Annotated in this window: 49 protein-coding genes (1 of these 49 running past the window's edge); 37 read left to right on the top strand and 12 right to left on the bottom strand. The window is 68.1% G+C overall.

Annotation, left to right across the window (positions count from 1 at the left end):
• The 3 genes from leuC to A5744_RS17765 all read left to right on the top strand — a co-directional run.
• Positions 1 to 1175: the 3' portion of a 3-isopropylmalate dehydratase large subunit gene (gene leuC, locus A5744_RS17775; protein WP_076063233.1), read on the top strand. The gene continues 238 nt to the left of window position 1, outside the view; 1175 of the gene's 1413 nt are visible here — the last part of the coding sequence; its start codon lies beyond the left edge, outside the window; it ends in the stop codon at positions 1173 to 1175.
• Between the two features lie 23 nt (positions 1176 to 1198).
• Positions 1199 to 1795 carry a 3-isopropylmalate dehydratase small subunit gene (gene leuD / locus A5744_RS17770; protein ID WP_076063231.1) on the top strand — a complete coding sequence of 199 codons (597 nt, stop codon included), beginning with the start codon at positions 1199 to 1201 and terminating at the stop codon, positions 1793 to 1795.
• A gap of 213 nt (positions 1796 to 2008) precedes the next feature.
• Positions 2009 to 2656: an HU family DNA-binding protein gene (locus tag A5744_RS17765; RefSeq protein ID WP_076063229.1), complete on the top strand. Its 648-nt coding sequence runs from the start codon at positions 2009 to 2011 to the stop codon at positions 2654 to 2656.
• Between the two features lie 69 nt (positions 2657 to 2725).
• Here A5744_RS17765 and A5744_RS17760 read toward each other — a convergent pair whose 3' ends face one another.
• The 3 genes from A5744_RS17760 to cofC all read right to left on the bottom strand — a co-directional run bounded on the left by A5744_RS17760 (position 2726) and on the right by cofC (position 6705).
• Complete coding sequence (locus A5744_RS17760) at positions 2726 to 3667, bottom strand: NUDIX hydrolase (protein ID WP_076063367.1); 942 nt, start codon at positions 3665 to 3667, stop codon at positions 2726 to 2728.
• A 72-nt stretch (positions 3668 to 3739) separates the two neighbouring features.
• Positions 3740 to 5941 carry an RNA degradosome polyphosphate kinase gene (locus A5744_RS17755; protein ID WP_076063227.1) on the bottom strand — a complete coding sequence of 734 codons (2202 nt, stop codon included), beginning with the start codon at positions 5939 to 5941 and terminating at the stop codon, positions 3740 to 3742.
• A gap of 101 nt (positions 5942 to 6042) precedes the next feature.
• On the bottom strand, positions 6043 to 6705 hold the full coding sequence (cofC, locus tag A5744_RS17750; RefSeq protein WP_076063225.1) for a 2-phospho-L-lactate guanylyltransferase: 663 nt from the start codon (positions 6703 to 6705) through the stop codon (positions 6043 to 6045).
• A gap of 127 nt (positions 6706 to 6832) precedes the next feature.
• On the opposite strand from cofC, the gene A5744_RS17745 reads away from it, so the two are divergent.
• Entirely contained in the window at positions 6833 to 7852 is a 1020-nt protein-coding gene (locus A5744_RS17745; protein ID WP_240563096.1) for an NAD(P)H-dependent glycerol-3-phosphate dehydrogenase, read from the top strand.
• 62 nt (positions 7853 to 7914) lie between these two features.
• Complete coding sequence (locus A5744_RS17740; protein ID WP_076063221.1) at positions 7915 to 9033, top strand: D-alanine--D-alanine ligase family protein; 1119 nt, start codon at positions 7915 to 7917, stop codon at positions 9031 to 9033.
• An 8-nt stretch (positions 9034 to 9041) separates the two neighbouring features.
• Here the strand turns inward: A5744_RS17740 and A5744_RS17735 are convergent, their stop codons facing one another.
• On the bottom strand, positions 9042 to 9569 hold the full coding sequence (locus tag A5744_RS17735) for a DUF3515 domain-containing protein (RefSeq protein ID WP_076063365.1): 528 nt from the start codon (positions 9567 to 9569) through the stop codon (positions 9042 to 9044).
• Between the two features lie 154 nt (positions 9570 to 9723).
• Between A5744_RS17735 and A5744_RS17730 the strand changes: the two genes are divergently transcribed.
• The 4 genes from A5744_RS17730 to A5744_RS17715 are packed head-to-tail and all read left to right on the top strand — an operon-like array spanning position 9724 to position 12610.
• Entirely contained in the window at positions 9724 to 10692 is a 969-nt protein-coding gene (locus tag A5744_RS17730) for a thiamine-phosphate kinase (protein WP_076063220.1), read from the top strand.
• 9 nt (positions 10693 to 10701) lie between these two features.
• On the top strand, positions 10702 to 10992 hold the full coding sequence (locus A5744_RS17725; RefSeq protein ID WP_076063218.1) for a DUF1330 domain-containing protein: 291 nt from the start codon (positions 10702 to 10704) through the stop codon (positions 10990 to 10992).
• Complete coding sequence (locus A5744_RS17720) at positions 10989 to 11672, top strand: uracil-DNA glycosylase (RefSeq protein WP_076063216.1); 684 nt, start codon at positions 10989 to 10991, stop codon at positions 11670 to 11672. The genes A5744_RS17725 and A5744_RS17720 overlap by 4 nt, the downstream gene beginning before the upstream one ends.
• 5 nt (positions 11673 to 11677) lie before the next feature.
• Complete coding sequence (locus tag A5744_RS17715) at positions 11678 to 12610, top strand: NADP-dependent oxidoreductase (protein WP_076063363.1); 933 nt, start codon at positions 11678 to 11680, stop codon at positions 12608 to 12610.
• Here A5744_RS17715 and rpmB read toward each other — a convergent pair.
• Entirely contained in the window at positions 12607 to 12801 is a 195-nt protein-coding gene (rpmB, locus tag A5744_RS17710) for a 50S ribosomal protein L28 (RefSeq protein ID WP_076063214.1), read from the bottom strand. The genes A5744_RS17715 and rpmB overlap by 4 nt on opposite strands.
• A 208-nt stretch (positions 12802 to 13009) precedes the next feature.
• Between rpmB and A5744_RS17705 the strand changes: the two genes are divergently transcribed.
• The 5 genes from A5744_RS17705 to nthA all read left to right on the top strand — a co-directional run bounded on the left by A5744_RS17705 (position 13010) and on the right by nthA (position 19119).
• Positions 13010 to 14698, top strand: a complete 1689-nt coding sequence (locus tag A5744_RS17705) for a DAK2 domain-containing protein (protein ID WP_240563086.1) — start codon at positions 13010 to 13012, stop codon at positions 14696 to 14698.
• 2 nt (positions 14699 to 14700) lie between these two features.
• Positions 14701 to 16944: an ATP-dependent DNA helicase RecG gene (recG, locus tag A5744_RS17700; RefSeq protein WP_076063212.1), complete on the top strand. Its 2244-nt coding sequence runs from the start codon at positions 14701 to 14703 to the stop codon at positions 16942 to 16944.
• On the top strand, positions 16941 to 17651 hold the full coding sequence (locus tag A5744_RS17695) for an HNH endonuclease family protein (protein WP_076063211.1): 711 nt from the start codon (positions 16941 to 16943) through the stop codon (positions 17649 to 17651). Before recG ends, A5744_RS17695 begins: the two co-directional genes overlap by 4 nt.
• Positions 17652 to 17815: 164 nt before the next feature.
• Complete coding sequence (gene nthB, locus A5744_RS17690; RefSeq protein WP_076063209.1) at positions 17816 to 18496, top strand: nitrile hydratase subunit beta; 681 nt, start codon at positions 17816 to 17818, stop codon at positions 18494 to 18496.
• Entirely contained in the window at positions 18493 to 19119 is a 627-nt protein-coding gene (gene nthA / locus A5744_RS17685) for a nitrile hydratase subunit alpha (protein WP_076063207.1), read from the top strand. The genes nthB and nthA overlap by 4 nt, the downstream gene beginning before the upstream one ends.
• A gap of 58 nt (positions 19120 to 19177) precedes the next feature.
• Here the strand turns inward: nthA and A5744_RS17680 are convergent, their stop codons facing one another.
• Together A5744_RS17680 and A5744_RS17675 are read right to left on the bottom strand one after the other, a co-directional pair.
• On the bottom strand, positions 19178 to 20035 hold the full coding sequence (locus tag A5744_RS17680; RefSeq protein ID WP_170874522.1) for an aldo/keto reductase: 858 nt from the start codon (positions 20033 to 20035) through the stop codon (positions 19178 to 19180).
• A gap of 6 nt (positions 20036 to 20041) precedes the next feature.
• Positions 20042 to 20875: an aldo/keto reductase gene (locus tag A5744_RS17675; RefSeq protein ID WP_076063203.1), complete on the bottom strand. Its 834-nt coding sequence runs from the start codon at positions 20873 to 20875 to the stop codon at positions 20042 to 20044.
• On the opposite strand from A5744_RS17675, the gene A5744_RS17670 reads away from it, so the two are divergent.
• The 5 genes from A5744_RS17670 (at position 20874) to coaD (ending at position 24605) form a co-directional block, all read left to right on the top strand.
• Positions 20874 to 21992 (top strand): alpha/beta hydrolase, encoded by a 1119-nt coding sequence (locus A5744_RS17670; protein ID WP_076063202.1) that lies wholly within the window; start codon positions 20874 to 20876, stop codon positions 21990 to 21992. The genes A5744_RS17675 and A5744_RS17670 overlap by 2 nt on opposite strands.
• A gap of 74 nt (positions 21993 to 22066) precedes the next feature.
• Positions 22067 to 22831, top strand: a complete 765-nt coding sequence (locus A5744_RS17665; protein WP_076063200.1) for a DsbA family protein — start codon at positions 22067 to 22069, stop codon at positions 22829 to 22831.
• A 44-nt stretch (positions 22832 to 22875) separates the two neighbouring features.
• Positions 22876 to 23478 carry a vitamin K epoxide reductase family protein gene (locus tag A5744_RS17660; protein WP_139331404.1) on the top strand — a complete coding sequence of 201 codons (603 nt, stop codon included), beginning with the start codon at positions 22876 to 22878 and terminating at the stop codon, positions 23476 to 23478.
• 10 nt (positions 23479 to 23488) lie between these two features.
• Positions 23489 to 24043, top strand: coding sequence for a 16S rRNA (guanine(966)-N(2))-methyltransferase RsmD (rsmD, locus tag A5744_RS17655; RefSeq protein WP_076063196.1), 555 nt, complete (start codon positions 23489 to 23491; stop codon positions 24041 to 24043).
• Between the two features lie 76 nt (positions 24044 to 24119).
• Positions 24120 to 24605: a pantetheine-phosphate adenylyltransferase gene (gene coaD, locus A5744_RS17650; protein ID WP_076063194.1), complete on the top strand. Its 486-nt coding sequence runs from the start codon at positions 24120 to 24122 to the stop codon at positions 24603 to 24605.
• Positions 24606 to 25198: 593 nt separating this feature from the next.
• Here coaD and A5744_RS17645 read toward each other — a convergent pair.
• On the bottom strand, positions 25199 to 26380 hold the full coding sequence (locus tag A5744_RS17645) for a permease (RefSeq protein ID WP_076063192.1): 1182 nt from the start codon (positions 26378 to 26380) through the stop codon (positions 25199 to 25201).
• 101 nt (positions 26381 to 26481) lie between these two features.
• Between A5744_RS17645 and A5744_RS17640 the strand changes: the two genes are divergently transcribed.
• From A5744_RS17640 to mutM, 5 genes are all read left to right on the top strand, one after another.
• Positions 26482 to 27645 (top strand): AAA family ATPase, encoded by a 1164-nt coding sequence (locus tag A5744_RS17640; RefSeq protein WP_076063191.1) that lies wholly within the window; start codon positions 26482 to 26484, stop codon positions 27643 to 27645.
• 268 nt (positions 27646 to 27913) lie between these two features.
• Positions 27914 to 28651, top strand: a complete 738-nt coding sequence (gene sepIVA, locus A5744_RS17635) for a cell division protein SepIVA (RefSeq protein WP_076063359.1) — start codon at positions 27914 to 27916, stop codon at positions 28649 to 28651.
• A gap of 69 nt (positions 28652 to 28720) precedes the next feature.
• A complete protein-coding gene (locus A5744_RS17630) occupies positions 28721 to 29314 on the top strand; it encodes a DUF177 domain-containing protein (RefSeq protein ID WP_139331400.1) in 594 nt (197 codons plus the stop codon).
• Complete coding sequence (gene rnc / locus A5744_RS17625; protein WP_076063189.1) at positions 29311 to 30024, top strand: ribonuclease III; 714 nt, start codon at positions 29311 to 29313, stop codon at positions 30022 to 30024. The genes A5744_RS17630 and rnc overlap by 4 nt, the downstream gene beginning before the upstream one ends.
• Entirely contained in the window at positions 30025 to 30873 is an 849-nt protein-coding gene (gene mutM, locus A5744_RS17620) for a DNA-formamidopyrimidine glycosylase (RefSeq protein ID WP_076063187.1), read from the top strand.
• Between the two features lie 71 nt (positions 30874 to 30944).
• On the opposite strand, the gene A5744_RS17615 is transcribed toward mutM, so the two are convergent.
• Positions 30945 to 31730, bottom strand: a complete 786-nt coding sequence (locus tag A5744_RS17615) for a PIG-L family deacetylase (protein WP_076063186.1) — start codon at positions 31728 to 31730, stop codon at positions 30945 to 30947.
• Positions 31731 to 31876: 146 nt separating this feature from the next.
• Between A5744_RS17615 and A5744_RS17610 the strand changes: the two genes are divergently transcribed.
• The 7 genes from A5744_RS17610 (at position 31877) to A5744_RS17580 (ending at position 42069) form a co-directional block, all read left to right on the top strand.
• A complete protein-coding gene (locus A5744_RS17610) occupies positions 31877 to 32302 on the top strand; it encodes an OsmC family protein (RefSeq protein WP_076063183.1) in 426 nt (141 codons plus the stop codon).
• Positions 32277 to 32570, top strand: a complete 294-nt coding sequence (locus tag A5744_RS17605) for an acylphosphatase (RefSeq protein ID WP_076063182.1) — start codon at positions 32277 to 32279, stop codon at positions 32568 to 32570. Before A5744_RS17610 ends, A5744_RS17605 begins: the two co-directional genes overlap by 26 nt.
• Before the next feature lie 124 nt (positions 32571 to 32694).
• Entirely contained in the window at positions 32695 to 36294 is a 3600-nt protein-coding gene (smc, locus tag A5744_RS17600) for a chromosome segregation protein SMC (protein WP_076063180.1), read from the top strand.
• A 57-nt stretch (positions 36295 to 36351) separates the two neighbouring features.
• Positions 36352 to 37662 (top strand): signal recognition particle-docking protein FtsY, encoded by a 1311-nt coding sequence (ftsY, locus tag A5744_RS17595; RefSeq protein WP_076063178.1) that lies wholly within the window; start codon positions 36352 to 36354, stop codon positions 37660 to 37662.
• Positions 37663 to 37849: 187 nt separating this feature from the next.
• Entirely contained in the window at positions 37850 to 39235 is a 1386-nt protein-coding gene (locus A5744_RS17590) for an ammonium transporter (protein ID WP_076063355.1), read from the top strand.
• The gene (gene glnB / locus A5744_RS17585) at positions 39232 to 39570 is read left to right on the top strand and encodes a nitrogen regulatory protein P-II (RefSeq protein ID WP_076063176.1); all 339 of its coding nucleotides are present in this window, start codon (positions 39232 to 39234) and stop codon (positions 39568 to 39570) included. The genes A5744_RS17590 and glnB overlap by 4 nt, the downstream gene beginning before the upstream one ends.
• 45 nt (positions 39571 to 39615) lie before the next feature.
• Complete coding sequence (locus A5744_RS17580) at positions 39616 to 42069, top strand: [protein-PII] uridylyltransferase (RefSeq protein ID WP_076063174.1); 2454 nt, start codon at positions 39616 to 39618, stop codon at positions 42067 to 42069.
• A gap of 7 nt (positions 42070 to 42076) precedes the next feature.
• On the opposite strand, the gene A5744_RS17575 is transcribed toward A5744_RS17580, so the two are convergent.
• Together A5744_RS17575 and A5744_RS17570 are read right to left on the bottom strand one after the other, a co-directional pair.
• Positions 42077 to 43771 carry a DEAD/DEAH box helicase gene (locus tag A5744_RS17575; protein ID WP_076063173.1) on the bottom strand — a complete coding sequence of 565 codons (1695 nt, stop codon included), beginning with the start codon at positions 43769 to 43771 and terminating at the stop codon, positions 42077 to 42079.
• 117 nt (positions 43772 to 43888) lie between these two features.
• Positions 43889 to 44686 carry an alpha/beta fold hydrolase gene (locus A5744_RS17570; RefSeq protein WP_076063171.1) on the bottom strand — a complete coding sequence of 266 codons (798 nt, stop codon included), beginning with the start codon at positions 44684 to 44686 and terminating at the stop codon, positions 43889 to 43891.
• Between the two features lie 110 nt (positions 44687 to 44796).
• Between A5744_RS17570 and ffh the strand changes: the two genes are divergently transcribed.
• The 4 genes from ffh to A5744_RS17550 all read left to right on the top strand — a co-directional run bounded on the left by ffh (position 44797) and on the right by A5744_RS17550 (position 49970).
• Positions 44797 to 46362 carry a signal recognition particle protein gene (ffh, locus tag A5744_RS17565; RefSeq protein WP_076063169.1) on the top strand — a complete coding sequence of 522 codons (1566 nt, stop codon included), beginning with the start codon at positions 44797 to 44799 and terminating at the stop codon, positions 46360 to 46362.
• 7 nt (positions 46363 to 46369) lie between these two features.
• Positions 46370 to 47455, top strand: a complete 1086-nt coding sequence (locus tag A5744_RS17560; RefSeq protein ID WP_076063168.1) for an amidohydrolase family protein — start codon at positions 46370 to 46372, stop codon at positions 47453 to 47455.
• Between the two features lie 82 nt (positions 47456 to 47537).
• A complete protein-coding gene (locus tag A5744_RS17555) occupies positions 47538 to 49358 on the top strand; it encodes an amidohydrolase family protein (RefSeq protein ID WP_076063166.1) in 1821 nt (606 codons plus the stop codon).
• Between the two features lie 9 nt (positions 49359 to 49367).
• Entirely contained in the window at positions 49368 to 49970 is a 603-nt protein-coding gene (locus tag A5744_RS17550; protein ID WP_076063164.1) for a TetR/AcrR family transcriptional regulator, read from the top strand.
• A gap of 7 nt (positions 49971 to 49977) precedes the next feature.
• Here A5744_RS17550 and A5744_RS17545 read toward each other — a convergent pair whose 3' ends face one another.
• Positions 49978 to 50859: a D-alanyl-D-alanine carboxypeptidase family protein gene (locus A5744_RS17545; protein ID WP_076063162.1), complete on the bottom strand. Its 882-nt coding sequence runs from the start codon at positions 50857 to 50859 to the stop codon at positions 49978 to 49980.
• Positions 50860 to 50981: 122 nt separating this feature from the next.
• On the opposite strand from A5744_RS17545, the gene A5744_RS17540 reads away from it, so the two are divergent.
• A complete protein-coding gene (locus tag A5744_RS17540; RefSeq protein ID WP_076063353.1) occupies positions 50982 to 52382 on the top strand; it encodes a hypothetical protein in 1401 nt (466 codons plus the stop codon).
• A 428-nt stretch (positions 52383 to 52810) separates the two neighbouring features.
• Positions 52811 to 57671: non-ribosomal peptide synthetase (locus tag A5744_RS17535; RefSeq protein WP_139331398.1), on the top strand; the 4861-nt coding region annotated here is incomplete at its 3' end.

Here is a 57671-nt window from a genome sequence, read left to right as displayed (position 1 = left end):
ACCCGATCTCGCGCACCCAGGTCGAGACGTTGCGGCGAAACTGTGCCGAATTCGGTGTGCGGCTCCATCCGATGGGTGACATCGAGCAGGGCATCGTCCACGTCGTCGGGCCGCAGTTGGGGCTGACTCAGCCGGGAATGACGATCGTCTGCGGCGATAGCCACACCTCTACTCATGGCGCGTTCGGCGCGCTGGCGATGGGCATCGGCACATCGGAGGTCGAACATGTGCTGGCTACGCAGACATTGCCGCTTCGGCCATTCAAGACAATGGCGGTCAACGTCGACGGGGAATTGCCCGCCGGTGTGACGGCCAAGGACATCATTTTGGCGTTGATCGCAAAAATCGGCACCGGCGGTGGACAGGGTCACGTCATCGAATATCGGGGCAGCGCCATCGAGTCGCTGTCAATGGAAGGCCGGATGACGGTCTGCAATATGAGCATCGAAGCGGGTGCCCGGGCGGGCATGGTGGCGCCGGACGAAACCACGTACGAGTTTCTGCGCGATCGTCCGCATGCGCCGCGCGGCGCGCAATGGGACGCCGCGGTCTCCTATTGGCAGCAGCTGCGCACCGACCCCGGTGCCGTCTTCGACACCGAGGTCTATCTCGACGCGACGTCGTTGAGCCCATTCGTCACGTGGGGAACAAACCCCGGACAGGGCGTCCCGTTGGCCGCGAACGTCCCGGACCCCGACCTGATGACCGACGACGGCGAGCGGCAGGCCGCCGAGAAAGCCTTGGCGTACATGGACCTTCGACCCGGGATGCCGATGCGCGAGATCGCCGTCGACGCCGTGTTCGTCGGCTCGTGCACCAACGGTCGCATCGAAGATCTGCGGGCGGTGGCCGAGGTGTTGCGCGGCCGCAAGGTCGCCTCGGGCGTGCGGATGCTGGTTGTTCCGGGCTCGATGCGGGTGCGCGCCGAGGCCGAAGCCGAGGGTCTCGGTGAGGTATTCACCGCCGCGGGTGCGGAGTGGCGGCAGGCGGGTTGCTCGATGTGCCTGGGCATGAATCCCGATCAGCTTGCGCCGGGGGAGCGCTGCGCGGCGACGTCGAACCGCAACTTCGAAGGGCGGCAGGGCAAAGGCGGCCGCACGCATTTGGTGTCGCCGGCCGTTGCTGCGGCTACCGCGGTGCGCGGCACGCTGTCCGCGCCGGCCGACTTGAACTGATTCAACTTCGATAGAGGATGAGCATGGAAGCCTTTCACACCCACACCGGTATCGGGGTGCCACTGCGGCGCTCCAATGTGGACACCGACCAGATCATTCCCGCGGTGTATTTGAAGCGCGTCACCCGAACCGGTTTCGAGGACGGCTTGTTCGCAACGTGGCGCTCGGATCCCTCATTCGTCCTAAACCTCAGCCCCTTTGACCGCGGCTCGGTTCTGGTGGCTGGCCCCGATTTCGGCACCGGATCGTCGCGTGAGCATGCGGTGTGGGCGCTCATGGACTACGGGTTCCGGGTGGTCATCTCGTCTCGATTCGGTGACATTTTCCGGGGCAACGCGGGCAAGGCGGGGCTGCTCGCGGCAGAAGTCGGCCAGGACGGCGTCGAGCTTCTTTGGAAGCTCATCGAGCAGAGTCCGGGCTTGGAAATCACTGCCAATCTTCAAGATCGAAATATCACCGCGGGAACGGCGGTGCTGCCGTTCAAGATTGACGATCACACTGCGTGGCGATTGCTCGAGGGTCTTGACGATATAGCCCTTACGCTGCGAAAACTCCGTGACATCGAATCGTTTGAGGCGGCTCGTCCGGAGTGGAAACCGCGCACTGTACCCAGCTCCTGATGCGAGTCGACCCGGGCGGAATTTCGTCTCGCCCGGCTAAGTAAGCGGGTCGAATTCGGGGTGCGCCACCGGTCAAGGGCGGCAACCGGATTGCGAAAATTCCAATCATCGCGTCTTGAAATTGCGCGTGGCGCTTGGCAATTTGCCAGGTGAGGGTTTACCGTGTTCGCTAGTTGGTTCGAAACGAGGACCACTGGCTTCGGAGGATTTTGGATGAACAAAGCAGAGCTCATTGACGTGCTCACGCAGAAATTGGGCTCGGACCGTCGGCAAGCGACCGCTGCTGTCGAGAATGTTGTCGACACCATTGTGCGCGCGGTGCACAAGGGCGACAGCGTAACTATTACCGGCTTCGGTGTGTTCGAGCAGCGCCGCCGCGCAGCGCGCGTGGCCCGCAATCCGCGCACCGGCGAGACGGTGAAAGTGAAGCCGACGTCTGTCCCGGCGTTTCGTCCGGGTGCCCAATTCAAAGCGGTTGTCTCTGGCGCACAGCGCCTCCCGTCGGAAGGACCTGCAGTGAAGCGTGGTGTTGTGGGCGGTGCGGCCAAGAAGGCTGCCAAGAAGGCTCCGGCTAAGAAGGCCGCCGCCAAGAAGTCTCCGGCCAAGAAGGCCGCCAAGAAGGCTCCGGCCAAGAAGGCCGCGACCAAGCGGGCGCCGGCTAAGAAGGCGACCAAGAGGGCGCCGGCCAAGAAGGCCGCGACCAAGAGGACGCCGGCCAAGAAGGCGACCAAGAGGGCTCCCGCCAAGAAGGCCGCGACCAAGAGGACGCCGGCTAAGAAGGCGACCAAGAGGGCTCCCGCCAAGAAGGCCGCGAAGCGAGCTCCGGCCAAGAAGGCGACCGCGCGCCGCGGCCGTCGCTAAGCACTAACCCGAATTCCAGACGCAGATACCCTTTGGGGGCAGCGCTGCCCCCAAAGGGTATTCGCGTGTTTAGGCCCGCACGTTGGCGGCCAGCGAGCCGCCGATATGGTTGGCCGCCACTAGCCGGCCCGCCGCCAGCGACAGCACCCACGTACTGCCCTTGTGGTTGCGGGACTTGTCGGGGCGGACGCCGTCGCGTTCGCACCACCAGGCGATCAAGTCCGGAATCACCTTGCCCTGCGTGCAGATCACCGGGGTGCCGTCCTGCGCGGCGATATCCATCACCCGGCGCCGGCCGCGTTTGGGGTTCTTCGCGTATGACTCTTCGGTGAGGGTGGGCTCGTTGCGGATCGTCACACCGAGTTCCTGTGCGAGCGGTTCCACCGTCTGGTGGCAGCGGAGCCGGTCGGCCGCGTGGACGTCGGTGGCGCCGAAGACCATCAGCTGTGGGACCAGTGCCTCCGCCTGCGCGCGTCCCCTCTTGTCCAACGGTCGCTTGGTGTCGTCCCCGGAGAACCGGGACTTGCGGCCGGCGGTGCCGTGCCGGACCACTAAGACGGTCTTCGTATCTGCAGGCTGTTTTGCAAAGCGGCGCAATACTTTTCGATCGTGTACGTAGTCCAGTTTCTTCATCGCGTCACGGACCGGCAGCCAGATCAGCTCGTCGACCTCGCTGCCCGCGCTGAATTCCCCGCCAGACGCGCGCGCCGCCCAGTAGTACACCTTTTTGACGCCCTGGTCGATCGGGTAACTCACGGTGGGAAGGCGCCTGCCGAGGACGCACCGGTGCCCGGTCTCCTCCATCACTTCGCGCGCCGCGGCCACGGGCGCGGTCTCGCCGGGGTCCACTTTGCCCTTGGGCAGCGACCAGTCGTCATAGCGGGGGCGGTGGATGACGGCGATCTCCGGGTTGGCCGAATCGAAAGTCCCGGGCCGCCACAACACCGCGCCGGCGGCATACACGAGCCGGCTTCCCGAGCGCCGGCCGGAGGACGAGTTCTGGTCGGACACCTCACTCCTGCAGGTTAATTCGGCCTGGGTCGCTCCGGCCTTGGGCGTGACCTCGAAACGTAGCACACGCCGTCAGGCGCTACGGTGCAGCTCCATCAGCGATACCTGATGGTCGCGCACGCTGTGACCATCCTGTGGCGATGCGGTCCACTGCCCGTCGGACCCGAGCTCCCAGCACCGGGTGGACGGGTCTAGCGCGGACTCGAACAAGTCGTCCAGATATGCGGTGAGCCTTGGGTCTTTGACCTGAACCAGCACCTCGACTCGGCGGTCGAGGTTGCGGTGCATCATGTCGGCGCTGCCGATCCAGTACTCGTCGATGCGATCGAAATGAATGATCCGCGAGTGCTCCAGGAACCGGCCGAGAATCGAGCGGACCGAAATGTTCTCCGAGAAGCCTTCCGTTTCGGGGCGCAGTGCGCAGATGCCGCGCACCACCACCTCGACCCGCACGCCCGCGCGCGACGCGCGATACAACGCGTCGATCACCTGCTCGTCGACGAGGGCGTTCATCTTGAGCCGAATCCGCCCCCCGCCGTTTTCACGGTGCGCGGCGATCTCACGCTCGACGCGTTCGATGATGCCGGTGCGAATGCCGTCCGGCGCCACCAACAGGTTGCGGTAGGACACTTTTCGGGAGTAGCCGGTCAGCGAATTGAACAGGTCGGTCAGGTCGGCCCCGATATCGGGCGCCGCCGTGAGCAGCCCGACATCCTCATACAGCCGCGCCGTCTTGCTGTTGTAGTTGCCGGTCCCGATGTGGCAGTACCGCCGGATCGTCGAACCCTCGCGTCGCACCACCAGGCACGTTTTGCAATGTGTCTTGAGGCCGACGAGCCCGTACACCACGTGCACGCCCGCTTGCTCCAGCGCACGCGCCCAGCGGATGTTGGCCTGTTCGTCGAAGCGTGCCTTGATCTCGACGAGCGCCACCGCCTGCTTGCCGGCCTCGGCGGCGTCGATCAGCGCCCGGACGATCGGCGAATCACCCGATGTGCGGTACAGCGTCTGTTTGATCGCCAGCACATTGGGATCCGCGGCGGCCTGCTCGATGAATCGCTGCACGCTGGTGGAGAACGAGTCGTACGGATGATGCACCAGCACATCGCCTTCGCGCAGCGTCGCGAAGATGCTCTTGGGGGTTTCCCGGTCGGCGAAGGCGGGGTGGGTGGCCGGAACGAACGCCGGGTCTTTGAGCGCCGGGCGGTCCAGTCCGTAGATCTGCCACAGCGACGAAAGATCGAGTAGGCCGGGCACTTCGATGACGTCACTGGGATTCACGTCGAGTTCTCGCAGCAGCAGCTCCAGCATGCCCTCGGTCATGTCGTCGGCGATCTCGAGTCGCACCGGAGAACCGAACCTCCGTCGCGCCAATTCCCGCTCCAGCGCTTGCAGCAGGTCTTCGTCGCGGTCCTCCTCGACTTCGAAGTCGGCGTTGCGAGTAATGCGGAAGGCGTGATGTTCGACGACGTCCATACCCGGGAACAGCACCGGAAGGAAGGCCGCGATCAGCTCTTCCATCGGCAGGTACCGGATTATGGTGCGCGCTTCGCCGGAGCCTTCGCGGGCCGGTTCGCGGCTGCCGAGTTCGACGAAGCGATCGACGTTGTCGGGCACCTTGACTCGCGCGAAGTGCTGGCCGCCGTCTTCGGGTTGCTTCACCGTGACCGCTAGATTCAGGCTCAGTCCGCTCACAAACGGGAACGGGTGGGCGGGATCGACTGCCAACGGTGTGAGGACGGGGAAAACCTGCTCGTTGAAATAGGTCGACAGTTCGTCGCGCTCGGCCTGATCCAGATCGGCCCACGTGACGATGTGAATGCCTTCCTCGGCCAGGGCCGGCCGCACCGAATCGAGAAACACGCGGGCGTGCCGCGTCGCGATCCGCTGCGTCTGCTCGCCGATGCGGGCCAATTGCTCACGCGGTGTCAGACCGTCGGCGGAGCGGACCGACAGACCCATCTCGTCGCGGCGCTTCAGTCCGGCGACCCGAACCATGTAGAACTCGTCGAGATTGGAAGCGAAGATCGCCAGAAACTTTGCCCGCTCCAGCAGCGGCAGCGAGTTGTCGTCGGCCAGCGCTAGCACGCGCGCGTTGAAGTCCAGCCAGCTCAGTTCCCGGTTGAGGTAACGGTCTTCCGGCAGTGCATCGCTGATCGCGGCGGGGGTCGCGGCCGGCGGTGCGGCCAGCGCCGGACCATCCGGTTGCCATGCCGTTTCTGCGAGGCGCGCCTCGGCTTCGGTTTCGGTCACCATGCGATCATCCCGCATCACCCGCTGGTGCTGCTAGCGCCCGACAGACATCCATCCGTCGTTGGCGCGTCGTTCATCCCCCGGACAGGTTTGCTGCCGGGGACCGGATCGGCCTAGATCTCTCAGTGCCGCGCGACGGCACGTGCTGTCGCCGCGCCGACGCCCAGCTGGCGCGCGGCCGCCAGGTCGGCGGGTGTGTCGACGTCGCAGCGCAGGCCGGGCCACGCGCCGGTCAGCTCGATCGCACCCGAACGGCGGTGCCGCGCGCAGGAATCCGGCCCGAACTGCGGCTCGAGAAAGGAACCGAACGCGCACAGCGCCGCGGTCCCGGTCGCCAGCCGGTCTGCGACGAAGCTGCGCCGATGTTGCCGGGCGGCGGCGATCGCCTCCGCCAGTTCTTGTGTCTGCAGCGCCGGCAAATCGCCTTGCAGCACAACGACATTCGAGAACGACCGGGCCACCGCGCGTTCGGCGGCGCCGATTGCGTTGTTCAGCGGGTCGCGATGGCCCTCCGGGGTCGGATCGGCCAGCACGTTCGCCCCGAGGTCGGCCGCCGCGGCCGCCGCGGCGTCGTCGGGTGTGATGACGGTGATCGAGCCGACCGATGCGACGCCGGCCGCGGCGGTCAGGGTGTCGACCAACATGGCGAGCACCACGCTCTCGCGGGTTTGCGCCGAGAACACCGGGGCCAGCCTGGTCTTGGCGGCGGCCAACCGCTTGACGGCGATGATCAGGGCAACGTCAGCTGCCCCGTCGCCCGCACCGTCGGCGCGTGTGCCGCTCATGAGGCCATCCTGCCAGCGCCGATTCCCGCAACGCCGCCTCGGGCTAATCTGAAGCGCCGGCCGCGCGATAAGAAGGCGGCGCGGTACACGGTCTCGAGGACAGACGGGGTGGTAAATGGCCAGCACGATGCCCGGCTCGGGGGGCGCCGTTGCGGTGATGGGCGCCGGTGCGTGGGGCACCGCGCTGGCCAAGGTGCTGGTGGACGCCGGGGGCCCGGACGCACGGGTCACGCTGTGGGCCCGGCGACCCGACATCGCCGAGCAGGTCAACGCCACCCGATATAACCCCGCCTATCTGCCCGGCACGTTGCTGCCGGATGGCATCCGCGCGACCGCCGATGCGAAAGATGCGCTGGCCGGCGCGTCGACGGTGCTGCTGGCGGTGCCCGCGCAGACGATGCGGGCCAACCTCGAGCAGTGGGCGCCCTGGTTGGCCGACGGCGCGACGCTGGTCAGTCTGGCGAAGGGCATCGAGCTGGGCACGCTGATGCGGATGAGTCAGGTCATCGTTTCGGTGACGGGCGTCGACCCCGCACAGGTCGGAGTGATTTCGGGGCCGAACCTCGCCAGCGAGATCGCCGAATGTCAGCCTGCCGCCACGGTTGTCGCGTGCAGTGACTCCGGCCGCGCCGTCGCCGTGCAGCGGATGCTGAACAGCGGGTACTTCCGCCCGTACACGAATAGCGATGTGGTCGGCACCGAGATAGGTGGGGCGTGCAAGAACGTCATCGCGCTGGCATGCGGGATGGCGGTCGGCGTCGGCCTCGGCGAAAACACCGTGGCGGCGATCATCACCCGCGGCCTGGCGGAGATCATGCGCCTGGGGATGGCCTTGGGCGCCAAGGGCGCGACGCTGGCCGGCCTGGCGGGGGTGGGCGACCTGGTGGCCACGTGCACGTCGCCGCATTCGCGTAACCGGTCGTTCGGCGAGTGCCTGGGCCGCGGCGGAACGATGGAATCGGCGATGCAGGCCGGGAAAGGGCACGTCGTCGAGGGGGTGACGTCGTGCGAGGCGGTGCTCGCTCTGGCGGCCAGCTACGACGTCGAGATGCCGCTGACGGAAGCCGTGCACCGGGTATGTCACAAGGGGCTCTCGGTGGGGGAGGCGATGCTGCTGCTGCTGGGCCGCAGCACCAAGCCCGAGTGAAAGCCCAGCTAGCGGCCCGGCACCCGGCCCGAGGGCGCTCCACCCGGTAGCCTCTCCAGGTTGTGAGTGCCAGCGACCGCGTGCGCGTCGCCGTCGTCTTCGGCGGGCGCAGCAACGAGCACGCCATCTCGTGCGTGTCCGCCGGCAGCATTCTGCGCAACCTCGACCCGCAGCGTTTCGAGGTGGTCGCGATCGGCATCACCCCGGAGGGTTCGTGGGTGCTCACCGACGGCGACCCGGACGCGCTGGCGATCACCGACCGACAGCTGCCCGGGGTGACCACCGCCTCAGGCACCGAGCTGGCGCTGCCGGCCGATCCGCGGCGCGGCGGCCAGCTGGTGTCGCTCCAGGCCGGTGCGGGTAGCGCCGGGGAAGTCCTGGCGTCGGTCGACGTGGTCTTTCCGGTGCTGCACGGCCCGTACGGCGAGGACGGCACGATCCAGGGGCTGCTCGAACTGGCCGGGGTGCCGTACGTCGGCGCCGGCGTGCTGTCCAGCTCGGTCGGTATGGACAAGGAATTCACCAAGAAACTGCTTACCGCCGAAGGACTTCCGGTCGGCCCGCATGCAGTGCTGCGCCCGGCGCAGGCGGCGCTGCCCCTCGACGAGTGCGAGCGGCTGGGTTTGCCGGTGTTCGTCAAACCCGCGCGCGGCGGTTCCTCGATCGGCGTCAGCCGGGTGTCGGTTTGGGACGAGCTGCCGGCCGCGGTGGCGAATGCTCGCCGGCACGATCCGAAGGTGATCGTAGAGGCGGCGATCAGCGGTCGTGAGCTGGAGTGCGGCGTGCTCGAAATGCCCGACGGCACAGTGGAAGCCAGCACGTTGGGGGAGATCCGGGTGGCCGGGGTACGCGGCCGCGAGGACTCGTTCTACGACTTCGCGACCAAATACCTCGACGATGCAGCCGAATTGGACGTTCCGGCGAAGGTCGACGACGAGATCGCCGATGCGATACGCCAATTGGCGATCCGGGCGTTCAAAGCCATTGACTGCCAGGGCCTGGCCCGGGTCGATTTCTTCCTCACCGACGACGGGCCGGTGATCAACGAGATCAACACGATGCCGGGATTCACCACGATTTCGATGTACCCGAGGATGTGGGCGGCAAGCGGCGTCGACTATCCCACGCTGCTGGCGACCATGGTGGAGACCGCGCTGGCGCGGGGCGTGGGTCTGCGCTAACGGGCCCGCTAATCCGGCCGGGCCGGGTCGATGGGCACCGCCGTGATGGTGCGGTCGATGATCTCGGAGAGCCGCTGGATGGGCGTCGGCCCCGATCCCGACGGCAGCGTCAACGCGACATACACCGGCCGGTCCACGGTGTACCAGGTGGATCTGCCCGCATTATTCGATGGGGGGCCGGCGGATTGCTGTTGGGCCCCCACCTCAAACCACTGCACCCGGTCGACGGCCTGGATCGGGGATCCCACCACGAACTCGGCCGGGCGGTCGAGTCCGCAGCGCAGCACCAGCGGCGGGCTGTCGGGTCCTGACCGCCAGGCGGCCGCGCCCTGCGGCGCCGGCTGCGCGAGCGACGCGCGCTGATAGTTACCCAGCCGCTGCGGCAGCGCGTCCGTGAGCGCCTTGCATGCGGCGCTGGCGGCCTGCGGCGCGGGGACGGCCGGAATGGCGACGGGTTGTGGTGGCGCCTCGCGGTTCGCCGCGATGACCAGGATCGCGCCGATCGCCGCGACTGCCAGCGCGACCGCGGCGATCATCGCGGCGCGCGGAGGTCCGCCGAGATCGGTCGCGGTACTGGGGTCGGTCGTCACCGCCCGCGCACCTCCTGTCTCCTACACTGGCGCGGTCGGGCAAAGACCCAACTTACCGCAGGTCGGGGCGACCCCAGAGTGGCCCGAGGAGGTGGCGTGCGTGGACTCTGACTTCGGAGCATCGGGGGAGTTCCCCACGCTGGCACGGCTCGGCGAATTCGCGGTCATCGATCGGTTGGTGCGGGGACGCCGGCAACCCGACGGGGTGCTGCTCGGGCCCGGCGATGACGCGGCGCTGGTGTCGGCGGGCGACGGCCGCACCCTGGTCTCGACCGATGTCCTGGTGCAGGACCGCCACTTTCGGCTGGACTGGTCGACACCCCACGACGTCGGCCGCAAGGCGATCGCGCAGAACGCCGCCGACATCGAGGCGATGGGTGCGCGGGCCACGGCGTTCGTCGTCGGCTTCGGCGCCCCCGGTGACACCCGCGCGGCGGACGTGGACGCGCTCGTCGACGGGCTGTGGGACGAGGCCGCGCGGATCGGCGCGGGCATCGCCGGCGGCGACCTGGTCAGCTGCCCCCAGTGGGTGTTGTCGGTGACCGTGCTGGGCGACCTGGACGGACGCGCCCCGGTGCTGCGGTCCGGGGCCCACGCCGGTTCGGTGCTCGCTGTCGCCGGCGAGTTGGGTCGCTCGGCTGCGGGATATGCCCTGTGGCACAACGGTATTGGTGGGTTCGACGAGCTTCGGCGTCGTCACCTGGTGCCCGAGCCGCCGTACGGCGCGGGAGCCACGGCCGCGAGCGCGGGCGCGGAGGCGATGATCGACGTCTCCGACGGTCTGGTGGCCGACCTGCGCCACGTCGCCGAGGCGTCCGGGGTGGGGATCGACCTGTCCACCGCCGCCCTGGCGGTGGACCGCGACGCGCTGGCCGCGGCCGCCGCCGCCGCGGGCGCCGACCCGTGGTCGTGGGTGCTGGCCGGCGGCGAAGACCACGCCCTGGCGGCCTGTTTCGCCGGTCCGGCGCCGGCCGGCTGGCGCGTCGTCGGCCGCGTGCACGACGGGCCGGCCCGCGTACTCGTCGACGGAGCGGAGTGGAGCGGCTACGCGGGATGGCAGTCGTATTAGTGTGGCGCCGTGACCGTCTACGCCATCGCCCAGCTGAAATTCACCGACCGGGCGGTATACGACCGTTACCAGGCGAGGTTCATGGAGGTCTTCGCCCGTCACACCGGAACCCTGCTGGCCGCCGACGAGTCGCCGAAGGTCGCGGAGGGACAGTGGGATCGCGAGAAGGTGGTGTTGATGTCCTTTCCCGACGAGGCGGCGTTCCACGCTTTTGTGCAATCGCCCGAATACGAGGACATCGCGAAGGACCGGCGCGCGGGCGCGGACACGGTGGTGCTGCTGGTGCAGGGATTGCGGTGACCGCGCGCCCATTGAGCGAGCTCGTCGAGCCGGGCTGGGCGACCGCGCTCAAGCCGGTGACCGACCAGGTCGCCGAGATGGGCCAATTCCTGCGCGCCGAGATCGCCGCGGGGCGCAGGTATCTGCCCGCCGGGCCGAACGTGTTGCGCGCCTTCACGTTTCCGTTCGACGACGTCCGGGTGCTGATCGTCGGCCAAGACCCCTACCCGACGCCGGGACACGCTGTGGGCCTGAGCTTTTCGGTGGCCCCCGAGGTGCGTCCGCTGCCGCGAAGCCTGGCCAACATCTTCGACGAGTACAGCGCCGACCTGGGCCATCCCCAGCCCTCGTCCGGCGACCTGACGCCGTGGGCGCAGCGCGGGGTGCTGCTTCTCAACAGGGTGCTGACGGTGCGCCCCAACAACCCGGCGTCGCATCGGGGCAAGGGCTGGGAAGCGGTGACCGAGTGCGCGATTCGCGCCCTGGTCGAGCGGTCCCGGCCGCTGGTGGCCATCCTGTGGGGCCGCGACGCTTCGACGCTCAAACCCATTCTGGCCGAAGGGGATTGCGTGGCGATCGAGTCGCCGCACCCGTCGCCGCTGTCGGCGTCGCGCGGCTTCTTCGGCTCGCGGCCGTTCAGCCGCGCCAACGAGCTGCTCGTCGGCATGGGCGCCGAGCCCGTCGATTGGCGGCTGCCGTGACCGAGATGACGGCGTTGCGGGCGCACCGCAGGGGCGGACCGGAGGTTCTCGTCGTCGAGCGCGCGCCGGCGCCGGTGGCGGGCGCCGGCGAAGTCGTCGTGGCGGTGCATGCCGCGGCCATCACGTTCGACGAATTGACGTGGGACGAAACGTGGACCCGCGACGGCGTCAGCCGCACTCCGGTGATCCTGTCGCACGAGGTATCCGGCGTCGTCTCCGATATCGGCACGGGCGTCGGAGATTTCGCGGCCGGCGACGAGGTGTACGGGTTGATCGGATTCGACCGTGACGGCGGGGCAGCGGATTTCGTTGCCGTCCCGGCGGCCGAGCTGGCGGCCAAGCCGTCGGCGGTCTCACATGTGGTCGCCGCCGCGTTGCCGCTGGCCGGGCTCACCGCCCTGCAGGCGTTGGTCGACCAGGCCGCGGTGCAACCGGGGGAGGCCGTGTTGGTGCACGGCGGCGCGGGCGGGGTCGGTGCCCTGACGGTGCAACTGGCCGCGATCCTCGGCGCGGAGGTCACCGCGACCGTGCGCAGCGACGCGGGCGAACTGCTGCGCGGCTTCGGCGCGCAGCAGGTGATCGACGTTCGAACGCAACGGTTCGAGGAAACGGGTGATACCTACGACGTCGTCATCGACACCGTCGGCGGCGAGACGCTCGACCGATCCTTTTCGGTGGTGCGCCGGGGCGGACGGTTGATCACCCTGTCGGCGCCCCCGCCCGCGGGCAAAGCCGACGAATACGGGATCACCGCGACGTTCTTCATCGTCGAGCCCAATCGAGACCAGCTCGGTGAGCTCGCGGCCCTCGTCGACAGCGGCCGGCTGCGCGTCGAAATCGCGGCGACATTCCCACTCGAGCAGGGTCGGGAAGCGTTCGAAAGCGGTCAGCGCGCCGTCCGGAGCGCGGGCAAGACCGTCATCGTCGTCCGCAGCTAGCCGCGGACGACCTTGCCGGCCTTGATGCAGGACGTGCAGGCGTTGATCCGCTGCTTGTTGCCGCCGGGACGCGCCACGACGTGCACGGTCTGGACGTTGGGGTCCCACCGGCGGCTGGTGCGGCGGTGGGAGTGCGACACCGACTTACCGAAGCCGGGGCCTTTCCCGCAGATATCGCACACAGCGGCCATTCTTCAAGCTCCTCAAAATTCGGGGGCCCGGCAAAGGATGGATCTCGACGAGCCGGGACGGCCCAGGCTGACCCGGGCCAGCCCAGAATACCGACTGCTGCGGGCAACCACCAAAACGGTCAACAGTCCACCGGCGGCAACGACCGGCGCCGTCGCCCGCGCTGGCTAGGCTCAATATGCCGGTTTACTCGAATGAAGCGCTAAGGAGGTGGGTCACCTGAGCACGTCGTCGCAGGATCGTTTGCTGGACGCGGTGGCCCTGCGCGACTGGGCGCACACCGCCGTCAGCGACCTGATCACTCACATCGACGAGATCAACCGGCTCAACGTGTTCCCCGTCGCCGATTCCGATACCGGCGCCAACATGCTGTTCACCATGCGTTCCGCCCTGGCCGAGGCCAACGCGCGCGCCGACGGCGGCTCCGGATGCGTCGCCCGCGTCGCGGGCGCCCTGTCGGCCGGGGCGCTGAACGGGGCCCGCGGCAATTCCGGCGTGATCCTGTCCCAGATCCTGCGCGGTATCGCCGATGTCACCGCCGGCGCGGCCGCCGACCGCGGCGGTGAATTGCCCGAAATGGACGCCGCGACCCTGGCCGGCGCGCTGCAACGCGGCGTCGATCTGGTCATCGCCTCGATGGGCGGGCAGGAGGTCCCGGGAACCATCGTCTCGGTCCTGCGGGCCGCGGCCGAGGCCGTCGAGGAATGCGCGGACGACGGGCTGGCCCCGGCGATCACCGCGGCCGGCGACGCGGCGGTCGTCGCGCTGGAGAAAACCACCGAACAGCTCGACGTCCTCGCCGACGCCGGGGCGGTCGACGCCGGGGGCCGGGGCCTGCTGGTCCTGTTGGACGCGCTGCACAGCACCGTCATCGGGCAGGCGCCCGCCCGCACGGTGTACGAGTTGTCGCCCCGCGCGCCGCAGCCGGAGGCCCCCGCCGAACGCCCCGCGCCGCAGTTCGAGGTGATGTACCGCCTGGACGGGTGCGATCCCGCGGCGGCCGACGCGCTGCGGGACCGGCTGTCGGAATTGGGTGATTCCGTGGCCATCGCGCCCGCGACCGCGCAGGGCACCTACTCGGTGCACGTGCACACCGACGACGCCGGCGCCGCGGTGGAAGCGGGCCTGGCGCGCGGGCGGCCGAGCCGGATCGTGGTCTCGGCGCTGAGCTCCGGCGTCACCGGGCTGCCGGCGGGCAGCTGGACGCGGGAGCGGGCGGTGTTGGCCGTGGTCGACGGCGACGGCGCCGCCGAGCTGTTCGCCAGTGAGGGCGCCTGCGTGCTGCAACCGGATCGCGAGGCGGGCGACCCGGCCACGGACATCAGCGCCCACCAGCTGGTGCGTGCCCTGGTCGACACCGGCGCCGCACAGGTGATGGTGCTGCCCAACGGTTATGTGGCCGCCGAGGAGCTGGTCGCCGGCTGCACCACCGCCATCGGGTGGGGCATCGACGTGGTGCCGATACCGACCGGCTCGATGGTGCAGGGGCTGGCCGCGCTGGCCGTGCACGAAACCGACCGCCAGGCCGTCGACGACGGCTACACCATGGCCCGCGCCGCCGGAGCCGCCCGGCACGGAGCCGTGCGCATCGCGACCGAAAGCGCGCTGACCTGGGCGGGTCGCTGCCAGCCCGGTGACGGCCTGGGCATCGCGGGCGACGAGGTGCTGATCGTGGCGGCCGATGCGGCCGGGGCGGCGATCGGCCTGCTCGATCTGCTGCTGGCGTCGGGCGGCGACCTGGTGACCGTGCTGGTCGGGGCCGGCGTCGAGACGGCCGGTGCCGAGACCGCGATCGGCGACATCCTGCAACAGCATGTGCATGACCACCATCCGGGGACCGAGCTGGTGATCTACCCGACCGGCCACCGCGGCGACGCCCTGCTGATCGGGGTCGAGTAGCCGTGGTGTCACTGGGTGACCGGCTGGACTACATCGTGGGCGCCAAGGCCGCCGGCGACCTGGACGACGTCTTCGGCATCCGGACCGTCGACGACCTGCTGCGCCACTACCCGCGCGCTTACACCGAGGGCGCCGCCGTGCGCGGCGCGGAGGACGAGCGGCCGGAAACCGGCGAGCACATCACGATCGTCGACACGATCACCGCCACCGAGACGTTCCCGATGAAGAAGAACCGGAAGAAGCTGTGTCACCGCATCACCGTCGGCTCCGGACGCGGCAGGGTGACCGCGACATTCTTCAACGCCAACTACATCAAGAAGGACCTCACCAAAGACACGAAGGTGATGCTCTCCGGGGAAGTCGGGTTTTTCCGGAACGTCATGCAGCTCACGCATCCCGCGTTCCTAATCCTCGACTCGCCGGACGGCCGCAACCGCGGCACGAAGTCGCTGAAGACCATCGCCAACGCGTCGCACGTCGCCAGCGGCGAAGAAGTGGTGGAGGTGTACCAGCGCCGCTTCTTTGCGATCTATCCGGCCAGCGCGAAGCTGCAGAGCTGGGACATCTTCGCCTGTGTCCGCCAGGTGCTCGACGTCCTGGATCCCGTGCCCGATCCGCTGCCCGCCGACCTGCGTGACCGGTTCGGCCTGATCTCCGAGGACCAGGCGCTGCGCGCCATCCATGTCTCCGAAAACGACGACGAGCGGGAGCGCGCGCGGCAGCGGTTGACGTTCGACGAGGCCGTCGGCCTGCAGTGGGCGCTCGTCGCCCGCCGCCACGGTGAGCTCTCCGCGTCGGGCCCCCCGGCCGCGCCGCGCCCGGACGGCCTGGCGGCGGAGTTGCTGCGGCGGTTGCCCTTCGAGCTGACGGCGGGACAGCGCGAGGTGCTCGCGGTGTTGTCCGACGGGCTGGCGGCGACCCGTCCGCTCAACCGCTTGCTGCAGGGCGAGGTGGGCTCGGGCAAGACGATTGTCGCGGTGCTGGCGATGCTGCAGATGGTCGACGCCGGTTACCAGTGTGCGCTGCTGGCACCGACGGAAGTGCTTGCCGCACAACATCTCCGGTCGATCCGCGACGTCCTCGGGCCCCTGGCGATGGGGGGCCAACTGGGCGGGGCCGAGAACGCGACCTCCGTGGCGCTGCTCACCGGCTCGATGACCGCGGCGCACAAGCAGCAGGTCCGCGACGAGATCGCCAGCGGTCAGGTCGGCATCGTCGTCGGCACCCACGCGCTGCTGCAGGATGCGGTGGACTTCCACAACCTGGGCATGGTGGTAGTCGACGAGCAGCACAGGTTCGGGGTGGAGCAACGAGATCAGTTGCGCGCCAAGGCTCGTGCCGGCATCACGCCGCACCTGTTGGTGATGACGGCCACGCCGATTCCGCGCACCGTCGCGCTCACCGTCTACGGGGACCTGGAGACCTCGACGCTGCGCGAACTTCCGCGCGGGCGCCAGCCCATCACCAGCAACGTCATCTTCATCAACGACAAGCCCGCATGGCTCGGCCGTGCCTGGCAGCGCATCATCGAAGAGGTCGCCGCCGGCCGCCAGGCTTATGTGGTGGCGCCCCGGATCGACGAGTCGGACGAGCCACCGAAAGGCGACCCGCAGAAGGGAAAGCAGGAGGAGCCGAACGCCCGACCGCCGGAAACCGCCGAAGGCCTTTACGCCCGACTGCGTTCCGGCGAGCTGGCGAACCTGCGGCTCGGGCTCATGCACGGGCGGCTGTCGGCCGAGGAGAAGGACGCCGCGATGGCCGCCTTTCGCGCCGGCGAGATCGATGTGTTGGTGTGCACCACCGTCATCGAGGTAGGTGTGGACGTCCCCAACGCCACGGTCATGTTGGTCATGGACGCCGACCGGTTCGGAATCAGCCAGTTGCATCAGCTGCGGGGCCGCATCGGCCGCGGCGAGCATCCGAGCCTGTGCCTGTTCGCCAGCTGGGCCTCGCCGCGATCGCCGGCCGGTCACCGGTTGTCCGCCGTGGCCGCGACCATGGACGGGTTCGCCCTTGCCGACCTCGATCTCAAGGAACGCCGCGAAGGAGATGTGCTGGGCCGCAACCAGTCCGGCAAGGCGATCGGGCTGCGGTTGCTGTCGCTGGCCGACCATCTGGCCTACATCGAGGCCGCGCGGGACTTCTGCGCGCGCGCCTACGAGGACGGGCACCCGCATCCCGGGTTGGAGCTGCTGGCGGCGCGGTTCACCGACACCGACCGCATCGAATACCTGGACAAGTCGTGAATCGCAAAGTGCTGCTGTGGTTGTCGCTCGCGGCGGTGCTCGCGGTGCTGGTCGCCTACCAGACGCTGGGCTCGTCGGCGGCCAAGCGCGCCGAAGTCGCCGCCCGCGCGGACGTCCCGACGGTGCAGCCCGGCGCCGACGTGCTGGCGGGCATCACCGTGCTGCCGCAGCGGATCCACCGCTACGACTACCGCAGGGCCGCGTACGGAGACGCGTGGGACGACGACAACGATGCCCCGTTGGGCCACAACGGATGTGACACCCGCGACGACATCCTCGACCGCGATCTCGTCGACAAGACGTACGTGTCGGTCAAGCGCTGCCCGAACGCGGTGGCCAGCGGGACCCTGCACGACCCGTACACCAACACCACCGTCGCGTTCCAGCGCGGCGCCAAGGTCGGCGAATCGGTGCAGATCGACCACATCGTCCCGCTCGCCTACGCCTGGGACATGGGGGCCTACGCGTGGCCCGAGCCCGAACGCCGGCGCTTCGCCAACGATCCGGCCAACCTGCTGGCCGTCGAGGGGCAGGCCAACCAGGACAAGGGCGATTCGCCGCCGGCCCAGTGGATGCCCCCGAACGCCGCCTTCGCGTGCCAGTACGCCATGCAGTTCATCGCCGTGCTGCGCGGTTACCAGTTGCCCGTCGATCAGCCTTCGACCGACGTGCTACGCCGGGCCGCGGCCACCTGCCCGGCAGGCTGAACCCGCACGTTCCCCACTATTTCCTCCGAGCGTGTCTACGACTGTAGACAACGCGATGTCACCGTGTTAACGTCGATATGTCTACAGATGTAGACATATCGGCTTTTGGCGCCAAAAGTACTGAACGGCAGGCGTTCACGAGCCGACACGAAAGGGATCGGTCCGTGAACGGAGAACACGACCAAGGCGGAATGCAATCCTTCGGGCCCATTCCGCGCCCACTGGACGAGCCGGTATTTCACGCCCCGTGGGAGGGGCGCGTGGAGGCCATGACGATGGCGCTGCTCGTCGCGGGCCACCTCGGCGGTGGCGGCGTGTTGCGCTATGCCATCGAGAGCCTGCCGCCGCTTCGCTACTTGCAGGACGGTTACTTCGGTCGCCACCTTGACGGGCTGGAAGGGGCGCTGGTGGACCGCGGTCTCTTGGGCCCGGCCGAGATCCGCGATCGCGTCGAGCGGCTCACCGGCGGTGGAGACCCGCGAGGCGACAGCGGCGACGTTCACCCGCCCGGCACACCGGGACCGCCGACACGAGGCGGTGAACCGAGTAACCGCCGCGAGGCCGATCATCCGGGCCGGTTCGCAGTGGGCGACGAGGTCATCGCACGCAATATTCATCCCCGCGGTCACACCAGGCTGCCCCGTTATGTGCGCGGTCGTCGCGGCGTCGTCGCCCACGTCCATCCCGCCGCGGTGTTTCCCGACACCGACGCACATGGCATGGGCGAGAACCCGCAACGCGTCTACACGGTGAGCTTCGACAGTCGCGAGCTGTGGGGAGACACCGCAGAGCCCAATCTGAAAATCCAGCTCGGACTGTGGGAAAGCTATTTGGACTCAGCATGAATCATCAAGACAGCCAACAATATTCGGATCAATCCGATCCCGCCCTGCGAACCCGCGCGATCGAATCACTCCTGCTGGAAAAGGGACTGATCACACCCGCGGCCATCGACGCGGTCGCCGCGATGCTCGAACACGACATCGGTCCGCTCAACGGTGCGCGAGTCGTAGCCCGCGCCTGGAGCGACCCCGAGTACAAGGAGCGCCTCCTGGCGGACGGCAACGCCGCCCTGGAAGAACTCGGCCTAACCGCCCCAACCGAACTCGTCGTCGTGGAAAACACGGATGGTGTCCACAACGTGATCGTCTGCACGCTGTGCTCGTGTTACCCGTGGACGCTCCTGGGCCTTCCACCGACCTGGTACAAATCTCCCGAGTACCGGGCCCGCGTGGTGATCGAGCCTCGCACGGTGCTCGCCGAGTTCGGAGTGCACCTGGACCAGTCGATCGAAATCCGCGTCTGGGACTCCACCGCGGAGACCCGCTATCTGGTCTTGCCCCGTCGGCCCGCCCACACCGCGGGCTGGAGCGTCGACGACCTCGTCGCCATCGTCACCCGTGAGGCAATGACCGGCGTCGCCCTCATCACCGACCCGCCCGACCAGCCGACGCGTCGCCGAGCGTGAATCTCGCTACGCGACGCGCCGACCGGCCGTCGTCAGATTCACAGTCGGCGACAAAAAGCTACGGGCCCTCGTAGGTCTCCGGGTCCGGGCGCAGCCGGGTGCCGTCATTGAGCCCGCTGATCGCATCCATGTGCTCGGCGGCCAACTCGAAATCGAACACGTCGAGGTTGCCTGCGATGTGCTCGGCGTCGGCCGACCGGAAGACGACGGCGTTGCCCAGTTGCAGGTTCCACCGCAACAGCACCTGCGCGGCGGTCTTCCCGTACTGGCCGGCGACCGAGGCCACCGTCGGGTTGTCGTTCAGCTTGCCCAGAGCCAGCGGCGTGTAGGACTGCGTGACGACGTTGTGCTGCGTGTTGGCCTTGCGCAGCTCGTCCTGGTTGAACAGCGGGTGTAGCTCGATCTGGTTGACCACCGGGGTGAAGAAGGCGAGGTCGATGACCGTCGTCAGGTACTCCTCGGTGAAGTTGGAGACACCGATCGAGCGGGCGTGGCCTTCTCCGCGCGACTGGATCATGCCGCCGAAGGAGTTCACATAGTTGCCCGCCGACGGGACGGGCCAGTGGATCAGGTAGAGATCGACGTAGTCCAGGCCGAGGCGCTCCAGGCTGGCGTTGCAGGCCTCCTGGGCCTTCATGAACCCCTGGTCGGCGCAGGCCAGCTTCGTGGTGACGAACAGTTCCGCGCGGGGAATCCCGGAGGCCGCGATCGCGCGCCCGACCCCGGCTTCGTTCCCGTAGACCGAGGCCGTGTCGATGAGCCGGCAGCCGAGTTCCAGCGCCGCCGACACCGCGCGTTCGGCCTCGTCGTCGGAGAGATCGGCGACACCCAGGCCGAGCACCGGCATGGTGTTTTCGTCATTGAGAGCTATCGAGGGTATGGCTGAGGATCCGGCCGAGCCCGACTCGCCAGTCAACGTCATTCACCTACCTGCGAAATTGAAGGTTCGTGGATTCGGACCAAGCCGGGTTCCGTCGTCGAGCGAGGAGATCGTCGCCATTTCGTTTTCGCTCAGTTCGAAATCGAACACGTCGAGGTTGCTCGCAATCCGTGCGGGGTTGACCGACTTGGGGATCACGATATTACCCAGCTGGATATGCCAGCGAATCAACACCTGGGCAGCTGTGCGCCCACACTCCGCCGCGACGGCGGTGATCATCGGATGCGTCAGGAGCGATCCCTGGCCCAGGGGCGCCCACGCCTCGGTTGCGATGCCGCGTTGGGCATGCACCTCGCGCAATTCTTTTTGGGTGAATCGTGGGTGCAGTTCGATCTGATTGACCGCCGGAACGATGCCAATGGCATCGATGAGAACCGAGAGGTGCTCGGGTTCGAAATTGCTGACTCCGATGGACCGGATACGGCCCTGGTCGTGCAGGTGGGCGAAAGCCTTGAAGGTGTCGACGAACTTGTTCAGCGCCGGCTGCGGCCAATGGATCAGATAGAGGTCGAGATAATCCAGACCGAGCCGGTCCATGCTGGCGTCGAATGCCCGCAGCGTGTTGTCGTAGCCCTGGTCCGGGTTCGCCAATTTGGTTACCACGTACAGTTGGTCGCGCGGCACGTCGGAGGCGGCAACCGCGCGTCCGGTCTCCCGCTCGTTGCGGTAGGCCGCGGCGGTGTCGATATGTCGGTAACCGGCGCGCAGGGCGGCAGCCACCGCCTGTTCGGTGTCTGCCGGCGGGATCTGGAAGACTCCGAGCCCGACGGCGGGGATCGAATTTCCGTCATTCAGCGTCACCAAGGGAGCTGCCATGACACAGAGTCTGCCAGGCGCGTGGGACCTGGACCTCGGAGCGAGACAGGCGCCGATCGGATGGACCAGCCGCCTGCAGGGCCTGGCCACCACGGCCGGTGTCAAGGTCATTCCATGGATCCCGACGGCCGCCCAGCGGGCGCTGGTCCGCGGGCGCGCGATCATGATCGACGGCAACACGCTCGATCCCACGCTGCAGCTGATGCTGACGGGCCAGCGCCTCGTCGGCATCGACGGCCTGGTCATCGACGACGACGCGGCGGCCTCCCGCGCCCAGATGCGCGAGGGCCTGCTCAGATTTTCCGGTCCGCAGATTCATGTCGAGGTGGACGACATCACGCTGCCCGGGCCGGCCGGCGAGATCGCGGCGCGGCACTACCGCCCGCCCAACGGTGCGGCGGCGCCGTTGCTGGTCTTCTATCACGGCGGTGGCTGGACGATCGGTGACTTGGACACCCATGACGCGCTGTGCCGGTTGACCAGCCGCGATGCCGGCATCCACGTGCTGTCGGTGGACTACCGGCTGGCCCCCGAGCATGTGGCGCCGGCCGCGGTGGAGGACGCCTACGCCGCCTTCACCTGGGCATACGAGCACGCCGGCGAACTCGGTGCGATTCCCGGGCGTGTCGCGGTGGGCGGCGACAGCGCCGGCGGCAACCTCGCCGCCGTCGTGTGCCAGCTGGCGCGCGATGCGGGGGAACCCGCGCCGGTGCTGCAGTGGCTGCTCTACCCCCGGACCGATTTCACCGCGCAGACCCGGTCGATGAGCCTGTTCGCCCGCGGCTTCCTGCTGACCAAACGGGACATGGACTGGTTCGACTCGCAATACCTGCGGCGTTCGGCGCTCGACCGGACCGATCCGCGGCTTTCCCCACTACTGGCCGAGTCGCTGTCGGGGCTGGCGCCGGCCCTGATCGCGGTCGCGGGTTTCGACCCGCTGCGCGACGAGGGCGAGAGCTACGCGACCGCGCTGCGGGCCGCCGGCACGCCGGTGGACCTGCGGCCCATGGGTTCGCTGACCCACGGCTTCGCCAGCCTGTTCCCGCTCGGCGGCGGCAGTGCCGCGGCCACCAGCGAACTGATCTCGGCCCTGCGCGCTCATCTGAGCCGGGCCTGACCGTCGCCCGCCGGTAATGTAGAGGCGCGCCGCCCGACCCACGCACAAGCCCGCACCGAAGGATCACCGAACCAGTGGCCGACAAACCCAACCGTCCCCCTCGATACGACCTGAAGTCCGGCACCGGCAAATCCGGCAGACTCTTCCAGATCGGCGGCACCGCCTTCGTCGTCATCCTGCTGGTCGCGATCGTCTCCTACATCGTGATGACCCACCACGACAAGAAGGCCGCGGCCAGCGGCGAGGGCGACACGGTGCGGGTGACGTCGAGCAAGCTGGTGACCCAGCCGGGGACGTCCAACCCCAAGGCCGTGGTCACCTTCTACGAGGACTTCCTGTGCCCGGCGTGCGGCAACTTCGAACGCACCTATGGGCCAACGGTCTCCAGGCTCATCGACACCGGCGCGATCGCGGCCGATTACTCGATGGTTGCCATCCTCGACAACTCGAGGAACCAGAACTATTCGTCGCGGGCGGGCGCGGCGGCGTTGTGCGTCGCCGATGAGTCCATGGACGCGTTTCGCCGTTTCCATACCGCGCTGTACACCACCCGAGTCCAACCCGACGAACGCGGCAGCAGCTTTCCCGACAACGCGAAACTGATCGAACTCGCCCGCGAAGCCGGCGTCGTCGGCAAGGTCCCGGACTGCATCAACAGCGGTAAGTACCTCTCCAAGGTCACCGGGGAAGCGGCGGCCGCAAACATCACCGCGACCCCGACAATCAAGATCAACGGCGAGAACTACGAACCATCGACGCCTGATGCACTCGTCGCCAAGATCAAGTCCATCGTGGGCGACGTGCCGGGGCTCGACAACGCCGTCGCCCCCGCGGCGTAGCGACGGTTGCGGTGTCAGCAGAAGCCGCCGCGCCACCGGACGACCTGACGCCGGAATCGCCGCCCGTAGCGCCCGTACCCGCGCTCAGCGCATGGTGGGTGCTGATCGCCGGCGCGATCGGCTTGTTCGCGTCGCTGACGCTGACGGTCGAGAAGGTCAAAATCCTGCTCAACCCGTCCTACGTGCCGTCGTGCAACTTCAACCCGATCGTCTCGTGCGGCTCGGTGATGGTCACACCGCAGGCATCCCTGCTGGGCTTCCCCAACCCGCTGCTGGGCATAGTGGGATTCACCGTCGTAGTGGTCACCGGTGTGCTCGCTGTGGCGAAAATACCTCTGCCCCAATGGTATTGGGTCGGGCTGGGGGTGGGAACCCTGGCCGGTGTGGTGTTCGTGCACTGGCTGATCTTCCAGAGCTTGTACCGAATCGGGGCGTTGTGCCCGTACTGCATGGTGGTCTGGGTGGTCACCGTCTCGCTGCTCGTGGTGGTCTTCTCCGTCGTGCTGCGTCCCGTGCTGGCGAACACGGACCGCGCGTTGTTGCGGGTGCTGTTCGAGTGGCGATGGTCGATCGCCGCGCTCTGGTTCACCGCCGTGTTCCTGCTGATCTTGGCGCGGTTCTGGGACTATTGGTCCACGCTTTTGTGAGCCGCGGCGCGTGACACGGATCATCGGCGGCATCGCCGGTGGGCGGCGTATTGCGGTCCCGCCGAAGGGAACCCGGCCGACCACCGATCGGGTCCGGGAGTCGCTGTTCAACATCGTCACCGCCCGGCGCGATCTGAGCGGACTGGCGGTCCTGGACCTCTACGCCGGTTCGGGGGCACTGGGGCTCGAGGCTCTGTCCCGCGGTGCGGTGTCCGCGCTTTTCGTGGAGTCCGACCAACGTAGCGCCGCCGTCATCGCGCGCAACATCGACGCGCTGGGCCTTACCGGGGCGACGCTGCGCCGCGGCCCGGTGGCGACGGTATTGGCGGCCGGCGGGCCGTCTCCGGTGGACCTGGTGCTCGCGGACCCGCCCTACGACATCGACGCCGCCGAAATCGAGGCGGCCCTGGCCGCGCTGACCGCGCACGGCTGGGTGCGCGACGGAACCGTCGCGGTGGTCGAGCGTCCCGCGGGCGCCCCAACGCTGAACTGGCCGGCCGGCTGGTCGTCGTGGCCGTCGCGCGTTTATGGCGACACCCGGTTGGAGCTGGCCGAACGGGTGTGAGACAGCGTGTAGCGTCAGTGGTCATGCGCGCCGCTCGTCCCCATCGCTTCGTTCTGCATCGTCGCTGGCGCGGAGCATGAGCGGCGCGGTATGCCCGGGGTCGTTTGACCCGGTGACGTTGGGCCACATCGACGTTTTCGAGCGCGCCTCCGCCCAGTTCGACGAAGTCGTCGTGGCGATCCTGACCAACCCCGCCAAGAAGGGCATGTTCGACATCGATGAGCGGATCGCGATGATCGAAGAATCCACCACCCACCTGCCGAACCTGCGGGTGGAGGTCGGGCAGGGTCTCGTCGTCGACTTCGTCAGGTCGCGGGGGATGACGGCCATCGTGAAGGGCCTGCGCACCGGCACCGACTTCGAGTACGAGCTGCAGATGGCGCAGATGAACAAGCACATCGCCGGCGTCGACACTTTCTTCGTCGCGACCGCCCCGCGGTATTCGTTCGTGTCGTCATCGCTGGCCAAAGAGGTCGCGACGCTGGGCGGTGACGTGACGGAGCTGCTACCCGAACCGGTGAATCGCCGACTGCGCGAACAGTTGTCCGATCGCACGGACTGACGGGTCCGCTCCCGCATACGGGTCGTCGACGTACTCCGCGATCATCGGAACCGAAAAATGCTGCCGTACAAAAGGTTTGGAACTCCCAAAGCAAATTTTTGACCTTGCGGTGTCGCCAACGAGTTTTCAAACGATGCACCTTCGCGCGAGCAAATGAGAGCAATCTGTAACAAACTCGTTGGCTTTTGGAACACGACGGCAACAATTTTGGGGGACCGTGAGTGCCAACGACACTGCGGCCATTAAGGGGTCAGGGTGAAGAGGACACTAATGGGCGTGTCGGGTGCAACAGCCATAGCGCTGGCACCGCTCTGCATTCCACCAGCACAAGCACACGCCGATCCGTGCGTCACCATCATCACTGCCACTGGCGACCAGGCCTGCGTCGACGGATTCCAGCGCGATAACCCCAGGCATAGATACCGCCTGGGCGATTGCGAGGGCGCGAGCCCCTACGACGGACAGATGGGCCAAGTTTGCGGGTAACTTCTGAGTCGGCCGCCGGGTGACACGCAGCCAGCGGTGAAGGAAGCCTCCACGGCCATGAAGGACCAACTTCCCCGGAGACGGGATTCCCGCCTCCTGCAAGAACGCTAGTGGTGACTGTGGCCACTCTGATCCGGCTGTGCCTCGGGCGAACCGCCCATCATGCGCAGCATCGGAAGTCCCCCTGAGGTGACGAACCGCAGGACCAGGACGGCCGTGAGGCCGAGGAAGGCGATGTTGAGCCACGTGGTGTAGTTCCACGAGATCGACGCTTCCATGACCGTGGCGTTTCGGGAGTGGGGGATGAGATCGGCTGTGCCGAAGATCAATTCGACGAGGTACCCGGCGGCGACCATCGCGACGTAGAAGGTGCCGAGCAGCGCCAGCGCCATTTTGACACCATAGTACTTCCGGTAGATATTCAAGATCGGCAGGATGATCAGGTCGGCGAAGATGAACGCGATGACACCGCCGAAGCTGATGCCGCCGTTCCAAAGCACCGCGGCCAGCGGCACATTGCCGATTGAACAGACGAAGGACACGATCGCCACGATGGGCCCCACGAGCGGTCCCCACAGCGCCGCCCAGCCCGGATGGCTGGCCAAAAAGAAGCTCTGCCAAAAGCTTTCGGGAACCCACGCCGCGAGGGCACCCGCAATCAACAGGCCCAGCACGAGATCGCGCAGGATCGCCAGCCACTCCATCACGAACACATGCGAAACCGAGGTGAAGCCCTGCGCGGAGAGCAGCCGCCGCCAGAAGGAGCCGTCACCTTGGATGGACATGTCCATGGCGGCGTGGCCTTCCATCGATCCGGCGATTCCCCGCTCGGCCTGCTCGCGCGCGGCGTCGATCAGGCGCGAGCGCACGAAAAGCCGGAACAGCACGGCCAGTACGACGATCATCAGTGGGCCGCCGACGAACTCCGCGGCGGTGAACTGCCAGCCCACCAGCAGGGCGAGGATGATGCCCAACTCGACGACGAGGTTGGTGGAACCGATTTCGAACGCCATGGCCGCGGTGAAGTTCGCGCCTTTGCGGAACAGCGATCGGGCCAGGGCCACGGCGGCGTAGGAGCACGACGACGACGCGGCTCCCAGCCCCGCGGCCACCGCCAGCGTTCGAGGCCGATCGTCGCCCATCAGGCTCACGATCGTTGAGCGGCGCACCACGGCCTGGACCACCGCCGACAACGCGAAGCCCAGGATCAGTGCCCAGGTGATCTCCCACGTCATCGACCCCGCCAGCGCCAACGCATGCCCGATTGCCGGTAGCACTTTGCCTGTCACTGGTCCTCCGCTCCGGTTCGTCCTGCGGCGATACGGTGGCGATAATACCCTATAGGGGTATATCCCGCGCGCTGTCGGCCGGCGAAGTTAGAGTCGGGCACGTGTTGCAAACGGTCGCGATCCGCGGGTACCGCTCGCTGCGGGAAGTAATCCTGCCGCTGGGCCGGCTGTCGATCATCACGGGCGAAAACGGCGTCGGAAAGTCATCGTTGTATCGCGCGCTGCGATTGCTGGCCGATTGCGGTCGCGGCGAGGTGATCGGGTCGCTGGCCCGCGAGGGCGGCCTGGAATCCGTCCTATGGGCCGGGCCCGAGCAACTCGGCGCCGCGCGCCGGACGGGAAAGGCGCAAGGAACCGCGCGCAACAACCGGCCCGTGTCACTCGAACTCGGCTTCGCCGCAGACGATTTCGGCTATCTGGTGGATCTGGGGCTACCGCAGTCGACCGGGCGGGCCCGTTCGGCGTTCGCACGCGATCCGGAGATCAAGCGAGAGGCGTTGTTCGTCGGCCCGGTACTGCGGGCGGCGAGCACCCTGGTGCGCAGGACACGCACTTTCGCCGAAGTCAGCGCGCAATCGGGCAGTGGCTTCGACGAGCTGTGCCGAACGTTGCCGTCGTATCGCAGCGTGCTGGCGGAATATGCCAACCCGCAAGCGCTTCCCGAACTCGCCGCCGTGCGTGAGCGGCTGCGCGGCTGGCGCTTCTACGACGGCTTCCGGGTTGACGCCGGGGCGCCGGCGCGGCGCCCGCAGGTGGGCACCCGCACCCCGGTGCTCTCCGACGACGGCCATGATCTGGCCGCCGCCATTCAGACGATCATCGAGGCCGAAATCGACGAGTTGAGCCGCATCGTCGCCGACACCTTCGACGGCGCGTCGGTCTCGGTCGTCGTCAACGACGGGCTGTTCGACCTCCAGCTGGGCCAGCGCGGCATGCTGCGCCCGCTGCGGGCGGCCGAGTTGTCCGACGGCACCCTGAGGTTTCTCCTGTGGGCCGCCGCCCTGCTAAGCCCGCAGGCGCCGTCGCTGATGGTGCTCAACGAGCCCGAAACCTCGTTGCACCCGAGCCTGGTTGGTCCGCTGGCGTCGCTGATCCGCGCGGCGGCGTCGCAGACCCAGGTGGTAGTCGTCACCCATTCGCGTTCGCTGCTGGGTTTCCTGGAGGATGCGGCGGTCGGCATCGAGCTGTACAAGGACTTCGGCGAGACCCGCATCACCGGCCAGAGCCTGCTGACAACCCCGCGCTGGGATTGGGGCAAACGCTAGGTATGCCGAGCGCCGCAGCGCGACGGCGAAAAGGTCGGGGGTTGGCACAGGCTCATATACTGACCGCAAAATAACCGGACTTTGCCAACTCCGGCACTGCCGCAAATATGGACGGTAACGATCTGGTCAACGCCAGTGTGCTGGGGTTTTCCCGTTTGTTCCCCGAGCAAATGCCCGACACACCGGCCTCGCCACCGCCGTCACAGAGGTAACACCAGGCACACTGGTAACAACAGGAGCTTTTGCAAGACGCCAGGAGGGCATGGCCGTGTATCGAGTGTTTGAAGCGCTGGACGAATTGGGCGCCATCGTCGAAGAAGCCCGCGGCGTGCCGATGACGGCCGGCTGCGTGGTGCCCCGCGGTGATGTCCTCGAACTGATCGACGACATCAAAGACGCAATCCCTGGCGAGCTGGACGACGCCCAAGACGTGCTCGACGCGCGTGATTCGATGCTGCACGACGCCAAGACGCACGCCGAGTCCATGGTGTCCTCGGCGACCACCGAGTCGGAGTCGATGCTCAACCACGCCCGCGCCGAGGCCGATCGCATCCTTTCGGACGCAAAGGCCCAGGCGGACCGCATGGTGAGCGAGGCGCGCCAGCACAGCGAGCGGATGCTCGGGGAGGCCCGTGAGGAGTCGATTCGCATCGCCACCGCGGCGAAGCGCGAGTACGAAGCCAGCGTCGGCCGCGCCCAGGCCGAAGCCGACCGGCTGATCGAAAACGGCAACATCTCCTACGAGAAAGCCGTGCAAGAGGGCATCAAGGAACAGCAGCGCCTGGTGTCGCAGAACGAGGTGGTGCAGGCGGCCAACGCGGAATCCACCCGCCTCATCGACACGGCGCACGCCGAGGCCGATCGCTTGCGCGGCGAGTGCGATATCTACGTCGACAACAAGCTCGCCGAGTTCGAGGAGTTCCTCAACGGCACGCTGCGCTCCGTGGGTCGTGGCCGTCACCAGCTGCGCACGGCGGCCGGCACGCACGACTACGCGACGCGCTAGCCCCCCGGCGGCCGTTGACCGCTTCGTTGCGCCCTCGCGCCGGCCAGCGCGCGCCGTAGGATTTCCCCTATGGCGCGGCAGCACAGCACCACGGCGCGGCGACACCCGACCTCGCCGATGGCGATCGATATCACCCGGCTCGGGCGACGCCCGGGCGCCATGGTCACCCTGCGCGACACCGCGCCCAGCCCGTCGCGCATCGGGCGGGACATGATCGCGATCGAGCCCGGCGCACCGGTGGAACTGGACCTGCGGGTCGAGTCGGTGTCCGAAGGCGTCCTCGTCACCGGGACGGTGGCCGGGCCGACCGTCGGCGAGTGTGTCCGCTGCCTGACCGAGGTCACCGGTCGTGTGCAGGTCGCGTTGACCGAACTCTTCGCGTATCCGGACAGCACGACCGAGGCGACCACCGAGGAAGACGAGGTCGGCCACATCGTCGGGGACACGATCGACCTCGAGCAGCCCATCGTCGACGCCGTCGGACTGGAGCTTCCGTTCGCCCCGCTGTGCAGGCCGGATTGCCCGGGATTGTGCCCCGAATGCGGTATTTCCCTCGCCGCGGAGCCGGGCCATCGCCATGACCGCATCGACCCGCGATGGGCGAAGCTGACTCAGATGTTGGAACCCGAAGCGTCCCAGCGGGATTCGCGGGGTGAGCAGTGAGCTCGCGGCAGGTCCTGCTCGACGCGCTCGGAGTCGAGCTGCCCGACGAGCTGCTCTCGTTGGCGTTGACACACCGCAGCTATGCCTACGAGCACGGTGGGCTGCCGACCAACGAGCGGCTGGAGTTTCTCGGCGACGCCGTCCTGGGCCTGACCGTCACCGACGAGCTCTACCACCGCCATCCCGACCGTTCGGAGGGAGATCTGGCCAAGCTGCGGGCCAGCGTGGTCAACACCCAGGCGCTGGCCGACGTGGCGCGCAACCTGGCCGAAGGCGGCCTCGGCGTTCATCTGCTGCTGGGCCGCGGCGAGGCCAACACGGGCGGAGCCGACAAGTCGAGCATCCTTGCCGACGGCATGGAGTCGCTGCTGGGTGCGATTTACCTGCAGCACGGCATCGACACGGTGCGCGCGGTGATCCTGCGGCTCTTCGGCCCGCTGCTGGACGCCGCGCCCACGCTCGGCGCCGGGCTGGACTGGAAGACCAGCCTGCAGGAGCTGACCGCGGCGCGGGGCATGGGCGCGCCGTCCTACGTCGTCACATCAACGGGACCGGACCACGACAAGGAATTCACCGCGGTCGTCGTCGTGATGGAAACCGAATACGGGTCCGGGGTGGGCCGCTCCAAGAAGGAAGCCGAGCAAAAGGCCGCCGCAGCAACCTGGAAAGCGCTGGAAGTGCTGGACACCGCCGGGAAATCCTCCGCCTGAATGCCCGAGCTGCCCGAAGTCGAGGTGGTGCGCCGCGGCTTGCAGGCCCACGTGGTGGGCAAGACGATCACCGCCGTTCGGGTCCACCATCCCCGCGCGGTGCGCCGGCACGAGGCCGGGCCCGCCGACCTCACCGCCCGCCTGCTCGACGTGGGGATCACCGGAACGGATCGTCGCGGTAAATACCTGTGGCTGACGCTGGAATCCGGTGAGGCACTGGTCGTTCACCTCGGCATGAGCGGGCAGATGCTATTGGGGACCGTCCCGCGCGCCGATCATGTGCGCATCTCTGCGCTGCTCGACGACGGGACCGTGCTGAGCTTCGCAGACCAGCGGACGTTCGGCGGGTGGATGCTCGCCGACCTCGTGGACGTGGACGGCAGTGTGGTGCCGCAGCCCGTCGCGCACCTGGCGCGTGACCCGCTCGATTCCCGGTTCGATGCCGGGGCTGTCGTAAAAGTGTTGCGGCACAAGCGCTCCGAGATCAAGCGCCAGCTGCTGGATCAGCAGGTGGTGTCGGGGATCGGCAATATATACGCCGACGAAGCGCTCTGGCGGGCCAAGGTGCACGGTTCGCGAATCGCCGCGACGCTGACCCGCAAACAGCTTGGCGCGGTGCTGGATTCGGCCGCGGAGGTGATGCGCGAAGCCCTGGCGCAGGGCGGGACGTCGTTCGATTCGTTGTATGTCAACGTCAACGGCGAGTCGGGGTACTTCGACCGCTCCCTGGACGCCTATGGCCGTGCAGGTGAAAGCTGCCGGCGCTGCGGCGCGGTCATGCGCCGGGAGAGGTTCATGAACCGGTCGTCGTACTACTGCCCGAACTGCCAGCCGAGGCCGCGGCGTTGAGTGCGCGTCGACGGCCTTGAGTGTGCGCCTACGGCGGCGACACGCCGAGCGAAGCCGCCCAGGACGCACACTCAATCGAAGATGTCGCGCCGCACGATTCCCGTCGGCCCCGAGGACAAGGCCGGGTCGACGAACCACTCGCACGGGAATATCAGGCCGAACAACTGGGGTGGCAAGCGAAGCAATATCCCGAACGTACGGGCGGACAATCCGGAGCTGCCGATCTGCGATCGATGGGCGGCTAACGCGTTGCGCTTCTGACGCGCGAATCGGAACACGTTTATCCGGTGGGTGATCCTGGCGCGCGGGGTGTACGCGGTCGGGATGGTTTCCCGGTCGTATGGCGCGGGTAGCCGCAGCACATGAGCCAAATCGCTGATTTGGCGCAATGATTCGCGCGGCATGGTCGCCTCGAGCACCCGCGGGGTCGTGGCAAGCTCGGCGGCCCGTTTGCCGACGCGGTGTACCTGCACGTGATCACGATGCCCATAACCGCCGTTGCGCTCGTAGCTGAGCAGCAGGTCCGCGTCTTCGTCGCGAAGTATGTCGGACAGCCGTTGGGCTGCCTCATCGACATTCGCGCGCCCGAACCTGACCCGGCCGGGCGGATCCGGATAGAAATCCGGGCCGTAGCCGCTGTCGGCATAGTGCAGGCACTCGACCCGATGCACTCCGAGAATGTCTGCACTCGAACGTAATTCGTCCAGCCGGACGTCATCGTCCGCGTCATGCACGCGCCCATCGGTCGCCGTGACCACAACGACGCGGTGCCCGGCGGCGGCCGCCCGCGCGAGCGTGCCGCCGGTGAGAACGACCTCGTCGTCCGGATGGGCATGGAACGCGACGACGGTGGCCATGGAACGCAGTATGCCGGGCGTGCCTTTGAGTGTGCGTCGACGGCCTTGAGCGTGAGCCCACGGCGGCGACACGCCGAGCGGCGCCGCCCAGGACGCACACTCAACGGCTGATACCGGCCCGCCGCGTCGCCCGGTAGAAAGAAGACATGACGGAACTGTGGGTCGAACGAACCGGATCGCGCCGCTACACCGGGCGCAGCTCACGGGGCGCGCAGGTGCTCGTCGGCTCCGAGGACGGCGAGGGCGTATTCACCCCCGGCGAACTGCTCAAGATCGCGCTCGCCGCGTGCAGCGGGATGGCGAGCGACGAGCCGCTGGCCCGCCGGCTCGGAGACGACTACAACGCGGTGGTCAAGGTGTCCGGGCCCGCCGACCGGGAACAAGAGCGTTATCCGCTGCTCGAGGAGACCCTCGAGCTCGACCTGTCGGGACTGTCCGAGGAGGAAAAGGAACGCCTGCTCGTGGTGGTCAACCGGGCCATCGACCTGGTCTGCACGGTCGGGCGCACGCTGAAATCCGGCACAGAAGTCAAGTTCGAGGTCGCCAGTGTCGAATCCAACGTCGGATCCTGAAGTCCGGCTCACCGCCTGGGTGCACGGGAGGGTCCAGGGCGTCGGTTTCCGCTGGTGGACCCGCTGCCGCGCGCTGGAGCTGGGCCTCACCGGCTATGCGGCCAACCAGCCCGACGGCCGCGTGCGGGTGGTCGCCCAGGGCCCGCGCGAGGCGGGCGAGAAACTACTGCAGCTGCTCGACGGCGGCGGCACGCCCGGACACGTCGACAAGGTCGTCGCCGATTGGTCGGCGCCGACCGAGCAGTTCGACGGTTTCGTCGAGCGCTGACCGAGTGACTGATGTGGCCCGTGTGGCCAGTGCGCCGATATGTGAACGGCAGGCAAATTTCGTGCTGGCCGACACCCTTCGGTAGAGCCGGACGCGGGCAATTTGACCGGTAGTCTGGCGAGCCGTGTACCTCAAGAGTCTGACGCTGAAGGGCTTCAAGTCCTTCGCATCGCCGACGACTCTGCGCTTCGAGCCCGGCATCACCGCCGTGGTGGGCCCCAACGGCTCCGGCAAATCCAACGTGGTCGACGCCCTGGCCTGGGTGATGGGGGAGCAGGGCGCAAAGACGCTGCGCGGCGGAAAGATGGAAGACGTCATCTTCGCCGGCACCTCGTCGCGCGCACCGCTGGGCCGCGCCGAAGTCACCGTCACCATCGACAACTCCGACAATGCGCTGCCGATCGAGTACTCCGAAGTGTCGATCACTCGGCGGATGTTCCGCGACGGCGCAAGTGAATACGAAATCAACGGCGCCAGTTGCCGTTTGATGGACGTGCAGGAGCTGCTAAGCGACTCGGGCATCGGGCGCGAGATGCACGTGATCGTCGGGCAGGGCAAGCTCGACGAGATCCTGCAGTCGCGACCCGAAGATCGCCGCGCGTTCATCGAGGAAGCCGCCGGCGTGCTCAAGCACCGCAAGCGCAAGGAAAAAGCGCTCCGCAAACTCGAAGCGATGTCGGCGAACCTCGCCCGGCTCACCGATCTGACAACCGAATTAAGGCGTCAGCTCAAACCGCTGGGTCGGCAGGCCGAGGTGGCCCGCCGCGCCCAAACCATCCAGGCCGATCTGCGCGATGCCAAACTGCGGCTGGCCGCCGACGACCTGGTCAGTCGGCAGGTGGAGCGCGACGCGATCCTCGAGGCCGAGGCGGCGATGCGCCGCGAACACGACGAGGCCGCCGCCCGCCTCGCGGTGGCATCCGAGGAGCTGACCGCGCACGAGACCGCGCTCGCCGACCTGTCCGGCCGCGCCGAGTCGGTTCAGCACACGTGGTTCGGGCTCTCCGCCCTGGCCGAACGCGTGGGCGCGACCGTGCGCATCGCCAACGAGCGCGCCCAGCATCTCGACGTCGAGCCGGCGACGACCGGAGACACCGACCCCGACGCGCTGGAAGCCGAGGCCGAGCAGGTCGCGGCCGCCGAGCAGCGGCTGTTGGCCGAGCTGGCCGCGGCGGGCACCCGGCTGGATGCCGCCCGCGCGGAATTGGCCGAGCGCGAGCGCGCCGCCGCCGAGGCCGACCGGGCCCACCTGGCGGCGGTCCGGGCCGAGGCGGACCGGCGGGAGGGTCTGGCGCGGCTGGCCGGTCAGGTGGAGACGATGCGAGCGCGCGTCGAATCGATCGACGACAGCGTCGCGCGCCTGACCGAACGCATCGAACACGCCGCCGCCCGCGCGCAGCAGACCAAGGCGGAGTTCGAAACGGTGCAGGGCCGCGTCGGCGAACTGGACCAGGGCGAGGTCGGCCTGGACGAGCACCACGAACGCACGGTGGCCGCGCTGCGGTTGGCCGACGAACGCGTCGCCGAGCTGCAGTCCGCCGAGCGGGAGGCCGAACGTCAGGTGGCGTCGCTGCGGGCCCGCATCGATGCGCTCTCGGTGGGCCTCGAGCGCAAGGACGGCGCGGCATGGCTTACGCAAAACTACAGCGTCGCAGGGCTTTTCGGCCCCGTCGCCAAGTTGGTCAAGGTTCGGTCCGGTTACGAGACGGCGTTGGCCGCGGTGCTCGGGTCCGCGGCGGACGCGCTGGCCGTCGAAAGCTTCGGCGCCGCCCGTTCGGCGGTCTCCGCGCTGAAGGCGGCCGACGGCGGCCGCGCGGCCCTGGTGCTGGGCGACTGGCCCGCCGATAATCCCGCACCGGCCGGTGAGCTACCCGGCGGCGCCCTATGGGCGCTCGATCTGGTCGAGGCGCCGCAGCGGCTGCGCGGCGCGATGGTCGCGATGCTCTCTGGGGTCGCCGTGGTCGGTGACCTGGGCCAGGCGCTGGATCTGGTGGCGGCGCGCCCGCAATTGCGTGCGGTCACCGTCGACGGTGACCTGGTGGGCGCCGGCTGGGTGAGCGGCGGCTCCGACCGCAAGCTGTCCACGCTGGAGCTCACCTCGGAAATCGACAAGGCCGGCAGCGAGCTCGCCGCGGCGGAGGCGCAGGTGGCTCAGCTGAGCGCGGCGCTGTCCGGCGCACTGACCGAGCAGAGCGCCCGTCAAGACTCCGCCGAGCAGGCGTTGGCCGCGCTCAACGAATCCGACACCGCGATCTCGGCGATGTACGAGCAGCTCGGTCGGCTCGGTCAGGACGCCCGCACCGCCGATCAGGAGTGGAACCGGCTGCTGCACCAGCGCGAGGAGTTGGAGTCGGGGCGGGCGCAGACCGTCGAAGAGGTCACCGAGCTCGAAACGCGGCTGCGCAACGCCCAAGAAACGCAGCACGTGCAGGTGGCCGACCCCGTCAATCGCCAGCAGATCGCGGCCGCCGCCGAAAGCGCGCGCGGTGCCGAGGTGGAGGCGCGGCTCGCGGTCCGCACCGCCGAGGAACGGGCCAACGCGGTGCGCGGGCGAGCGGATTCGTTGCGCCGCGCGGCCGCCGCCGAACGCGAGGCGCGGATCCGGGCCCAGCAAGCGCACGCGGCGCGATTGCGCGCGGCCGCGGTGGCCGCGGCGGTGGCCGACGCCGGGCGGCTGCTGGCCGAGCGGCTCGACCGCGTGGTCGCCGCGACGTCGCAAATCCGCGACGCCCTGGTCACGGAACGTCAGGAGCGATCCGTTGCCATGTCGGCGGTCCGCGACGAGGTGCATCAGCTCGGGGCCCGGGTGGCCACCCTGACCGATTCGCTGCACCGCGACGAGGTGGCCAACGCCCAAGCGGCCCTGCGCATCGAGCAGCTCGAGCAGATGGTGCTGGAGCAGTTCGGCATGGCGCCGGCCGACCTGATCGCCGAGTACGGCCCCGAGGTCGCGCTGCCCCCCACCGATCTCGAGATGGCCGAATTCGAGCAGGCCCGCGAGCGCGGCGAACAGGTGACCATGCCCGCGCCGATGCCGTATGACCGCGCCACCCAGGAGCGCCGGGCCAAACGCGCCGAGCGCGAGCTGGCCGAGCTGGGCAGGGTCAACCCGCTGGCGCTCGAGGAGTTCGCCGCGCTGGAGGAACGCTACAACTTCCTGTCCACCCAGCTCGAGGACGTCAAGGCGGCCCGCAAGGATCTGCTGGACGTGGTCGCCGACGTCGACGCCCGCATCCTGCAGGTGTTCACCGACGCCTTCACCGACGTGGAACGCGAGTTCTCCGACGTGTTCACCGCGCTGTTTCCCGGCGGCGAGGGCCGGCTGCGGCTCACCGATCCCGACGACATGCTCACTACCGGCATCGAGGTGGAGGCGCGTCCGCCCGGCAAGAAGATCACCCGGCTGTCGTTGCTGTCCGGCGGCGAAAAGGCGCTGACCGCAGTGGCGATGCTGGTCGCGATCTTCCGGGCCCGCCCGTCGCCGTTCTACATCATGGACGAGGTCGAGGCCGCGCTCGACGACGTGAACCTGCGCCGGTTGATCGGCCTGTTCGAACAGCTACGCGCCCAGTCGCAGATCATCATCATCACGCACCAGAAGCCGACGATGGAGGTCGCCGACGCGCTGTACGGCGTGACCATGCAGGGCGACGGCATCACCGCGGTGATCTCGCAGCGCATGCGCGGCCAGCAGGTGGAGCAGCTGGTCTCCAGTTCCAACTAGCGCCGTTGCAGTTGGGGCCGCTCCAACCGGCGCGCGGCCGCTTGGAAGAATGTCAGCGTGTCGCAAGGTCTTTGGATCGCCATCGCGGTCCTGGGCGCCATCGCCGCCCTGGTCATCATCGTCGCGTTGGTCCTGGGTCTGCGCCGTTACCGCCGCCGCCGCATCAGCCTGACGACGACGGCCGAACCGGGCGCGCTCGACCGCTCGGGCGGCTACACCGCCTCGTCGGGCATCACCTTCAGCCAGTCCGCGCCGACGGCAGACCGGCTCGACACCGCCGGCCTGCCCGCCGTCGGCGACGACGCCACCGTTCCCCGCGACGCGCCGCGGCGCACGATCTCCGACGTCCACCTCCCGGAGGCGGCGCCCGAACCCGCGGCGCCCGAACCCGAGCCGGTGGCACCAGAGGCCCCGGAGGCGCCGGCCGCCGCCGAGATCGAGGCCATCGCGCCGCCCGAAGGCCGGCTGGAACGACTGCGCGGCCGGCTGGCCCGATCGCAGAACGCCCTGGGCCGCAGCGTGCTCGGATTGATCGGCGGCGGCGACCTGGACGAGGACTCCTGGCAGGACGTCGAGGACACGCTGTTAGTCGCCGATCTGGGCCCGGTGGTCGCCGACTCGGTGGTCTCGCAGCTGCGGAGCCGCCTGGCCAGCGGCAACGTGCGCACCGAGGCCGACGCAAAGGCGGTCCTGCGCGACGTCCTGATCACCGAGCTGCAACCCAGCATGGACCGGTCGATCCGCGCCCTGCCGCACGCCGACCACCCGTCGGTGCTGCTGATCGTCGGCGTCAACGGCACCGGAAAAACCACCACCGTCGGCAAGCTGGCCCGGGTGCTGGTCGCCGACGGGCGCCGCGTCGTCCTCGGCGCCGCCGACACGTTCCGAGCCGCGGCCGCCGATCAGCTGCAGACCTGGGCGGCGCGCGTGGGCGCCGAGGTGGTGCGCGGCCCCGAAGGCGCCGATCCGGCGTCGGTGGCCTTCGACGCGGTCGACAAGGGGATCGCCGCGGGTGCCGACGTCGTGGTGATCGACACGGCCGGCCGGTTGCACACCAAGGTCGGCCTGATGGACGAACTCGACAAGGTCAAGCGGGTGGTCACCCGGCGCGCCGCCGTCGACGAGGTGCTGCTGGTCCTCGACGCCACCATCGGACAGAACGGGCTGGCGCAGGCGCGGGTTTTCGCCGAGGTCGTGGAAATCACCGGCGCGGTACTGACCAAGCTGGACGGAACGGCCAAGGGCGGCATCGTTTTCCGCGTTCAGCAAGAGCTCGGCGTGCCGGTAAAGCTGGTCGGACTCGGCGAAGGACCCGACGATCTGGCGCCCTTCGAGCCCGCCGCATTCGTGGACGCGCTGCTCGGCTGAGACCGCTTACATGCCACGCGGGACGTTAATACCGCCGAAACATGGCGGCCCCATTGCCGAAACAACAATTGCGCATGGTTCTCGCAGGCCACAGGCACCTGCCTGTCGGCCTACTCATGTCGACCGGAGGTGAAAGCGAGTGAGTTTCCCGCAATTGGGCCAACCCGATACCGGTGATACCGCCTGGATGTTGGCGAGTTCCGCTCTGGTGCTGTTGATGACACCGGGTCTGGCCTTCTTCTACGGCGGCATGGTCCGCACCAGAAGCGTGCTCAACATGATCATGATGAGCATCAGCTCCATGGGCGTGGTGACAGTGCTGTGGGTGCTGTACGGCTACTCGATGTCGTTCGGTAACGACAAGGGTGGTGTCGTAGGCAGCCCGACCGACTACTGGGGTCTGGCCAAGCTGATCGGGGGCAATGCCGTGAAGGCCGACGCCACCAAGGGCGTCGCGCAGGTCGACATCCCGCTCGCCGGCACCATGCCGGCCACCGTCTTCGTGGCCTTCCAGCTGATGTTCGCGATCATCACCGTCGCGCTGATCTCGGGAGCGGTGGCGGACCGGCTGAAGTTCACCGCGTGGTTGGTGTTCGCCGGGCTGTGGGCGACGCTGGTCTACTTCCCGGTCGCGCACTGGGTCTTCGCGGCCGACGGCTTCGCCTCCGAGCACGGCGGCTGGATCAACAACAAGTTGCACGCGATCGACTTCGCCGGTGGTACCGCGGTCCATATCAACTCCGGTGTGGCCGGCCTGATGCTGGCGATCGTCCTGGGCAAGCGCAAGGGCTGGCCGACGACGCTGTTCCGGCCGCACAACCTGCCGTTCGTGATGCTCGGCGCCGGGTTGCTGTGGTTCGGCTGGTTCGGGTTCAACGCCGGGTCGGCGACCAGCTCGAACGGCGCCGCCGGATCGACATTCATGACCACCACGGTCGCCACTGCCACCGCCATGCTCGGCTGGCTGCTGACCGAGCGGATCCGCGACGGGAAGCCCACGACACTGGGCGCGGCGTCGGGCATCGTCGCCGGGCTGGTTGCCATCACCCCGTCGTGCTCGTCGGTCAACATCCTGGGCGCGATCGCGGTCGGTGCGGTGGCCGGCGTGGTCTGCGCGCTGGCGGTCGGGCTGAAGTTCCGGTTGGGCTTCGACGACTCGCTCGACGTGGTCGGCGTGCACCTGGTCGGCGGTCTGGCGGGCACGCTGCTGGTCGGCCTGCTCGCCGCGCCGGAGAGCCCGGCGATCAACGGCGTGGCCGGTGTATCGAAGGGCTTGTTCTACGGCGGCGGCTGGGCACAGCTGGAGCGGCAGGCGGTCGGCGCGTTCTCCGTCCTGTTCTACTCCGGCATCGTTACGCTCATCCTGGCCCTGATCCTGAAGTACACCATCGGGTTGCGCCTCAACCCCGAGGCGGAATCCTCGGGTATCGACGAGGCCGAGCACGCGGAGAGCGGTTACGATTTTGGAGTGATCGGCGGCCAGGGGTCTGGGCTCCCGACACGAACCGCGCTGGACGACCGTAACGGTTCTGAGGACTGGGTGGACGAGAAAGTGGAGGCAGAGCACGCATGAAGCTGATCACCGCGATCGTAAAGCCGTTCACCCTTGATGACGTCAAGACCACCCTCGAGGAGGCGGGCGTCCTGGGGATGACGGTCAGCGAAGTTCAGGGCTACGGACGGCAGAAGGGCCACACGGAGGTCTACCGGGGCGCGGAATACTCGGTCGACTTCGTGCCGAAGGTGCGGATCGAGGTCGTTGTCGACGACTCGATCGTCGACAAGGTCGTGGACAGCATCGTTCGGTCGGCGCGCACCGGCAAGATCGGTGACGGCAAGGTCTGGGTGAGTCCCGTGGAAACCATAGTGCGGGTCCGCACGGGTGAACGCGGAACCGATGCGCTGTGACAGCAGCCGCACATTGCTGATCCGACCCGGACGGGCCGGGAGGGTATGAATCCGGACCCACCCGATCCGTCCGGGAGCGGAGCAGAAGGCGCCTGCGAGGCAGGCGATTTGGCCGAGGCGCGGCGCAAGCTGCTTTCCGATGGCGTTGGACTGCATGCTGCCGAGCTGCGGCACGCATGGCTGGATCTGCACGAGTCCTGGCTGACCGCCAAGGCGGCGGAGATCGGGATCACCGACGCCAGTGGTTTCGCGATCGTCGGGATCGGCGGCATCGGCCGCCACGAGCTGCTGCCGTATTCCGATCTGGACCTAATGCTGTTGCACGACAACAAGTCTGCGGACGTGCTGCAGCGGGTCGCCGACAGGTTGTGGTATCCGTTGTGGGACGCCAACGTCCGGCTCGACCACAGCGTGCGAACGGTCTCCGGGGCGCTCGGCGTCGCCAATTCCGACATGATCGCGGCACTGGGCATGTTGGACGCCCGCCACATCGCCGGCGATCCCGAGCTGTCCGACGAATTGATCTCCGGCGCAAGAAAGCAGTGGCGCAGCGCAATTCGTTCCCGGATGGACGAGCTCGTCGAAATAACGCAGGCCCGCTGGCAGCGTTGTGGCCGGATATCGCAGCGGGCCGAGCCGGACCTGAAATCGGGCCGCGGCGGCCTGCGCGACGTGCAACTGCTCGACGCGCTGGGGGTCGCCCAGCTGATCGACCGTCACGGTATGGGCCGCCCGGAGACACCGGGGGGTTCACTGGACGATGCCTACCTGACGCTGCTCGATGTGCGCACCGAGCTGCACCGGGTGTCGGGGCGCGGACGCGATCAGCTGCTGGCCCAGTTCGCGGACGAGATCAGCGCTGCCTTGCACATCGGGGACCGATTCGACCTGTCGCGCAAGCTTTCCAGCGCCGGCCGCACCATCGGCTACCACGCCGAAACGGGGATGCGCACCGCGGAAAACGCGCTGCCGCGCCGCGGCGTGTCGGCTTTGGTGCGGCGCCCGAAACGGCGACCACTCGACGAGGGCGTGGTCGAGTACGCGGGCGAAATCGTGCTCGCCCGCGATGCCCAACCCGAAACCGACCCCGGCCTGGTGCTCCGCGTTGCGGCCGCATCGGCCGACACCGGATTGCCCATCGGCGCAGCCACATTGAACCGCCTGGCGACCGGGGCGCCCGAGCTGCCCACGCCCTGGCCGCGCGAGGCGCTGGACGACCTGCTGGTTGTGCTTTCCGCCGGGCCCACGACGGTGGCGACGATCGAAGCGCTCGACCGCACCGGGATATGGGAGCGATTGTTGCCGGAATGGGCTGCGATTCGCGACCTTCCGCCCCGCGACGTTGCACACAAGTGGACGGTCGATCGTCACGTGGTCGAGACCGCCGTCCACGCGGCACCACTGTCCACCCGCGTGGCGCGCCCCGACCTGCTCGCGCTCGGCGCGCTGCTGCACGACATCGGAAAGGGCCGGGGCGTCGATCACAGTGTGCTCGGCGCCGAGATGACGAGGGAGATCGGCGCCAGGCTCGGGATCGCGCCCCCCGACATCGAATTGCTCTCGAAACTGGTGCGCCACCACCTGCTGCTGCCGATCGTGGCCACCCGCAGCGACCTGAACGACCCCGCCACGATCGAGGGCGTATCCGAGGCACTCGGCGGGGATCCACAACTGCTCGAGGTGCTGCACGCGCTGACGGAAGCGGACTCCAAGGCCACCGGCCCCGGGGTGTGGAGCGAATGGAAGGCCCTGCTGGTCGACGATCTGGTGAGTCGCTGCCGGCTGGTGATGGCCGGTGAGCCCCTTCCGCGGGTCGAACCGACTGCGCCGCATTATCTTTCGCTGGCCACGGACCGCGGGGTACACGTGGAAATCACGCCCGTCGACGGCTCGCGCGCCTATCACGTCGTCATGGTCGCCGCGGACCAGCGGGGACTGGTGTCGAAGGCGGCCGCCGTGCTGGCACTGAACTCGCTGGGCGTCCATTCGGCGACGGTGAACAGCCACGAAGGAGTCGCGGTCACCGAATTCGTGGTGTCGCCGCACTTCGGCTCCCCGCCCGCGGCGGAATTGCTGCGCCAGCAGTTCGTGGGCGCCCTTGCCGGCGACATCGATGTCCTGGCGATGGTGGAGAAACGTCACGCCGAGGCCACGGCGTCGGCGCGGGCGGGTGAGGTACAGGCGGGAGCGCCCCTGACGCGTTCCACCGCCCCACCGCACATCCTGTGGCTCGACACCGCCTCCGACGGGCAGCTGGCCGTCGAGGTGCGCGCGATGGATCGGCCCGGCCTGCTGGCCCTGCTGACCCGGGCGCTGGAAAGGGCTGGGGCGGATATCGTTTGGGCGAAGGTCAATACGTTCGGGTCGACGGCCGCCGACGTGTTCTCGGTGGTGCTGCCGCCCGGGCCCGAGCCGGGCGGTGACGACACCGCGCGAGCCGAGGTGCAAAAACACCTGCTGGCCGTCCTAGGTGGCGCGGACGAAGTGGCAGTCATCTAGGCCGCAATCACGAGTGCCCCGAATTCAGTTGCCGCACAGCGGCGATGCGCGCCTTGAGCTGCTCGCGAGTTGCGGCGGCGATCGGCGGCCCCCCGCAGCGGCGCCGCAGTTCGTTGTGGATCCACCCGTGCGGTTTCCCGGTGCGGTGATGCGCTATCGACACTAAAGTGTTGAGTTCACTGCGCAGTTCGCGCAGCTGCCCGTGCACCGTGACCGAGGCCATCGGCGCGCCTTGATTGGCGGCCGCCCGGCGCTGCAGCTGCTCGTCCTGGCGGCGGTGCAGCAGGGCGCGCATCTGCTCGGCGTCGAGTAAACCTGGGATGCCGAGGTAGTCGGCCTCCTCGTCGCTTCCGGCCGGTGTAGCGGTGCCGAACGAGGAGCCGTCGAAGATGACCTGGTCGAGTTCCGCGTCGGCGCCCAACGACGTGAAACCCTGGTCGGTTTCTGTCTTTTCGGTTTGGGCCCGCACTGCGGGATCCCCGTCGAGGGGGTCGCCGGTGTCGCGGTGTGGTTGGCCGAGCACGTGGTTGCGCTGCGCCTCCAACTCGCTCGCCAGCTGGAGCAGGTTGGGCACCGACGGCACGAAGATGCTCGCGGATTCCCCGGGCCGGCGAGACCGCACGAACCGGCCGACGGCCTGCGCGAAGAATAGCGGAGTCGAGGCGCTCGTCGCGTAGATTCCGACCGAAAGCCGTGGCACGTCAACGCCTTCGGAGACCATGCGCACCGCGACGAGCCACCGGCCGGTGCCTTCGGCGAATTTCGTGATGCGGGCCGAGGATCCCGGGTCGTCGGACAACACCACCGTCGGCGCCTCGGAGGTCACCTTCTTCAGCAGGGCGGCGTACGCGCGCGCCGCGGCCTGATCGGAGGCGATGATCATGCCGCCGGCGTCGGGCACATGGGTGCGCAGCCCGCGCAGCCGCTGGTCGGCGGCGGCGATCACCGCGGGCATCCACTCGCCGGCGGGGTCCAGCGCCGTGCGCCACGCCCGCGCGGTCTGCTCGGCGGACAGCGGCTCGCCGAGCCGTGCCGCGTGCTCCTCGCCGGCGCTGTCGCGCCAGCGCGCCTGCCCGGAGTAGGCGAGGAACACCACCGGCCGCACCACACCGTCGGCGAGCGCTTCGGCGTAACCGTAGGTGTGGTCGGCCTGCGACCGCAGCACCCCGTCGGCGCCCGGCTCGTACGTGACGAACGGGATGGGGCTGTCGTCGCTGCGAAAAGGCGTGCCCGTCAAGGCAAGTCGGCGGGTGGCGTCGCCGAAGGCTTCGCGAATGGCATCACCCCAGGTCTTGGCGTCACCGCCGTGATGGATCTCGTCGAAGATGACCAGCGTTTTGCGTTGCTCGGTGCGCACCCGGTGCAGGGTGGGATGCGCGGCGACCTGGGCGTAGGTGACCATCACGCCGTGATACTCCGGCGAGGTCCGCGGGTTGGTGTTGGAGAATCGCGGGTCCAGGGCGAGACCGTGGCGCCCCGCGGCCTGCGCCCACTGGACCTTCAGGTGCTCGGTGGGGACCACGACGGTGATCTGCTCGACGGCGCGATGGGCGAGCAGTTCGGCCGCCACCCGCAGCGCGAACGTCGTCTTGCCGGAACCGGGGGTGGCCACGGCGAGGAAGTCGCGCGGCTGGGCGGCCAGATACTTCACCAACGCCCGGCGCTGCCAGCCCCGCAACGCCTGGGCGCCGACCGGCTGCACCGACAAACTTCCCCCCGTAGCTAGTCACGCCCTGACAAGTCTTGCGCCCGGCCCGCGACGCGGCGGCGGGTGTGAAATGTAGCATGCCAACGCTTTTCGGTGCTGAAGCGACGCGACCTAGACAGCGTGGCCCGCCAGGTCGCGGGTTCGCAGCCACTCGTCGATTCGTGCGGCGACGTCGGGCCAGCCCGGTTCGAGCATCATGTTGTGTCCCATGTCGAAGAACTCCGGCTCGGTCGCATACGCGCGCGCCGTCGCACGCACCGCGCGCACGCTGACGAACCCGTCGTGCAGGCCGCCGAGGACCAGGATCGGGGTGGTCACCCGCGCCGTATCGACCCGGCGCAACATCGGATCGGTCATCGCCGCGCGGATGCTCTCGGGCCCGGCGCGTTTCCAGCAGGATTCGACGACGGCCTCGGGCGTGTCGGCGCAGAAGAGGTATTCGCGGGCGAGCGCCTGGGTGCGCAGGAACTTGACCAACGTCGGGTCGTGGAACGAGTGCACCGTCATCCACGGCCGGCGACGCCAGACGCGCAGCGCCGCCCCGAGCACGCCCGACGGCGGCAGGGAGCCCACCAGCACCGCGGCCGGCGCGGTTCGGTCCTCGAGATAGCGCTGGATCGTGTAGCCACCCAGGGAATGGCCGATCAGCACCGGCGCGCCACCCAGGTCGTCGGCGACAGAACGAACGTCGTCGATGTAGTCGGCGATGGAGACGTGCTGCAGCGGCTTGGCCGTGGGGCTGGTGCCGTGCCCGCGCAGGCTCATCGCGACCGCGCGGTAGCCGGCGTCGGCGAAGAAGTCCAGGAAGCCGTCGTCCCAGCACCAGGCGCCGTGCCAGCCGCCGTGGACGAAAAGCAGCGGCACCGGATGCGCGTCGGTACAGCGTCCCTTGTCGATCACCTCGAGCATGAATCCGCAGTCTAGAACCCATCCGAACGTGCGGCTGGCCGCACGCGCGGCGTCGAATGTGCGGCTGGCCGCACACTCGGGCCAAACTTCCCAGCCGCTAGGCTGACGGGGTGTTTGAATCGCTGTCCGACCGATTGACCGGCGCCCTTGCCGGGCTGCGCGGCAAGGGCCGACTGACCGACGCCGACATCGAGGCCACCACCCGCGAAATCCGGCTCGCGCTGCTGGAAGCGGACGTTTCGCTGCCCGTGGTCCGGGCGTTCGTCGGCCGGATCAAGGACCGCGCCCGGGGCGCCGAGGTGTCCGGCGCGCTCAACCCTGCGCAGCAGGTCGTCAAGATCGTCAACGAAGAACTCATCGGCATCCTGGGCGGCGAAACCCGCCAGCTGGCGTTCGCGAAGGCGCCGCCGACCGTGGTGATGCTCGCCGGCCTGCAGGGTTCCGGTAAGACGTCGCTGGCCGGGAAGTTGGCCGCCTGGCTGCGCGGGCAGGGGCACACGCCGCTGCTGGTGGCCTGCGACCTGCAGCGTCCCGCCGCGGTGAACCAGCTGCAGGTCGTCGGCGAGCGCGCCGGCGTACCGGTGTTCGCGCCGCATCCCGGCGAGTCCCCGGAATCCGGACCCGGCGACCCGGTCGCCGTCGCGGCCGCGGGTCTCGAGGAGGCCCGGGCCAAACACTTCGACGTGGTCATCGTCGACACCGCCGGCCGGCTGGGCATCGACGAGGAGCTGATGGCCCAGGCGGCGGCCATCCGGGACGCCATCGATCCCGACGAGGTGCTGTTCGTCCTCGACGCGATGATCGGCCAGGACGCCGTCACCACCGCGGAGGCGTTCCGCGAGGGCGTCGGCTTCACCGGCGTGGTGTTAACCAAGCTCGACGGCGACGCCCGCGGTGGCGCCGCGCTGTCGGTCCGCGAGGTCACTGGTGTCCCAATCCTTTTCGCCTCCACGGGTGAGAAGCTCGAGGACTTCGACGTCTTCCACCCCGATCGCATGGCCAGCCGCATCCTGGGCATGGGCGACGTGCTGAGCCTGATCGAACAGGCCGAACAGGTCTTCGACGCCGAGCGGGCCGAGGCCGCCGCGGTCAAGATCGGTGCCGGCGAGCTGACGCTCGAGGATTTCCTGGAGCAGATGCTCGCCATCCGCAAGATGGGCCCGATCGGCAACCTCCTGGGCATGCTGCCCGGCGCCGGGCAGATGAAGGAGGCGCTGGCCGAGGTCGACGACCGCCAGCTCGACCGGTTGCAGGCCATCATCCGCGGCATGACGCCGCAGGAGCGCGCTGACCCCAAGATCATCAACGCCTCGCGGCGGCTGCGCATCGCCAACGGCTCGGGCGTGACGGTGTCCGAGGTCAATCAGCTGGTCGACCGCTTCTTCGAGGCCCGCAAGATGATGTCGTCCATGCTGGGCGGCATGGGAATCCCCGGTATCGGCCGCAAGTCCGCGACGCGAAAGAGCAAGGGCGCCAAGGGCAAAAAGGGCAAGAAGGGTGGACGGGGACCGACCCCGCCCAAGGTCCGCAACCCGCTGGGCGCCGGCATGCCGGGCATGGCGGGGATGCCCCCGGGGTTCCCCGACCTGTCGCAGATGCCCGAGGGCCTCGACGAGCTGCCGCCCGCGCTGGCCGACTTCGACCTGTCCAAGCTGAAGTTCCCGGGTAAGAAGTAACCGCACCGTGCGCCTGCACGTGCGAGGTCTGGGCCTGCCCGACGAGACCGAGATTCAGCTGTGGATCGTCGACGGCCGCATCAGCACCGAGCCGGTCGCCGGGGCCGACACCGTTTTCGGGGCCTCTGGAGGCGGCTGGATCCTGCCCGGCCTGGTGGACGCGCACTGCCACGTCGGGCTTGGTCACCACGGCGAGATCCCGATCGAGGAGGCGATCGCCCAGGCCGAGACCGAACGCGACGTCGGCGCGCTGCTGCTGCGTGACTGCGGCGCGCCGACCGACACCCGCAGCCTCGACGACCACGACGACCTGCCCCGCATCATCCGCGCCGGAAGGCACCTGGCCCGGCCCAAGCGCTACCAGGCGGGCTTCTCCGTCGAGCTCGAGGACGAATCCCAGCTGCCGGCGGCGGTGGCCGAGGAGGCCAGGCGCGGCGACGGCTGGGTCAAGCTGGTCGGCGACTGGATCGACCGCGGCGTCGGTGACCTCGCCCCGCTGTGGTCCGACGACGTGCTGGCGGCCGCGATCGACACCGCGCACGCCCACGGCGCCCGCGTCACCGCCCACGTCTTCAGCGACGAGGCAATGCCCGGCCTGATCAAGGCCGGCATCGACTGCATCGAACACGGCACCGGGCTCACCGACGACACCATCGCGCTGATGCTCGAGCACGGAACGGTGTTGGTGCCCACGCTGGTCAACATCACCGAAAACTTTCCGGGCATCGCCGAGGCCGCCAAGCGCTATCCGACCTACGCCGCCCACATGCGCGACCTGCACGCCCGCTGCCGTGAGCGGGTCGCGGCGGCCCTGGACGCGGGAATCCCGATGTATGCCGGTAGCGATGCGGGCAGCATGATCGCGCACGGCCGGATCGCCGACGAGGTCGAAGCCCTCAAGGGGATCGGGATGAGCCCGACGCAGGCTTTGGGCGCGGCCTGCTGGGATGCCCGTCGTTGGCTGGGCCGCCCCGGTCTGGATCACGGGGCCTCGGCCGACCTGTTGTGCTACACCGACGATCCACGCGAGGGGCCCGGCGTGCTGAACCGGCCCGACCTGGTGATCCTGCGCGGCGCCGTGTTTCGGCCCTGACCTGCGCATTCGCCGCGTGGCAGGCAATTCCCCAGGAAAGATTGCGAGCGCTTGCTATCTATGTTACGGTCGTCGCAACCCAATGAACCGGAGGAAGACAGTGACCTACGACGTGATCATTCGCGATGGATTGTGGTTCGACGGCACCGGCGCTGCCCCGCAAACCCGCACGCTCGGGATTCGCGACGGCGTGGTGGCCACGGTCGCGGGCCCCTCGGACGCGCCGCTGGACGAGACCGGTTGCCCCGAGGTGATCGACGCGGCGGGCAAGTGGGTGATGCCCGGCTTCATCGACGTGCACACTCACTACGACGCCGAGGTGCTGCTGGATCCCGGGCTGCGGGAGTCGGTGCGCCACGGTGTGACCACGGTGCTGCTGGGCATGTGCTCGCTGTCGACGGTCTATGCCGACTCCGAGGATGCCGCCGACCTGTTCAGCCGGGTCGAGGCCGTGCCGCGCGAGTACGTCCACGGCGCGCTGGACAGTAACCGGACCTGGACCACCGCCGCCGAATACATCGCGGCCGTCGATTCGCTGCCGCTCGGGCCGAATGTCAGCTCGCTGCTTGGTCATTCGGACCTGCGCAGCGCGGTGCTGGGGCTCGACCGGGCGACCGACGCCACCGTCAAGCCCACCGACGCCGAACTGGAGAAGATGGCGACCTTGCTCGACGAGGCGCTCGAGGCCGGGATGCTGGGCATGTCCGGCATGGACGCGGCGATCGACAAGCTCGACGGCGAACGCTTCCGGTCGCGGGCGCTGCCGTCCACCTTCGCGACCTGGCGGGAACGGCGCCGGCTGATCAAGGTGCTGCGCAAGCGCGGGCGGATCCTGCAGAGCGCGCCCGACGTCGAGAACCCCGCGTCGGCGCTGATGTTCTTCCTGACCAGCAGCCGAATGTTCGGACGCCGCAAGGGAGTTCGGATGAGTCTGTTGGTGTCCGCCGACGCCAAGTCGAACCCACTCGCCGTCTACGTGTTCGGGCCGGCGACTCGCCTGGCGAACAAGCTGCTGGGCTCGAGCGTGCGGTTCCAGCACCTGCCGGTGCCGTTCGAGTTGTACTCCGACGGAATCGACCTGCCGGTCTTCGAGGAATTCGGCGCCGGCACGGCCGCCCTGCATCTGCGCGACCAATTGGAGCGCAACGAGCTGCTGGCCGACGAGGCGTACCGCCGCAAGTTCCGCAAAGAGTTCGACCGCGTCAAACTCGGACCGTCGCTGTGGCACCGCGACTTCCACGACGCGGTCATCGTTGAGTGCCCCGATAAGTCGTTGATCGGCAAGAGCTTCGGCACGATCGCCGACGAACGCGGGCTGCACCCGCTCGACGCGTTCCTCGATGTGCTCGTCGAAAACGGCGAACGCAACGTGCGCTGGACAACCATCGTGGCCAACCACCGGCCCAAGCTGCTCAACGCGCTCGCCAAGGAGGAAAGCGTGCACATGGGCTTCTCGGACGCCGGTGCCCACCTGCGCAACATGGCCTTCTACAACTTCCCGATCAAGCTGCTCAAGCGAACTCGCGACGCCCACCGCGCGGGCACACCGTTCATGTCCACCCAACATGCGGTGCACCGGCTGACCGGCGAGCTGGCCGAGTGGTTCGGACTCGACGCCGGCACGCTGCGCGAGGGCGACCGCGCGGACTTCGTGGTGATCGACCCGGCCGGCCTGAACGACTCGGTCGACGGCTACTACGAGGAGGAGGTTCCCTTCTACGGGGGCCTGCGGCGCATGGTCAATCGCAACGACGAGGCCGTCGTCGCGACCGGTGTCAACGGCGCGGTCGTCTTCGAGAAGGGCCAATTCCGCGACGGCTACGGCCAGACCGCCAAATCGGGCCGGTACCTGCGGGCCGGTGCGCGACCGCGGCGCGAGCAGCGCTCGGCCGCACTGGTGTGAGCGACTGAGATGGCCAGGACGCAGCAGCAACGCCGCGAGGAGACCATTGGACGGCTCCTCGAGGCGTGCATCGCCAGCATCATCGAGGTCGGCTACGCCCGCGCCTCGGCGGCCGTGATCACCAAGCGCGCCGGCGTCTCCGTGGGTGCCCTGTTCCGGCACTTCGAGACGATGGGCGATTTCATGGCGGCCACGGCATCGGAGGTGCTGCGCCGGCAGGTGGAGTCATTCACCAAGCAGGTCGCCGAAATCCCGGCCGACCGCCCGGCGCTGGAAGCCGCGCTGACGATCCTGCGTGACATCACCAGCGGCCCGACCAACGCGGTGCTGTACGAGCTGATGGTCGCCGCGCGCACCGACGAGAAGCTCAACGCGCATCTGGCCGAGGTGATGGCCCAGTACTCGGCGAAGATTCTCGACGCCGCGCGCACCCTGCCCGGCGCGGAAACCATCCCGGAGGACACCTTTCCGGTTCTGGTGGCATTGCTGACCAACGTCTTCGACGGGGCGGCAATCGTGCGAGGGGTGCTGCCAGAACCGGATCTGGAGGAGCGCCGGATCGCGCTGCTGACCGCGCTGATAACCGGGTTGTTGCCGAACGAGACTGTGTGACAAGCGGTTACAGCGCGCCGATACCGGTCTCCGGGTTGAGCGCGAAACCCCAGTCGAACAGGCTTGCCGCCTGATCCCAATACGTGGGCCCGCCCTGCTTCACCATCCCGTACATCATGGCGATCACCAGGCGGCGACCACCGCGGGCCGCGGCGCCGACGAAGGTCTTGCGGGCCGCGTTGGTGAACCCGGTCTTGCCGCCGATGGCACCGGGATAGCGCTGTAACAGTTCGTCCTGGTTGGTGATCGGTTCGTCGCCGTGATCGCCGGGGAACGTCGCCGACGGCTCGGCGGTGATGTGCGCGAACATCGGATTGGCCATTGCGGCCCGGAAGATGACGGCCAGGTCGTGGGCCGTGGAGGCCCCGGAGCCGCCGGGCCCGTCCAGCCCCGATGGCGTCGCCGCGTGGGTGTTGGTCGCCCCGAGTGAGGCGGCTTTGGCGTTCATCTTGCCGACCGCGACGTCCGCGCCACCGAGCTGGTGTGCCAGCGTGTTGGCGGCGTCGTTGCCGGAAACCAGCAGCAGCCCGTCGAGCAGTTGGCGCGCGGTATAGGTGCGGCCGGGTTTGACGCCGACGCAGTTGCACTCGACCTGGGTATCGGCGACGTCGGCGACGACGGTGGAATCGAGGCTCAGCTCGTCCAGGGCAACCAACGCCAACAGCACCTTGATGGTGCTCGCGGGCGGGTGGGCCACGTTCTGGTCGCGGCCGGCCAGCACCTGACCGCTGTCGAGGTCGGCCACGATCCAGGTCTGGGCCGGGCCGTCGGGGATCGGCACCGAGCCGGCAGGCTGCATGCTGTCGGCCCCCGCGGTGGCCGGGCTGACAGTGGCACCCAAGGTGCCGACCGTGAGCGCAGCGGCGGCCGCGGCGATGAGTTTCCGCATGGGCGCAAAGTTTAACGTCCAGCGGCTCTGACTCAATGAACCGGCGGCTGGTCCGGATCGTGATAACCACGGTGGCGGTCGTACTGGCCGGCACCTCATCGGGTTCTTGCGAGGGAGTGCCGATGAGTAAGCGGGGGCGGCGAGCCGTTGTCTGTGGTGCGAGTATGGCCGGGCTGCTGGCCGCTCGGGTGCTGTCGGACTTTTACGAGACGGTCACGCTCGTCGAGCGCGACCGACTCCCCGACGGTGCTGAGCAGCGTCGAGGCGTACCCCAGGGACGGCATTTCCATGCCCTGCTGAGCACAGGGTCGAAAGCCCTGGGCGAGCTATTTCCGGGTCTGCTCGACGAGCTCGTTGCCGGGGGCGCGAACGTCCTCGACAATGAGCCCTCGCGTGTGTATGTCCGGTTGGGGCGCCACGAGCTTGACCTCTCGGGCAAATTCGCCGACCCGGCGTCGCTGGTCTTGTATCAACCGAGCCGGCCGTTTTTGGAGTCCCATGTCAGGCGACGGGTCCGTGATCTCAGGAACGTGTGCTTCCTGGAGGGCCACGATGTCGTCGAGCCGATCGGAGACCGGCCGGATCGGGTCACGGGTGTGCGGGTGGTCAACCGCGCCACGGGTGTGCAAACCGCGCTGGAAGCCGACATGGTGGTCGATGCGACGGGCCGCTCCGCGCGCATGCCGGCGTTCCTGGGCAAGCTTGGCTACCAGCGACCGCTCGAGCAGCGGTATCCGGTGCAGCTGAGCTATGCCAGCCAATTTCTGCGGATCCCCGCGGGCATCCTGGGTGAGAAATTGGGCTTCTCGGTCGGCCCGACGCCCGAACGACCCACCGGGGTGGTGGCCGTGGCCTACGAGCACGGCACCTGGATTTTGACTTTGTTCGGCGTGGGCGGTGTCGAACTGCCCCATGATCTGCCTGGCGTCATCGAGTGCGCTGCGCAGTTCGCGCCGCCTTTTCTGATCGCTGCGCTGCGGGCCGCCGAGCCCCTGGGTGCACTGTCGTTGCAGCATTACCCGGCCAGCACGTGGCGGCGCTATGACAAGATGCGCCGATTCCCGGCGGGGCTGCTGGTGATGGGTGATGCGATCTGCAGCTTCAACCCGGTCTACATGCAGGGCATGACGATGGCCGCGCAGCAGGCCCTCGCCCTTCGAAACTGCCTGGCCGACGGCGAGGGCGACGTCCGTCGGCGCTTCTTCAGACAGACCGCCAAGCAGATCGCGCCCGTTTGGCGGGGGAACCGGCTCAGCGATTTCACCGTGTCCCAGGCGGGCGGTTGGCGTTGGGTGCTGAGGCGCTTGATGACCTGGCCGATGGACAAGGCCCAGGCGGCTGCCGCGACCGATCCGGTAATCGCCGAAGAACTGCTTCGTGTGATGCACTTTGTCGACCCGCCAGCCCGGCTGATGCGGCCCTCGTTCCTGATCCGCCTGGTCACAGCCAACCGCCGATCCGGAATGGCCAAGCGTCCGCCGACACTGCACGCGGTACCTGACGCCGGGGTTCACGGAACATGATCACTCCGCGACCGCGGAACTTTCTCTGACCGCACTGCTGGCGAAGCCAACGGCCGGGCAACCCAGCGCCGTTGTCGTAGACCGCCCCGGTTGCCGAAGGGCTGATTCGCAAGCGCGTCCTCGCGCCGATTGAACCGACCCGCGCCGATGCTCGTGTCTAGGTGTGGTTGGGGAGTTTAAGTGTCATCGCCGCCGGGGGGCATGCCACCGCAACGTCGCGCAGCATGAGGTCGTCGAATGATTTTGAGGTTTCCGGGATTTGAGGCCTTCGAGTTCAGGGCCACCAGCCGCCATTTGGCACGACTGCTCGAGGGCTGCGCGTATTTGACCGCCTTTGGCGAGGCGAACGACAGCCTTATTGCACGAAAGTCAGTAAGGCGCTTGCGATCCCGCCGGCACGCCAGCCCTGAATAGGGTCCGCCGTCATCATGCTGAACTACGGCACGCAGCCAGACTTCGTCGGACCACTAACCGCGGCTCAGCGGTCGATATGGGCTGCCCAACAGCTCCAGCCCGAAATCCCTTACAACTTCGCCGCTTTTCTGCCGATCGATCACGATGTCGACGCCGACAGGCTCATCGCTGCGTGCGAATCGGCGGCAACGCGGTTCGGCACGCCATGCGCTCGGCTAGCCCTCGCCGACGGCGAACCCGTCTTCATCGTCGACCGCTCCCTTACCCAGACGGGAATCACCGACTGCATCGATCTGCGCGCCGAGCGCGACCCGGTAGCCGCCGCTCGCAGTTGGATGAACCACGACTACCGCCAACCAGTCGACCTGCTCCATGACCGACTCACAAACTTCACACTGCTGCGGATCACCGACAACCTGTCGTATTTCTACCTGCGTACCCACCACCTGCTCTGCGACGGGTACGGCGCCAACAATTTCGTCCGGCACATCGCCGCCGTGTACTCCGGGTCCGCGCCCGAACGCGGCGAAGTCGACTTTTCCGAGTTCGCCCTGCTCCATGAAGCCGACCAGGAATACCGGGAGTCTTCGCGCAGTCACGCTGACGCCGAGTTTTGGAAGAGCGTCGTGCGCGGACCTCTGGACATTATCGACTTGGGCGGGACGCGGAGGTCGGTACCACCGCGCCACCCCCTGGTACGCGAGCTGGCGTGCGGTCAGGGATTCTCGGCGTCCCCGCATGACCAGTTCGACGTCGCGAGGTTTGTCGCCGCAATGACGGTGTTTATCGCGAAAACCACAGGGCGCCAAACCATTTCGTTGTCATTGCCGGTTTCGGCGCGCACGACGGCGGCGCTGAAAACATGTGCCGGCATGGTGTCCAACATGGTGCCGCTGCTGATCGACGTCGAGGACCGCGACACTCTTGGTGCACTGACCGATCGAGCCGCCAAGGCTTTGGTCGGTGCGCTGCGCCACCAACAATTCCGGCATTGGCCGGACCTGATCGCCGGCACAACCCGTGTCGACATGAACGTCGAGTTCGGCGCGGCCATCAACGTGCTCGACTTCATTGCCCCGCTTCGTTTCGGGCCGTCCGAGACGGCGTACAACGTATTGAGCATCTACCCCATTCAGGACATTGCCGTCAACATCTATCCGCGGCTGGGCGACGGCACGCCACGAATTCAGTTGATGTGGAATCCCGACCGCTACACCTCCGACGAAATCGGCAGGCACACAAGGCGTCTGGAAATGCTGCTGGACCGCCTCTTGGTGGCGGATGCGTCGCTGGTCGTGGCTGAGGTGTCGGTTCTGGATCGCGATGAGCGCGAGCTGGTGTTGTCGGCGTGGTCCGGTGCTGGGGTGGGCGCGCCGATTGGGGTGGCGCCGCAGTTGTTGGCGGCGACGGTCGCCGCCGATCCCGATGCGGCGGCCGTGATCGACGGCACCCGGCAGCTGTCGTATCGCGAGCTCGACGAGTGGTCGACGCGGTTGGCGCGGGTACTGATCGAGGCCGGGGTGGGTCCCGAGCGTGCTGTGGGGGTGGCGATGGACCGCTGTGTGGAGTTGGTCGCGGTTTGGTGGGCCGTGGTCAAGGCCGGCGGTGTGTACGTGCCGGTCGACCCGGTCCACCCGGCCGAGCGGATCGCCACGGTGCTAGATGCGGTGGACGCCGTGTGTTTGTTGACCTGTGGCGTCGACACGGTGCCCGGGGGCGGGACGCGCCCGGTGCTGCGCGTCGACCATCTGGACATGTCGGATCGCGCGGCTGAGCCGATTACCGACGCCGATCGCCTCGCGCCGCTGGGCGTGGATAACACCGCCTACGTCATGTTCACCTCAGGATCCACCGGCGCACCCAAGGGGGTGGCGGTCAGTCACGCCGGTCTGCTGGGGCTAGCCGCGGCGCAACGCGCGATATATGGCCTGGGCGCGAGTGCGCGGGTGCTGATGGTTGCGGCACCGACCTTCGATGCGTCGATCTTCGATTGGTTGTGGGCGGCGGGATCCGGAGCGGCGTTGGTGGTCGCGCCGCCGCAGGTGTACGCCGGGGAGGCGTTGACCGCGTGGGTACAGGACCAGCGTGTCAGCGCGGCGGCGTTGACCCCGACGGTGCTGTCGTCCCTGGATCGGACCCGGCTCGACGGGCTGGACACGCTAATCACGATGGGAGAGGCCTGCTCCGCGGAAGTGGTGGCCGCCTGGGCCCCAGGCCGGCGGATGTTCAACGGCTACGGTCCCACCGAGTCCACCATCTGCTCCACCTCCACCGCGCCGCTGTCGCCGGGGCAGCCGGTCAGCATCGGCGCTCCGATCCCGGGGGTATGCGCGCTGGTGCTCGATGCACGGTTGAACCCGGCGCCGATCGGGGTGGTGGGCGAGCTGTATCTCGGTGGGCCCGCGCTGGCGCACGGCTACGTGGGCCGCGCCGAGTTGACCGCGGAACGGTTCGTGGCCAATCCGCACGGAGGTGGTGGCGCACGGATGTATCGCACGGGCGACCTGGTGCGGTGGACCTCCGCCGGCACTCTCGATTACCTGGGTCGGCCCGATACCCAGATCAAACTGCGCGGGCAGCGCATCGAACTTGGCGAAATCGAAAACTCCCTGCTGGCCTGCCCGCAGGTCACCCAGGCCGCCGTCGCCGTGCACCACAACTCCGCCGCCACACACCTGATCGCCTACATCACCCTCGAACACACCGCGACCGCGGATCACGTCGCCGAAAGCGTCGAACAGTGGCAACACGTGAACGACCAGCTCTACGGCGCCGAGGTCGGGGACTTCGGCAGGGATTTCCGGGGCTGGAACAGCAGCTACACCGATGACCCGATCCCGCTCGAGGAGATGGTCGAGTGGCGCTCGGCCACGGTGGATCGGATCATCGCCCTCGAGCCCAGACGGGTATTGGAGATCGGCGCGGGCTCCGGACTGATCTTGTCGCAGATCGCCCCTCAGTGTGAGCACTATGTCGCCACCGACATTTCGCCGGTCGCCATCGACAACCTGGCCCGCGTGCTGGAGCAATTGCAGATTCCATGGCGTGATCGAGTCGAGCTACTGACACAGCCCGCGCACGTCGCCGAGGGTTTGCCCCGGCGCCATTTCGACACCGTCATTCTCAACTCGGTCGTCCAGTATTTCCCCAATGCGGACTATCTGGCCGAGATCATCGATTACGCCGTGGATCTGCTAGCCCCCGGCGGGAGATTGTTCATCGGCGATGTGCGCAACCACACGCTGCAAGGCGCATTGCAAACTGGAGTCGCGCTCGCCCGCGCCACCGCCACGGACACCGCTGAGATCCGGGCACGCGTCTATCGCGCCATGGTCAGCGAGCCCGAATTGCTGTTGGCCCCAGAGTTTTTCACCACCTGGGCCGCTGACCATCCGCACGTGGCCGGACTAGCCATCGAAGTCAAACGTGGATTGGCCGATAACGAACTCAACCGCTACCGCTATGACGTCATCGTCCACAAAGCCCCCACCCCGGTGCGCTCACTGGCCACCGCACCCACCTGGACGTGGGCCCACTGCGAAGGCCTGGACGGGTTGCAAGACCGATTGATATCCCAACATCCGGCCACTGTTCGCATTACCGACATCCCGCGCGCCGGACTGATCACCGACGTCCGCGTCGAAGCCGCCGTGGCCGCCGGACGGCCCCCAGCCGACGCGCTGGCTGATGCCACCGCCGAGGCCGCCGACGCCGTTGTGCCCGAAGCGTTGTACCGCCTCGGCGAGACCACCGGATACCAGGTGGCGGTGACCTGGGGTGCCCAACCCGGCACTGTGGAGGCGGTTTTCATCATCCCCATCGGCCCGCACCCCCCTGCAGTCACCGACGTGTATCTGTCGCCCGCTCGCCTGCGCGGCACCAATGCCAATGACCCGCAAACCAACATCAAGATCAGCGCAGTGCGTGAGCGGTTGAACGCACGGCTGCCCGATTACATGATGCCGGCCCAGATCATGGTGCTCGACGAGTTCCCGTTGACCTCCTCGGGCAAGATCGACCGCAGGGCCCTGCCGGCACCGATATTTGCCGCGGCATCTTTCCGGGCGCCGCAGTCCGAGAACGAAAAAATCGTTGCCCAGGTGTTCAGCGAAGTGTTGGGCCTGGACCGGGTCGGGCTGGACGACGATTTCTTCGCCCTCGGTGGCGATTCGTTGATCGCAACACGGGTGACCGCGCGCCTGCAGTTGACGTTGGGCAGGGAAGTGCCGGTGCGGTACCTGTTTGAGGCTTCCACCGTCGGTCAGCTCGCCGACTATCTGGACCGTCATCGTGGCGGGCCTGGCGTCCCGCCGCTGCGGGCGATGCCGCGCCCGGCCCGGGTTCCGTTGTCGTTTGCCCAGCAGCGGTTGTGGTTCCTCAACCAGTTCGAGGGCCAGGTTCCGACCTATAACATGCCGACCGCGTTTCGGATCGACGGGGCGCTGGATGTCGACGCGTTGGGTGCGGCCCTGGATGACGTCATCGCCCGCCACGAATCGCTGCGCACCATATTTCGCGCAATCGACGGAGTGCCGTTCCAAGAGGTGTTGCCGGCCCAGGCTGGCATGTGGCGACGCGGCGGCCCAGCGGTGGTGTCGTTGCCCGAGCGCGATGCGCGCGGCGAGTTGATGGCCCTGGCGGGGTACCGATTCGATTTGTCGACCGAGATCCCCATTCGCGCGCAGATCTATTCGGTGGGGCGCGAGCAGTATGTCGTGGGGATTGTATTGCACCACATAGCTTTTGACGGATGGTCACCGGCGCCGATGGTCAGGGATGTGGGCCAGGCGTATCGGGCGCGGCGGATGGGTCGGGTGCCGGGGTGGGTGCCGTTGGGGGTGCAGTATGCCGATTATGCGTTGTGGCAGCGGGGGT

This window comes from Mycobacterium sp. IS-1264, assembly GCF_001954195.1.
GTDB lineage: Bacteria > Actinomycetota > Actinomycetes > Mycobacteriales > Mycobacteriaceae > Mycobacterium.
Note: the sequence above shows the minus strand (reverse complement) of the source record. Positions and strands in the feature narration are given on the sequence as shown.

What these genes read in the sequence shown, in the direction of transcription:
- leuD (WP_076063231.1), top strand. Translation starts at nt 1,199, where the DNA reads ATGGAAGCCTTTCACACCCACACCGGTATCGGGGTGCCACTGCGGCGC.
- A5744_RS17765 (WP_076063229.1), top strand. Translation starts at nt 2,009, where the DNA reads ATGAACAAAGCAGAGCTCATTGACGTGCTCACGCAGAAATTGGGCTCG.
- cofC (WP_076063225.1), bottom strand. Translation starts at nt 6,705, where the DNA reads ATGAGCGGCACACGCGCCGACGGTGCGGGCGACGGGGCAGCTGACGTT.
- A5744_RS17745 (WP_240563096.1), top strand. Translation starts at nt 6,833, where the DNA reads ATGCCCGGCTCGGGGGGCGCCGTTGCGGTGATGGGCGCCGGTGCGTGG.
- A5744_RS17735 (WP_076063365.1), bottom strand. Translation starts at nt 9,569, where the DNA reads ATGATCGCCGCGGTCGCGCTGGCAGTCGCGGCGATCGGCGCGATCCTG.
- A5744_RS17715 (WP_076063363.1), top strand. Translation starts at nt 11,678, where the DNA reads ATGACGGCGTTGCGGGCGCACCGCAGGGGCGGACCGGAGGTTCTCGTC.
- rpmB (WP_076063214.1), bottom strand. Translation starts at nt 12,801, where the DNA reads ATGGCCGCTGTGTGCGATATCTGCGGGAAAGGCCCCGGCTTCGGTAAG.
- nthA (WP_076063207.1), top strand. Translation starts at nt 18,493, where the DNA reads ATGAATCATCAAGACAGCCAACAATATTCGGATCAATCCGATCCCGCC.
- A5744_RS17670 (WP_076063202.1), top strand. Translation starts at nt 20,874, where the DNA reads ATGACACAGAGTCTGCCAGGCGCGTGGGACCTGGACCTCGGAGCGAGA.
- A5744_RS17675 (WP_076063203.1), bottom strand. Translation starts at nt 20,875, where the DNA reads ATGGCAGCTCCCTTGGTGACGCTGAATGACGGAAATTCGATCCCCGCC.
- coaD (WP_076063194.1), top strand. Translation starts at nt 24,120, where the DNA reads ATGAGCGGCGCGGTATGCCCGGGGTCGTTTGACCCGGTGACGTTGGGC.
- A5744_RS17630 (WP_139331400.1), top strand. Translation starts at nt 28,721, where the DNA reads ATGGCGCGGCAGCACAGCACCACGGCGCGGCGACACCCGACCTCGCCG.
- mutM (WP_076063187.1), top strand. Translation starts at nt 30,025, where the DNA reads ATGCCCGAGCTGCCCGAAGTCGAGGTGGTGCGCCGCGGCTTGCAGGCC.
- A5744_RS17615 (WP_076063186.1), bottom strand. Translation starts at nt 31,730, where the DNA reads ATGGCCACCGTCGTCGCGTTCCATGCCCATCCGGACGACGAGGTCGTT.
- A5744_RS17610 (WP_076063183.1), top strand. Translation starts at nt 31,877, where the DNA reads ATGACGGAACTGTGGGTCGAACGAACCGGATCGCGCCGCTACACCGGG.
- A5744_RS17590 (WP_076063355.1), top strand. Translation starts at nt 37,850, where the DNA reads ATGTTGGCGAGTTCCGCTCTGGTGCTGTTGATGACACCGGGTCTGGCC.
- glnB (WP_076063176.1), top strand. Translation starts at nt 39,232, where the DNA reads ATGAAGCTGATCACCGCGATCGTAAAGCCGTTCACCCTTGATGACGTC.
- A5744_RS17580 (WP_076063174.1), top strand. Translation starts at nt 39,616, where the DNA reads ATGAATCCGGACCCACCCGATCCGTCCGGGAGCGGAGCAGAAGGCGCC.
- A5744_RS17570 (WP_076063171.1), bottom strand. Translation starts at nt 44,686, where the DNA reads ATGCTCGAGGTGATCGACAAGGGACGCTGTACCGACGCGCATCCGGTG.
- A5744_RS17555 (WP_076063166.1), top strand. Translation starts at nt 47,538, where the DNA reads ATGAACCGGAGGAAGACAGTGACCTACGACGTGATCATTCGCGATGGA.
- A5744_RS17550 (WP_076063164.1), top strand. Translation starts at nt 49,368, where the DNA reads ATGGCCAGGACGCAGCAGCAACGCCGCGAGGAGACCATTGGACGGCTC.
- A5744_RS17545 (WP_076063162.1), bottom strand. Translation starts at nt 50,859, where the DNA reads ATGCGGAAACTCATCGCCGCGGCCGCCGCTGCGCTCACGGTCGGCACC.
- A5744_RS17540 (WP_076063353.1), top strand. Translation starts at nt 50,982, where the DNA reads ATGAGTAAGCGGGGGCGGCGAGCCGTTGTCTGTGGTGCGAGTATGGCC.